At 48.9% G+C, this 57671-nt stretch carries 45 protein-coding genes (1 of these 45 running past the window's edge); 32 read left to right on the top strand and 13 right to left on the bottom strand.

The window, feature by feature from the left end; translation table 11 throughout:
* Positions 1–6: 6 nt before the first annotated feature.
* Positions 7–963: a class I SAM-dependent methyltransferase gene (locus Q365_RS0102530; protein WP_028021863.1), complete on the bottom strand. Its 957-nt coding sequence runs from the start codon at positions 961–963 to the stop codon at positions 7–9.
* 778 nt (positions 964–1741) lie between these two features.
* Between Q365_RS0102530 and Q365_RS0102520 the strand changes: the two genes are divergently transcribed.
* The 5 genes from Q365_RS0102520 to Q365_RS25300 all read left to right on the top strand — a co-directional run bounded on the left by Q365_RS0102520 (position 1742) and on the right by Q365_RS25300 (position 6923).
* On the top strand, positions 1742–2974 hold the full coding sequence (locus tag Q365_RS0102520) for a DEAD/DEAH box helicase (protein WP_028021862.1): 1233 nt from the start codon (positions 1742–1744) through the stop codon (positions 2972–2974).
* 124 nt (positions 2975–3098) lie between these two features.
* Positions 3099–3974, top strand: coding sequence for a helix-turn-helix domain-containing protein (locus Q365_RS0102515; RefSeq protein ID WP_028021861.1), 876 nt, complete (start codon positions 3099–3101; stop codon positions 3972–3974).
* A 214-nt stretch (positions 3975–4188) separates the two neighbouring features.
* Entirely contained in the window at positions 4189–5055 is an 867-nt protein-coding gene (locus tag Q365_RS0102510; protein ID WP_028021860.1) for a nuclear transport factor 2 family protein, read from the top strand.
* 120 nt (positions 5056–5175) lie between these two features.
* Complete coding sequence (locus Q365_RS25305; RefSeq protein ID WP_051563717.1) at positions 5176–6066, top strand: protein-ADP-ribose hydrolase; 891 nt, start codon at positions 5176–5178, stop codon at positions 6064–6066.
* On the top strand, positions 6054–6923 hold the full coding sequence (locus Q365_RS25300) for an SIR2 family NAD-dependent protein deacylase (RefSeq protein ID WP_051563716.1): 870 nt from the start codon (positions 6054–6056) through the stop codon (positions 6921–6923). Before Q365_RS25305 ends, Q365_RS25300 begins: the two co-directional genes overlap by 13 nt.
* A 93-nt stretch (positions 6924–7016) precedes the next feature.
* Here Q365_RS25300 and Q365_RS0102495 read toward each other — a convergent pair whose 3' ends face one another.
* Together Q365_RS0102495 and Q365_RS0102490 are read right to left on the bottom strand one after the other, a co-directional pair.
* Complete coding sequence (locus tag Q365_RS0102495) at positions 7017–7430, bottom strand: metalloregulator ArsR/SmtB family transcription factor (protein ID WP_081796117.1); 414 nt, start codon at positions 7428–7430, stop codon at positions 7017–7019.
* 88 nt (positions 7431–7518) lie between these two features.
* Positions 7519–7743 carry a glutaredoxin family protein gene (locus Q365_RS0102490; RefSeq protein ID WP_028021858.1) on the bottom strand — a complete coding sequence of 75 codons (225 nt, stop codon included), beginning with the start codon at positions 7741–7743 and terminating at the stop codon, positions 7519–7521.
* A 253-nt stretch (positions 7744–7996) separates the two neighbouring features.
* Here Q365_RS0102490 and Q365_RS0102485 point away from each other — a divergent pair, with 253 nt between their 5' ends.
* The gene (locus Q365_RS0102485; protein ID WP_028021857.1) at positions 7997–9730 is read left to right on the top strand and encodes an IPT/TIG domain-containing protein; all 1734 of its coding nucleotides are present in this window, start codon (positions 7997–7999) and stop codon (positions 9728–9730) included.
* 126 nt (positions 9731–9856) lie between these two features.
* Here Q365_RS0102485 and Q365_RS0102480 read toward each other — a convergent pair whose 3' ends face one another.
* From Q365_RS0102480 to Q365_RS0102455, 6 genes are all read right to left on the bottom strand, one after another.
* Positions 9857–10630: an electron transfer flavoprotein subunit beta gene (locus Q365_RS0102480; protein WP_028021856.1), complete on the bottom strand. Its 774-nt coding sequence runs from the start codon at positions 10628–10630 to the stop codon at positions 9857–9859.
* Positions 10620–11882 carry an electron transfer flavoprotein subunit alpha/FixB family protein gene (locus Q365_RS0102475; protein ID WP_028021855.1) on the bottom strand — a complete coding sequence of 421 codons (1263 nt, stop codon included), beginning with the start codon at positions 11880–11882 and terminating at the stop codon, positions 10620–10622. The genes Q365_RS0102480 and Q365_RS0102475 overlap by 11 nt, the downstream gene beginning before the upstream one ends.
* 5 nt (positions 11883–11887) lie before the next feature.
* A complete protein-coding gene (locus Q365_RS25295; RefSeq protein WP_051563715.1) occupies positions 11888–13783 on the bottom strand; it encodes a (Fe-S)-binding protein in 1896 nt (631 codons plus the stop codon).
* Positions 13784–13803: 20 nt separating this feature from the next.
* Entirely contained in the window at positions 13804–15864 is a 2061-nt protein-coding gene (locus tag Q365_RS0102465) for an NADH:flavin oxidoreductase (protein WP_028021854.1), read from the bottom strand.
* A 67-nt stretch (positions 15865–15931) separates the two neighbouring features.
* Positions 15932–16462: a DUF5943 domain-containing protein gene (locus tag Q365_RS0102460; RefSeq protein ID WP_028021853.1), complete on the bottom strand. Its 531-nt coding sequence runs from the start codon at positions 16460–16462 to the stop codon at positions 15932–15934.
* 65 nt (positions 16463–16527) lie between these two features.
* Positions 16528–17517, bottom strand: a complete 990-nt coding sequence (locus tag Q365_RS0102455; protein ID WP_028021852.1) for a dipeptidase — start codon at positions 17515–17517, stop codon at positions 16528–16530.
* A 209-nt stretch (positions 17518–17726) separates the two neighbouring features.
* On the opposite strand from Q365_RS0102455, the gene Q365_RS0102450 reads away from it, so the two are divergent.
* Positions 17727–18851, top strand: a complete 1125-nt coding sequence (locus tag Q365_RS0102450) for a M14 family metallopeptidase (RefSeq protein ID WP_028021851.1) — start codon at positions 17727–17729, stop codon at positions 18849–18851.
* A 103-nt stretch (positions 18852–18954) separates the two neighbouring features.
* On the opposite strand, the gene Q365_RS0102445 is transcribed toward Q365_RS0102450, so the two are convergent.
* Both Q365_RS0102445 and Q365_RS0102440 read right to left on the bottom strand, forming a co-directional pair.
* Positions 18955–20115, bottom strand: coding sequence for a sterol desaturase family protein (locus tag Q365_RS0102445; protein WP_028021850.1), 1161 nt, complete (start codon positions 20113–20115; stop codon positions 18955–18957).
* Between the two features lie 213 nt (positions 20116–20328).
* Positions 20329–22017, bottom strand: coding sequence for a formate--tetrahydrofolate ligase (locus Q365_RS0102440; protein WP_035024282.1), 1689 nt, complete (start codon positions 22015–22017; stop codon positions 20329–20331).
* Between the two features lie 440 nt (positions 22018–22457).
* Between Q365_RS0102440 and Q365_RS0102435 the strand changes: the two genes are divergently transcribed.
* From Q365_RS0102435 to Q365_RS0102420, 3 genes are all read left to right on the top strand, one after another.
* A complete protein-coding gene (locus Q365_RS0102435) occupies positions 22458–23099 on the top strand; it encodes an SGNH/GDSL hydrolase family protein (RefSeq protein ID WP_028021848.1) in 642 nt (213 codons plus the stop codon).
* A gap of 69 nt (positions 23100–23168) precedes the next feature.
* Complete coding sequence (locus Q365_RS0102430) at positions 23169–23681, top strand: lipocalin family protein (protein WP_028021847.1); 513 nt, start codon at positions 23169–23171, stop codon at positions 23679–23681.
* Positions 23682–23881: 200 nt separating this feature from the next.
* Complete coding sequence (locus Q365_RS0102420; RefSeq protein WP_028021846.1) at positions 23882–24085, top strand: hypothetical protein; 204 nt, start codon at positions 23882–23884, stop codon at positions 24083–24085.
* Between the two features lie 73 nt (positions 24086–24158).
* Here the strand turns inward: Q365_RS0102420 and Q365_RS0102415 are convergent, their stop codons facing one another.
* The gene (locus Q365_RS0102415) at positions 24159–25160 is read right to left on the bottom strand and encodes a LysR family transcriptional regulator (RefSeq protein WP_028021845.1); all 1002 of its coding nucleotides are present in this window, start codon (positions 25158–25160) and stop codon (positions 24159–24161) included.
* Between the two features lie 107 nt (positions 25161–25267).
* Between Q365_RS0102415 and Q365_RS0102410 the strand changes: the two genes are divergently transcribed.
* The 14 genes from Q365_RS0102410 (at position 25268) to Q365_RS0102345 (ending at position 45222) form a co-directional block, all read left to right on the top strand.
* Complete coding sequence (locus tag Q365_RS0102410) at positions 25268–26293, top strand: zinc-binding alcohol dehydrogenase family protein (RefSeq protein ID WP_028021844.1); 1026 nt, start codon at positions 25268–25270, stop codon at positions 26291–26293.
* Positions 26294–26356: 63 nt separating this feature from the next.
* Positions 26357–26647: a putative quinol monooxygenase gene (locus Q365_RS0102405; protein WP_028021843.1), complete on the top strand. Its 291-nt coding sequence runs from the start codon at positions 26357–26359 to the stop codon at positions 26645–26647.
* Positions 26648–26944: 297 nt separating this feature from the next.
* Positions 26945–27820, top strand: a complete 876-nt coding sequence (locus Q365_RS0102400; RefSeq protein ID WP_028021842.1) for a DMT family transporter — start codon at positions 26945–26947, stop codon at positions 27818–27820.
* 309 nt (positions 27821–28129) lie between these two features.
* On the top strand, positions 28130–29659 hold the full coding sequence (yfcC, locus tag Q365_RS0102395) for a putative basic amino acid antiporter YfcC (RefSeq protein WP_081796106.1): 1530 nt from the start codon (positions 28130–28132) through the stop codon (positions 29657–29659).
* A gap of 111 nt (positions 29660–29770) precedes the next feature.
* A complete protein-coding gene (locus tag Q365_RS0102390) occupies positions 29771–30772 on the top strand; it encodes a succinylglutamate desuccinylase/aspartoacylase family protein (RefSeq protein ID WP_028021840.1) in 1002 nt (333 codons plus the stop codon).
* Positions 30773–30981: 209 nt separating this feature from the next.
* A complete protein-coding gene (locus Q365_RS0102385; RefSeq protein ID WP_028021839.1) occupies positions 30982–32496 on the top strand; it encodes an O-antigen ligase family protein in 1515 nt (504 codons plus the stop codon).
* Positions 32497–32870: 374 nt separating this feature from the next.
* On the top strand, positions 32871–34694 hold the full coding sequence (locus Q365_RS0102380; RefSeq protein WP_028021838.1) for a response regulator: 1824 nt from the start codon (positions 32871–32873) through the stop codon (positions 34692–34694).
* Positions 34695–34985: 291 nt separating this feature from the next.
* Positions 34986–35312: an STAS domain-containing protein gene (locus Q365_RS0102375; protein WP_028021837.1), complete on the top strand. Its 327-nt coding sequence runs from the start codon at positions 34986–34988 to the stop codon at positions 35310–35312.
* A gap of 29 nt (positions 35313–35341) precedes the next feature.
* Positions 35342–36151, top strand: coding sequence for an OmpA family protein (locus Q365_RS25290; RefSeq protein ID WP_051563713.1), 810 nt, complete (start codon positions 35342–35344; stop codon positions 36149–36151).
* Positions 36148–38259 carry an SLBB domain-containing protein gene (locus Q365_RS0102365; RefSeq protein WP_028021836.1) on the top strand — a complete coding sequence of 704 codons (2112 nt, stop codon included), beginning with the start codon at positions 36148–36150 and terminating at the stop codon, positions 38257–38259. The genes Q365_RS25290 and Q365_RS0102365 overlap by 4 nt, the downstream gene beginning before the upstream one ends.
* On the top strand, positions 38259–38966 hold the full coding sequence (locus Q365_RS0102360; protein WP_028021835.1) for a P-loop NTPase family protein: 708 nt from the start codon (positions 38259–38261) through the stop codon (positions 38964–38966). The genes Q365_RS0102365 and Q365_RS0102360 overlap by 1 nt, the downstream gene beginning before the upstream one ends.
* Positions 38967–38968: 2 nt before the next feature.
* Positions 38969–40504, top strand: a complete 1536-nt coding sequence (locus Q365_RS0102355) for a SpoIIE family protein phosphatase (RefSeq protein WP_028021834.1) — start codon at positions 38969–38971, stop codon at positions 40502–40504.
* Between the two features lie 164 nt (positions 40505–40668).
* Positions 40669–43677, top strand: a complete 3009-nt coding sequence (locus Q365_RS0102350; protein WP_245621473.1) for a PAS domain S-box protein — start codon at positions 40669–40671, stop codon at positions 43675–43677.
* 114 nt (positions 43678–43791) lie between these two features.
* On the top strand, positions 43792–45222 hold the full coding sequence (locus tag Q365_RS0102345) for a sigma-54-dependent transcriptional regulator (RefSeq protein ID WP_028021832.1): 1431 nt from the start codon (positions 43792–43794) through the stop codon (positions 45220–45222).
* A gap of 121 nt (positions 45223–45343) precedes the next feature.
* Here the strand turns inward: Q365_RS0102345 and Q365_RS0102340 are convergent, their stop codons facing one another.
* Positions 45344–46288, bottom strand: a complete 945-nt coding sequence (locus tag Q365_RS0102340; RefSeq protein WP_028021831.1) for an NAD-dependent epimerase/dehydratase family protein — start codon at positions 46286–46288, stop codon at positions 45344–45346.
* A 427-nt stretch (positions 46289–46715) separates the two neighbouring features.
* On the opposite strand from Q365_RS0102340, the gene Q365_RS0102330 reads away from it, so the two are divergent.
* From Q365_RS0102330 to Q365_RS0102295, 8 genes are all read left to right on the top strand, one after another.
* Positions 46716–47732, top strand: coding sequence for a glycosyltransferase family 4 protein (locus Q365_RS0102330; protein ID WP_028021829.1), 1017 nt, complete (start codon positions 46716–46718; stop codon positions 47730–47732).
* A 199-nt stretch (positions 47733–47931) separates the two neighbouring features.
* Positions 47932–49188: a glycosyltransferase gene (locus tag Q365_RS0102325; protein WP_028021828.1), complete on the top strand. Its 1257-nt coding sequence runs from the start codon at positions 47932–47934 to the stop codon at positions 49186–49188.
* A complete protein-coding gene (locus tag Q365_RS0102320; RefSeq protein ID WP_028021827.1) occupies positions 49185–50327 on the top strand; it encodes a glycosyltransferase family 4 protein in 1143 nt (380 codons plus the stop codon). The genes Q365_RS0102325 and Q365_RS0102320 overlap by 4 nt, the downstream gene beginning before the upstream one ends.
* On the top strand, positions 50324–51748 hold the full coding sequence (locus Q365_RS0102315) for a lipopolysaccharide biosynthesis protein (protein ID WP_028021826.1): 1425 nt from the start codon (positions 50324–50326) through the stop codon (positions 51746–51748). The genes Q365_RS0102320 and Q365_RS0102315 overlap by 4 nt, the downstream gene beginning before the upstream one ends.
* Positions 51749–52014: 266 nt before the next feature.
* Positions 52015–52737, top strand: coding sequence for an acyltransferase (locus tag Q365_RS0102310; RefSeq protein ID WP_028021825.1), 723 nt, complete (start codon positions 52015–52017; stop codon positions 52735–52737).
* Positions 52734–53882 (top strand): glycosyltransferase, encoded by a 1149-nt coding sequence (locus Q365_RS0102305; protein WP_028021824.1) that lies wholly within the window; start codon positions 52734–52736, stop codon positions 53880–53882. The genes Q365_RS0102310 and Q365_RS0102305 overlap by 4 nt, the downstream gene beginning before the upstream one ends.
* The gene (locus tag Q365_RS0102300; protein ID WP_028021823.1) at positions 53879–55372 is read left to right on the top strand and encodes a GumC family protein; all 1494 of its coding nucleotides are present in this window, start codon (positions 53879–53881) and stop codon (positions 55370–55372) included. The genes Q365_RS0102305 and Q365_RS0102300 overlap by 4 nt, the downstream gene beginning before the upstream one ends.
* Positions 55373–55409: 37 nt before the next feature.
* A protein-coding gene (locus Q365_RS0102295) for a hypothetical protein (protein ID WP_028021822.1) crosses the window boundary here: on the top strand, positions 55410–57671 show its 5' portion. It continues 99 nt past the right edge of the window; the window shows 2262 of its 2361 coding nt (coding positions 1–2262); its start codon is at positions 55410–55412; its stop codon lies off the right edge, out of view.

The following is a 57671-nucleotide window of genomic DNA, read 5'->3' as shown; positions in this document are numbered from 1 at the left end:
TCAAAATCAAGCGTGTTTCTGTGCGCCTTTGTAATGCGAAATGATTTCTTCATCTCCCACAGCGGTATTCGCCTTAGACCCAAGAAAAAACACCCCATTGGCAGCATCAACGTTATAACTTTCGGGAATTAGTCGGTCGAGTAGCATCAACCAACACAAGCAAAGTTTGACAACCTTCCCAACCAAACGCGAGCGAAATAACCCTCGAAAAAAGCCTTCAAATGCCCATAGTAATTGGGTCCCAGCTCCCGAGCACACGCCAGATTTTACCAAGCTGAATTGTTTAAATAGCAGTCGATGTCCGCTTTCTGTATAGCGAGTGAAATCATACGCGCCTTCGTGTACATGCTGGAGAAACGGGGTTTCTGCATACACTAAACCGTCAGGTTTAAGTAGACGATGTACTTCATCAACCACGCCTTTTGGATCCAGAACGTGCTCAAGCACGGCCTGCACGATCACCGCATCGAAACAGTTGTCCTCCAGCGGAATACTATGCGCATCGGCAATAAATTGAACATGTTTTGATGCATAAATGTCGAACGAAACCAGTTCAATATTTTTGTCTTCATAAAACGGTTCCATGCCTTCGCCAACTGTTCCGCCACCAACAATGAGCACTCGTGGCTTGTCATGCTCTTTGAACAAACGGTCAAGGATCAACGAGACATTTTCTTTGGTAACACGATTTGAAGGTGATATCAGGCGTTTCAAAGCCTTCATGATGCCGCAGTAGCAACGTCGATGAACCATGGGGAGAGACCAATCCTGAGATGCCATGCCTGTTGGGCGAAGACTTAGATTTTGACAAACAAGAGAAGTAGAGTGAATGGCTTCGATATCGGTCGAAGCGCCACCATCATTTGGCTTTACCAACGCTATTGTTAGATCAGCATTGTCAGACTCGCTGTCGCTGTGGTTACTACGCAATAAAGCAGAAACGTCTTTTCGATCGAGTAGCATTGTTCATCTCACAATTTGCGTTAGTCATGTCAACACCCCGATGCTTAATTTCACACAAAATATCTTAAGGTAACGTCTTTGTCTTAAACAACGAGTCAATATAGCGCCCCAACCTTATACAGTTAAATATCAATAATCCATTATACAAATAGATTTAATGAAAAATTAAGACTTATAGACCAGTATTTATTCTAATCATAGCGTCTACACACTTATCATAAAAACCATAACCATCAGCATTAAAAAGAAGACAAAGTCAATAAAAACAAAGGATAACATTCAACGCAATAGTCAAATCCAACGAAGCCAAGCCGACGAGAATCATCAAGTTAGCAATCCAAATAAACCATACCTCAGGCTCACTAAATCCTGACAATATTTTGACAAATAGCAAGTCACACTTTCTAGTAATAATATTTTTAAATATCATCGATGCCTTACTTTTAAGGCATTAACGCATCGAAAAAACAAATTTACCACACTGTTACATTTAGTACGTTCGACCATGACACATCGCTTAACCTTCCTATTTTTTTCGCACCTCTAAATATATACTTTTCCCCGATATAACTTTTCGCATTAAATAATAACCATTGATAAATAAACCATCAAAACCGTCCCAAAAACCTTAGCTATTAGACCTAATCACTTATACTCAAGTCACCTGAAGATGCTCGATTTCAGTGGCCATCAGCGACATTGGAGCGTTTCGCCACGCTGCACATTGCAGGGCAATCTGGTACACTCACGCTCCTTTTTCTTGGCCGAATGCAAAATCATGTCTAACACCGCGTTTTCACAACTTCACCCTACCTTGCAACAAACGCTCGACCGTCTTGGTTACGCCAAGCCGACAGAGATCCAGCAGCAAGCTATTCCAAAGGTGTTGGCAGGGCTTGATGTCATGGGCGCAGCGCAGACAGGCACGGGAAAAACTGCTGCATTTACCTTGCCGCTAATCCATCAATTGCTTGAGCAAGGTGTAAAGGGAGCAACCCGCGTGTTGGTGGTGACACCGACACGAGAACTGGCCCAACAGGTCTATGACAAGGTCGCAGAATACAGCCAAGATACCTCGCTAAAATGTGTCGCGCTTTATGGTGGTGCCAATATCAACCCTCAGAAAAGTCAGCTGCAAAAAGGCCCAGAAATTGTAGTGGGTACGCCTGGTCGTCTGCTAGACCACTTGCACATTGGTACGCTGAACCTTTCAAGCCTAGACACCTTGGTGTTGGACGAAGCAGACCGCATGCTCGACATGGGGTTCATCTCTGACATCAAACGTTTGATGAAGAAAATGCCGAAAGAGCGCCAAACCCTCTTTTTCTCAGCGACATATCCTAAACAAGTGATGGATTTGGCTTACCGCTTGTTAAATGAACCTGTGCGTATCGAAGTGTCTACCTCAAACAGCACTGCAGATAGCGTGAACCAATTGATTCACCCCGTCGATAAGAAACGTAAACGAGAATTACTGTCTTATTTAATTGGTAGCCGAAACCTACAGCAGGTTCTCGTGTTTGCAAAAACACGCCAAACCACGGAAGCGCTAGCCAACGAGTTGAAACTCGATGGGTTAGCGGCAGAAGCGATTCACGGCGAAAAAACGCAAGGTGCTCGCAACCGCGCATTAGAAGGCTTTAAAGAAGGCAAAGTACGCGTATTAGTCGCCACAGATGTTGCTGCTCGCGGATTGGATATTCCATCACTGGATACTGTATTTAACTATGAGTTACCGCATGCGCCAGAAGACTACATCCACCGTATTGGACGCACAGGTCGCGCAGGTAAAAGCGGCAATGCTATTTCACTGGTAAGCCGTGAAGAAGAAGGCATGCTCGCCGCCATTGAAACCTTGATTGACCAGCGTTTACCGCAAGAATGGTTGGTCGGGTTCGAACCCGATTTGAATGCAGAAATTGAACACCGAGAAAGACGCGGTGGCAGAGGGGGCGACAAACGCCGGCTCAAACATCAGCTGTTGAAGAAATCCGGCGCGAAAAAGCGTTAATTAAAAACACATTAGGGCGCTTCAGCGCCCTATGCCATCTCTTCCAGTGCACATCGATGAATTACTCTCGTCCCCGATAATCCGCTACACTCTGCAAGAGAATTCGATGGCACACACTTCCCTTATGCACATTCCAAACATCGGCTTTAACCACCAAAAAACCAACCAAGCGGAACTTGAGATTATCGAGCTTTGCGAAGTAAACCATCAAGACTTCAAGACCCATGCCCCGAACCAGCCGCATCGTGTGAACTTCTTTATGCTGATTGTGATCGAACAAGGCAGCGGAAAGCACTGGGTGGATTTCAAAGAATATCCCTTTCAAGCGGGTTCCGTTATTTTCGTCCAGCAAGAACAAGTGCACGCCTTTGATTTTTCCAATAACCCGCAAGGCAAAATATTAATGTTCACCCAAGCATTCTTGGACAGGGTGCACGACAATATGCGATTGCCAAGCTATACGCCCACGCATCTCAACAACCATTACTCACCGCTGCTATCGCTTGATAACAACAACCAATCTCGAACCCTTTCCTTGCTTAATGAAATGGCCATAGAACTGGCTTGTGAGGATGGTGACCCTTTAATTGTCATGTACCTGTTCTCTGCGCTCAGTTTGCTACATCGTCGATTAAAGCGTGTTGCCGAAGTCGATAATCTGTCTCCGTCCCAAAGCCGCATGTTGTCGACATTCATGACATTGCTGCAAACGAATTTTGAACGCGTGCGTGATGCCAATTGGTACGCCTACCAGCTCGCCACGACATACAAGACCCTCAATCGCGTGACCAAAATAGCCACATCTCTCACGGCCAAACAAATGATTGATAGCTACACCATCATCGAGATCAAGCGTCGGCTTGTCGTCAGTAAAGTCACCACACAACAGATCGCCCTCGATTTTGGTTTTGAAGACCCAAGCAACTTCGTTAAGTACTTCAAGAAAGAGACCAACATGACCCCAAGCGCGTTCAGAAATCACCATAGCCAAATTAGCTAGTCGCTCTGGCTCACAACGCCCATACATACACGTTATCCCCCCATTTAACTCGACTTATCCCTGACTACGCTTTCGCAGACAGCAATGGAAAATCCGCCCCCTTCAGTACATCAGGTTCGACATTCACCATTTTTCTGCCCAAATCCACTCTGCCCGCGATACCGTTAAACCCCTATTCTTGCCTCAACGCCAATATTCACTAAAGGACGAGACAATGAACACATCAAATAAAAACATTCTCCGCTTGGCAGCCGTAGCAAGCGTCATGGGTTTAACCGCTTGTAGCGCGACGTCATCAGAAGTGACGCTTTCCAACAAAGATAAAGCCGTTGCGCTCATTAGCAGCATCGAAACCGGTGATCATGGCCCTGTGGCATACATCAACGCAGACAAGTACATCCAACACAATCTTGCTGTTGCTGATGGTTTGGAAGGCTTCGGAGAGTTAATGCAGCAACTGCCAGAAGGCAGTGCCCGAGCGGATGTTAAGCGCGCATTTCAAGACGGCGAATACGCGGTGACTCATACGGAATATGACTTTTTCGGGCCTAAGGTCGGATTCGACGTATTCCGATTTGAAGACGGGAAAATCGTAGAACACTGGGATAACTTGCAAGATATTGCGCCAGCTAACCCAAGTGGGCGCACACAGTTAGACGGCCCAACGCAAGTGACGGATCTTGATAAAACGGATGTGAACAAAGCTATCGTGGCTGACTTCGTGAAAACGATTTTGATGGAAGGCAACATGGCCCGCATCAATGACTTCATCGATAACGAAGACGCTGCCTACCTGCAACATAACCCAATGGTGGCGGACGGTCTGAGTGGTCTAGGTGTTGCGCTCAATCAATTGGCTGAACAAGGTTTGCCCATGATTTACACCGAAAACCACAAAATTATCGGTGAAGGCAACTTCGTGCTGTCGATCAGCGAAGGCACCTTCTTAAATGAACACGTCGCATTTTATGACCTGTTCCGCTTGGACAACGACAAGATTGTTGAGCATTGGGACGTGATTGAAACAATTCCAGCTCAAGAAACATGGAAAAATGACAACGGCAAGTTTGGCTTTCAATAAGCGCGGCTCGCTATGTCAGTAATAACACTCATTGCTGATTCGCCGATTAGCTGCGAGCGCTTTGGCAAGGTTTAACCAAGGTGGCCACATTTGTGGCCTCCTCTGATTTCGGAGGTCTGTGTGAAACATCTATCCGTTGCAGGTTACTGCACAAACATCGACTTAAACGCACCCTTTGTCCCTGCGCAACTCAGTGACATTGACGATAGCGTGCTGATCCGAGATGTATTGAACGATCTCACGTCGGCATGGCGACAGCTGGGTATCAAAGACCCTTCAACACTCAGTCACCAAGACCAACGCAGGCTATTGGATGCCGCCATTACCATCGCTCCGCCTTTCAGTTTGAATGCGCACAGCAAGGCAGCACTCGATACCTTATTGCAACGAGAACGAGCCAGCACAACCGAAACACACGTTGGCAACCTGCCGCCGTTCTTGACCCTGGGTAATACCAAGATCGTACTGTGGCGTGGCGACATCACCACACTCAATGCCGATGCAATCGTCAATGCGGCCAACAGCCAATTACTGGGTTGTTTTTTGCCACAACATAAATGCATCGACAATGCGATACACAACCGTGCTGGCGTTCAACTGCGTGAAGACTGTGATGTGCTCATTAAGCTTCAAGGACATGACGAACCGACAGGAATAGCCAAAATAACGCGAGCGTACAATTTGCCGTCTCGCTATGTCATTCATACCGTTGGTCCCATCGTCCAAGGGGCAGTCACAAGTGACAGCAAACGCTTACTATCGAGCAGCTATTCCAGCATTCTCGATACGACTCAAACTGTCGACAACATACGAAGTCTGGCCTTCTGTTCAATTTCCACCGGCGTATTTGGGTACCCCATCGAACAGGCCACGCCTTTAGCGTTAAAAACGGTCGCGCAGTGGGTAAAAGCCAATCCAGACGCCCTAGATACCGTTGTGTTCAACGTATTCAGTGAACACGATTACAACGTTTACCAGTCCGCATTGGAGGAATTCATATGCAAAAACTGAATCTTCACACCATCCAAAACGTCTCAACGCTGATTAACGACGCCGATGCGATTTTGATTGGGTCAGGCGCGGGTCTTTCCGCCGCCGCTGGGCTGAATTATCTCGATCAGCAGACGTTTGCCGACGTCTACTCGGGTTGGAAACGAAAAGGCTTCAATGTCCAATATGACCTGATGGGTTTTTCGCAATGGACACAGCAGGAACAATGGGGGTACTTCAAAGTACACCTTGAATATGTGTATTTTTCGCAGCCTGCGAGCCCTTTGTATCAGGCGCTATTTGAGCGGGTAAAACACAAAGACTATTTCGTGATGACGTCGAACGTTGATGGGCTATTTTACAAAAGTGGCTTTGCAAGAGATCGTTTCTACTCTCCACAAGGGGATTACGGCAAGATCCAATGCACCACGCCATGCTCACAGCAAGTGTGGGATGTGAAGCCATTTCTAGAAAAAATGGACCCGTATTTTGATACAGTTGAACAGGTGATCACCTCGGAAGAAGGCGTGCCCAAATGCCCGAATTGCGGCGGCAACATGTTCATTCACGCTCGTGTCGATGGTTCATTCATTGACAGCGTGCATGAAGAAGAGCGACAAGCGTTGATCCGATGGTTAGATGAAAATCGTGAGAAAAAGGTCGTGATGCTTGAGCTTGGCTCGGGCTACAACACCCCGACGGTGATTCGTCATCCTATGGAACAAATCACACGCGCCTTCCCAAATGCAAATTTGGTGAGGGTCAATCTTGATAGAGCAAATGTACCGCCCGATTTGGGCGCGAAAGCGTTGTCAGTAGAAGGTGATATTGGTGAGTTTATTCATGCTCTGGCAGACGCCAAAGCGCTGAATGCATAAATCGCTGAATACATAAAACAATGTTTCTACCCAGGCTTGGTTTTCGCCCAGGTTGGGTTCTCACCCGAACTTGTTTCCGCCCAGACTTGCGATTTAACAACAGGTTGACGCACGCTCTGGGCGGTCTCCCATCCCACAAAGCTTATTCATATTATCTTGAATAAATACGGCGTGAGAGGCCAAGGTGACTGACAGTACGCTGGTGATCCATTCAGGTAAATCGGTGCGAATGCGATAGAAAACCCAGTGCCCTTGTCTGCGATCAGTCAGCAATCCGCACTTTCGCAACTGAGCAAGGTGACGAGAAACCTTAGGCTGGCTTTCATCTAGTGCTGTCATTAACTCGCACACACACAATTCACCTTCTTGTTGGAGTAACAACAAGGTTTTCAGACGCGTCTCGTCCGCCAAACATTTATAAAAAGTGACAGGCGATACTGAGTCAGAGCTGTTTGAATTAACGAGCGTTGGATGCGCTGCGTTTAAGCGTGTTGATTCCGAGGCCATAGATTTCCGAGTAGAAGGACAAAAGTGCGTATCATGAAGACTACTTTATATATGATTTTCCATATGTAAAGTGATGTTTTCCTTTCAGTTACTTAAGTGCTTGTTCTACCGCCTTATTCGAAAAGCCATGTAGTACTTGATCACCGATCTTAATGACAGGAACACCACGCGCACCCAATGCGGCATGTTCTTTTCTGCCACGTGGCGTTGCGACATCACACAATCTGTAGGTCAGTTTCTTGCTATCAAAATACTGTTTGGCTGCCTGACAATGAGGGCAGTTTTTACTGGTGTAAATTACGATCTTTTTCATGCTGCACTCCAAATCATACAATAATTTAATAATCTGTCTAAAATTCAACTCAAAGACAATTAATTCAAATCTAAATTAGCATTAAATTATTAATACCGCTATTTACTGATTATACAAAATATTTAGCTAATTCTAATTAACAAGCTTATTTTCTATACCAACCCTGAGACATTATTTTCCCCGCCACCAACATACGCTCGCTAATGCAATTCACTAAACATCAAATATCACTATAAAAAATAAGGGAATAATAATGAGAAAGCGTATTCTTACCAGCTTGGTCATGGCTAGCTGTATGTCTGCAACGGCATACGCCGAATGCTATGGTAATGTCTATTCCATGAATGCAGGACGCGGTCACGTCGGCTTCATGGTCGATCTGCAAGAAGATAAAAAACTCACTGGCGTATACAACGGCGAACGCGCTCTGCAAGAATCACGAGCGTTGTTTAGTTCTTCGGCCATGTCTTACGACAAGAATACCAACCGCATTTACTACGTCAGCGTCAGTCGCCCTGATAAGTATTACATGGAGGGGCTGGACAATGAGACCTCTGACGATGAGTTTGCAAGCTTAGATTTTCATGCCTCTGCAGTGCAAAAAAATCAGCTCGCCTATTATGACCCAGAAACCAATCAGCACACCATTGTTGCAGAGGTGCCTGATGTGTTTCGTATGGCCTTTAACCCAGCAACGGGTGTGCTATTCGCATCTGATAACAAAACGGTATTTACCATCAACACGACAGACGGCTCAACAACACCCATCGGTAATTTCTCGGATAATTTGCGGTTAGGCGGCTTCACCAGTTGGGGCGATTTCATCTTCTATGAGAACGAGCTTCTCTTTGTCACCAACACACGATCTTTTGTCATTGATACCAATGATGCCTCCTCCACGCTTAAATCCTTTCACTACATCAACTTCGTGACTGGGGTAACGCTCGACCAAAACGGTCAGATGTTAGTATCCACCAAAAATCAGAATGTAACGGGTAACGTGAATAGCACAAGGTTGTGGCGTTTAAACCCACAGTCAGGCGAAAAAGTGCTTGTTGGTTTATTCCCGAATCGTATCAGTGCGATGGCAACCAACACGCAAGAAACCTACACCTGTTATGACGAAACCATTTTCCCAAGTGAAACCATTGTAGAAGTCACAGGTGTGACGGGCGATACAGTCATAGAGGGCCAGAACCTCACGTTTACCGTGAACTTTGATAAACAGCTCAAGGCCAGCAAAGAGGTCACTCTCGCATTGAAAGACGGCACAGCCATCAATGGTACTGACTTCAGCGCGAATGTGACCGTGAAATTCGATGAGTCAGAAAGCACCTCGGTCACGCTAGACAGTTCGGGCGTGAAAGTGACTGTGCCGCCAGGTGTCACCAGCATTCAAGTCATCGTGCCGACAACCGACGACGACATTGATGAAGAAGACAAAACGCTTTCACTGGAAGCTTGGATATTTGATGACCAGAGAGACAAAGAATCGGGCCTAGCAACCATCAAAGATAACGATGAACCAACGGGAACCTGTACCAACAGTAAAGCCATTTCCGTCAATGCCAATAAGCTAGGCGCTTGGTCTCTGCTAAAAGTAGATTGTGACAGCGCTGAAGTTTCCTTCGTCGCAGCGGGCCTTTCCAGCCCATCGGCAAGGAACACGCGACTTTCATGGGTCACTGATTTCGGTAACTTCTCGACAACCACTTATTCGAGCAACAAGATCGCGGGCTATGTGGGAGTCACAGAAGTTAAAACACTCAGCACCCTATCCATTAACGGCAGCTCAACCGTAAGAGACCGTTGCTATCACGGTGATGTGAGAGGTACACCACTTTCCTACGTCTACAACGGCCAAATCACGTTCAGCGAAGACGGAACGCCACAATGTCGCTTAACACTCAACTTTGATTACTGTGATGGCGCGGACAACCGTGTACGCGATCAAGTCACGAACACGCAGTGCTTTGTATCTGAATAACAGATCAGAGGATTAAAGGACGAAATACCTAGCGAGAATGAGTTGGCAATCGTAATGCAGATTGCCAACGCTCTATAGAACGATGAAAAAATGAGGATGTTGTAAATGGTCAAAAATAGAGCACAGCTAAATCACGCCTTCTTTCTTCAGCAGCGCAAAAATGGCGTCAGTCGCCTCTTCTGCCGAGGGATTGAGCAGAATCTTTCCACCAGTTGAAGCAGGTGCTGCCGTGGCCGCGCGGAATCGATCTCGGCTCGATGACGATGCTGCGACGGTTTTGACGCGCTTCGCGCGCTTTTTCGCCACCTGCCAATGCCATGTTCCCAATTCAGCGTCTTCAACTTCCGTCACGCTCAGTGAATGAATCACGCCATCTCTCGCTTTGGTAAATGCGCTTTGCCGAGCAGCTGGAGCGGATGCGCTGGCAATTAACACAGCAGGAAGTTGAACCTGTAACCGACGACGCTGCCCTCCCGCGAGCGCTTGAAGCACTTCAACGGATTCTGCATCCTGAGCAAGAATATCAACCACGTCTGGCACCACAGCAGCGTTCAAGCGTTTTCCCACCAAATACGGCACCATGCCAGACGATTCGCCTTGTTCTGCGCGGTGACCGCACAAGACTAAGCGTGGCGATTTTTGATGGGCGTAACTGGCAAGTGCAACGCTGACATCGGATTCGGCGGCTTGCGCTAGAACGTCAATTTCTGGCACACCCATTCCTAAGTATTCACGCAGTGACGAGCTGTTAGGATCGCCTGCAAATACCACGCGGGGTGACGCCGTATGTTGCAACGCAATTTCGAGTGCTTGAGCATCTCGCTCAGCGCGCCGCTCTCTGCCTGAAAGCGGATGGTGGCCGCAAGAAACCAGCACCATGATGTCGTCATTAACTTGCATCACTGAGCTCCTTACCTGTTTTCGAACCTTGCACCGCATCCACCAAGGCTTGCATGACCTCGGAGCTATCCGCAATGATGCTGAGATCAGCGCGTTTTACCATGTCACAGGCCGGATCGGCGTTTATCGCGATCACCGTATCGCACTGTGTCATCCCTTGCAGATGTTGGATCGCACCGGAAATCCCCACGGCGATATACACTTTGGCGTTAACGTATGTGCCTGATGCACCCACTTGTGTCGTTCTTGGCATGTGTCCATTATCGACTGCCACGCGGCTTGCCCCTTCTGTCGCGCCGAGTGCGTCTGCGCATTGATGGAACAACGCCCAATTTCGCACGCCGTTACCGCCAGACAGAATAAAGCCGGTTTCGGGCAATGGGATGTTTTTCGGGTCAACCGCCACGCTGCCAGCATCTTGAATAGAACATACAGGGTTGGTGTTGTTTGAAGGGTCGAATGATGATTCTTCCAAGGGCAACGCGTCAGTGAGATAGCCAGAAATCGGCTCCGCCACCTGTTCTTCCACCAACAAGACGCGCGCGAGTTGTCGCGTCACGGTTCGACCTGCATCGCCGCTACTGCACTCAATCTGAAGGTCCTCAGCCTGTGTATCCACCACGCTTCTTACGCGCGTAGCGGGTCTTTCATTGAGTTCAACACTGAGTTTTCGGCCTAAATCACCGCCGACCAAGCCAGAATCCGGGAAGATCCAGTGAACAGGCGTAAGCGATGATTCCAGCGACAGTAACGCAGAGAGCCACTGCTCAGGGGAATAGGTCGCTGATGCATTGAGCGCCAGCACACGGTCCGCGCCTGCTGCCGAAAAATCATCTTGTCGCGCAAACACAGTTACCAGTAAGACTGCCGTATCTTCGCTAGTCCGTGCTGCCAATTGTTGCGCCAAGCCGAGCATGTCTTTATCGAGCGTCGACAGTTTTTCGCTGTCGCCATCCGAGACCACCACCACATAACCCGACGGCGATGCGATGTGTTTCCTTGGTAAGCTTTGTTCAACGGCTTTGGCCGCGATGCCTGCTGCCGCAGAGGTTTCACCGGATCGATCGATCCGCTTAATGCCTTCGGGGGTGAAGAATCCAACGCGGTGCGGGTCTTTTCGGTTTGTGCCACCCAGCATGATGTTTTGCGATGCCATCAACGCAGCATGCTCAGGGTGCAGGCGATTACGCACTATGTGCTCGAGTCGTCGATTGCGCCTTAGCGACGCACTTGGTTTTGTATCATCGCTCATCACACCTACCCCACTTTCTCAATGCGATCCAGCAGCATCACAGCCACGTCTTTGACCTCAGGGCGCGGCATCACCACACCTTCCAACATCACTGCACACTGAGGACATGCGACAGCAACCAGCTCCGCACCCGTTTCTCGCACATCATCCATACGCATGTCAGCGATGCGGTGTTCACCAGGAATATCCGTGATTGGTGCGCCGCCACCTCCGCCACAGCAGCGCGAACGAAAACCTGAACGTTCCATTTCATTGAGCGTAAAGCCCATGGCTTGCAGCAAATATCTCGGCGCATCATAGCCACCGTTGTAACGCCCGAGATAACAAGGATCGTGATAGGTGACGTCTTGCGCTTTGGCTTCAGACAAGGTCAGTTGGTTAGCTTTCACCAATTGAGCCAGAAACTCGGTGTGGTGCATCACCTGATAGTCGCCACCAAAGTCGCCATACTCGTTTTTCAGTACATGAAAGGCATGAGGGTCGGGCGTGACTATGGTGTCGAAGCTGTATTTATTGAGGGTTTTGACGTTGGCGTTGGCGAGACGTTGGAACGTTGCTTCATCGCCCAATCGACGAGCCAAATCGCCGCTATCGAGCTCTTCGTTGCCTAAAATAGCGAAGTTCACCTTGGCATGGCGAAGCAATGCCACCACGGCGCGAAGCGTGCGTTGGTAGGCCAAATCAAACGCGCCATCTCCCGCCCAAAGCAGTACATCAGCACGACCCACGTCTGACATGGCATCGAGCTTCAAATCAATTGACCAGTTGGCGCGATTCGCGGGAGAGAATCCATTCGGGTTGTCGGTCGCGATCAAATTACCAAGCGAGTCCGAGCCTTTCCCTGCGGTTTCGCCTTTGGCTAACGTGAGATGACGGCGCATGTCAACGATGGCATCGACGTGCTCAATCATCATTGGGCACTCTTCCACGCACGCTCGGCACGTCGTGCACGACCACACGGTTTCCGCATCCAACAAGCTCTCGAACAAGGGCTTATCCGGCGCACCGCATTTGGCAGCGTCTTTTCCCGCTTCTTTCCCCGGATAGGCACTGCCCGCATAACCTGAGGTGTCGCCACCTGCCATGCCGACCACCAAATCTTGGATCAGCTTTTTCGGATTCAGCGGCTGACCTGCCGCAAACGCGGGGCAGACTTTTTCACAACGCCCGCACTGCACGCAGGCATCAAACCCCAGTAACTGATTCCAGTGGAAGTCCGTCGCCATTTCGACGCCGAGCTTGCTTTCATTCAAATCGATGGGTTTAAGCCCTGTCGAGCGTCCACCCGCAAAGCGGTCTTGACGGCGATGGAAACCTAAATGAAGCGCACCCGCAAAGGCATGCTTCATCGGACCGCCCCACGTCATGCCAAATAGCAGTTCTGCTAAACCGAGCAGCACACCTGCAATTAAAAGGAAGGTGACAAGGATAGACACATTGGCGATGCCAAGAAGCTGAATGAGGGAGATACAAAGGCCTGAGATCGAAAATACCAGCAGGCTATAAGGAAGACGTTGAAAAGCACCTTTAGATAAATTCGCTGGGGGGTCCTCGCGGCGTTTTTTCACCTGATACGCGCCAACACTCATCACGGAAAAGGTCACCGCCAACAAGCCATACGTTATCGACGAATCGCCGCCCAACACATACACCACCAGCATGACGAGCATAGAAGCAACAAAGCCCCCTGCCGTTGCCACGTGGGTATTGGCAAATTTTTTGTCTCGCGCCACCACATCATGCAAGTCATGAAGATAGCGAGGAAGAATAGAAGCAATGGCTTTGAAAAACGGAATGGAGTCAGGCTTACCCTGACGCCACATCTTGATTCTTCTCCCTGCGCCAATCGCGGCAAGCACGATCACAAGGAGAAGAAGAGGACCTATTAGCGCTGTGGACATATCGCTCACCTCGCCAAATGCTACAAGTCTTTACAAAGGCGTAAAGCTTCGTAAATCGCCGCATGAATATTACGTGGCGCGTTGCAATCACCCAGACGGTACAGCAAATACCCCTCGCCTTGTTCAGAAAAAATAGGCTGATGCTCTGCCGCAAACAGCGCTTCAATGTCGATTTGTCCTTTGTTACGCGAACCGTCTTTGAACGCGTAATAAAGCGCCTCATCCGGCCTAACACCGTTTTCAATCACCACTTGGTCAACCACACGTTCTTCTTTCACGCCCGTGTATTCGTTTTCAAAGTGCGCGATAAGCGCATCGCCTTCTTTGTAGACTTTCTCTAGCAACAAATCGGAGGTCATCACGACATCTCGGGTATAGAGGCTTCGGTAGTAAGTAGGGAAACTGGTGCCTCCCACTGCCACGCCCGGCTTAATGTCATCGGTGACCATTTCGACTTGCGCCCCTTTGGCGGCAAGAAAATCCGCCACGGACATGCCGCTGAATTCGCAAATGGTGTCGTACACCACGACGTTTTTGCCCGGCTGCACCGCGCCACTGAGCACATCCCAACTGCTGACGACGAGGCCGTCTTCAGCACCCCATTCCGCCATCTGATTCACAAACGGTTTACCGCCCACAGCGAGTAACACCACGTCAGGGTTTTCTGCCGTGATCATGGCTTCATCTGCGGTCACATCAAACACCAAGTTCACACCTAGACGGCGAAGCTCCAGATCAAACCAACGCGTGATACCCGCGATTTGTTCGCGCTGCGGCGCTTGTGATGCAATGGTGATTTGCCCGCCTAGCTCGCTGTTTTTCTCAAACAGCGTCACTTGGTGTCCGCGCTCAGCACAAACTCGTGCGGCTTCCATGCCTGCTGGGCCACCACCGACGATCACTACTTTGCGGATTGGGCCGTCTGTCTTTTGAATAATATGCGGCATGGTTTGCTCGCGAGAGGTCGCGGCGTTTTGAATGCAAAGTACGTCAATGCCTTGGTACTGGCGGTCGATGCAGTAGTTCGCGCCGACACATTGTCGGATTTGATCTGTCTGTCCCAGTTTCACTTTGGCAATAAGGTGCGGGTCTGCAAGGTGCGCACGGGTCATACCAACAAAATCTATCAAGCCGCTCTCTAAGGCACGCGCCGCTTGCACGGGATCTTTGATGTTTTGCGCGTGCATCACAGGCACATTGACGACGCTGCGGATGCCTGCCGCCAAATGGATAAATGGCTCAGGCGGGTAAGTCATGTTCGGGATCACGTTCGCAAGCGTATTGTGGGTGTCACACCCTGAGCCCACGATGCTAAAGAAATCGATCATGCCGAGACTGTCGTAGTAAGCGGCGATCTCTTTCATATCATCTTGGTTGAGACCATCAGGGTGAAACTCATCCCCCGTCATGCGAATACCAACGGCGAAATCAGGTCCCACTTCGTCACGCACGGCCTTCAGGATTTCCACGCCAAAGCGCATACGATTTTCGAAACTACCGCCCCATTCATCGGTGCGTTTGTTAACGCGAGGGCTCCAGAACTGATCAACCAAATGTTGGTGCGCGAAAGAGAGTTCAACGCCGTCTAATCCGCCATCTTTTGCACGCTTGGTCGCTTTCGCAAAATCGCCAATGATGCGCCAGATTTCCTCGGGTTCAATGGTTTTACAGGTTGCACGGTGGACGGGTTCTCGAATGCCGCTCGGGCTCATCAATGATGGCCATTCGCCGCCATCCCAACGGGAACGACGTCCCATGTGGGTAATTTGGATCATGATCGCCGCGCCATGCTTGTGCATCGCATCCGCAAGGTTTTGCAGATGAGGAACCACGTCGTCGGATGCCATGTTGACGGATTTCCACCAGCCTTGCGGGCTATCAATCGACACAGGACTCGAACCGCCACAGACACACAACCCAATGCCGCCTTTGGCTTTTTCCTCGTAGTACTGGATATAGCGCTCAGTCGGCATGCCATTTTCCGTCGAATACACCTCGGCGTGGGCCGTACTGATCACGCGATTTCTGATCATCAGCTTGTTGATCGCAAGCGGTTGAAAAATGGCATCAAACTGAGACATTGCACTTCCTTATTATGTTTTTCTAGGTCCAAGGACCTGATCTTCCTAGGACCTTTCCTTCCTGCTTCTAAATCGGCTTCACCTCAAACACGCCAAAATCACAGCCTTCTTCTGAGCCGCTTTGCAATTGGACTGCTTGCGTTTTCAATGGGAAACCAACACTTTCAGACACTTGATCCATCGCGCCTGCGAACCACCCTGTGAACATGTAATCCACTTTGCGGTCATTTTTTCCGTAGTAATACACGAACGCAGAGTTTTCGAGTCGCACCCTCGCCGTGCCTTGAGACACATCAAGCTGTTCGATAAAGAATTGCCCCCAGCCGCGTTGCGACAGACGCTTCATGTAGTGATCAAACACTTCTGCGCCCGATATACCGTGGGTTTCGCCTTCCTGCTCACACCAGAAATACGCAGATTTATAACCTGCTTTGTAGAGCAATTGGGCATAGACATCTGCGCCTAAGGCGTCTTCCACTGCTGCATGATTGTTGATAAAAAAGTGGCGCGGCACGTACAGCATGGGTAACCCATCTGTGCTCCAAACGCCCGTTTCATCGTCAACCTGTATCGGTAACTCTGGTGGATGGTGGCTCATGAATGCTTCCTTAAAGTTCTCTCGTTATGTCGATATAACCGCGATATAAACTGCAAATGCGGAAGCTACTCGCCCCACACATCTTTCAATACGTTGACCCAGTTCCCGCCCATGATTTTCTGCACTTTCTCAGGTGACCAGCCGTTATCCAGTAACGCTGCGGTCAGGTTAGGAAAATCACCGACAGTGCGCATGCCTTTCGGGTTGATGATCTCTCCAAATCGCGTGAGTCGGCGGGCATACCCTTTATCGTGAGTGATCCACTCAAAGAAGGTTTGGTCGTGACCTTGGGTAAAGTCAGTGCCGATACCGACACAGTCTTCGCCTACAATATTGACGATGTAATCGATGGCTTCAACGTAGTCTTCAATGGTGGAATTGATGCCATTTTTCAAAAACGGAGCGAACATGGTGACGCCGACAAAACCACCGTGATCGGCAATGAATTTCAGTTCTTCATCAGATTTATTTCGGGGATGATCTTTCAAGCCAAGTGGCAAGCAGTGCGAATAGCAGACAGGCTTTTTCGATTCTAAAATCACTTCTTCCGATGTTTTTGGCCCAACATGAGAAAGGTCGCACATCATGCCAACGCGGTTCATCTCCGCTACCACTTCACGCCCGTAGCCTGATAATCCCCCATCGCGTTCATAGCAACCTGTGCCAACGAGGTTTTGGGTGTTGTACGCCATTTGCGCGATGCCCACACCGAGCTTTTTGAAGATCTCGATATACCCAAGCTGATCTTCAAATGCGTGAACATTTTGAAAGCCGAGCATGATGCCGGTTTTGCCTTCTTGCTTGGCGCGGAGAATATCTTGGGTGGTATGAACGGGGCGGATAAGGTCGCTGTTCTCACTCAACAGTTGGTTGAATTCAACAATGTTATCGATGGTGGATTGGAAATCTTCCCACACCGACACGGTGCAGTTTGCTGCAGTTAATCCGCCCTTTGCCATGTCTTCAAAGAGCGCTCTATCCCACTTGGCAATAATGAGCCCGTCTATGATGATGGAATCGCGATGCAAGGCAGCGGCAGGATTGTTGTCAGACATGTAAGGTTCCTTGTGGGTATTTTTCCTTTTATATGTCTTTCACGTTAACCAACAAGCTTCAAATTGGGCGGTGCGAATGCGACAACCTATAACGGGTTTGCGTCAGGGGTAATTCTGCCCCATCAAAGTTCGCATCTGATTGCATGTTTTGCGCGTCGAAAATTGTGATAGTCTTAATGACTGTTTTCTCAAAAAACACCACATTAAACATGAAAATATTCAGCAATTTCGAAAGCGGTAACATCCACGTCGTTAGCGCGCAAACGCCTAGCGATATTCAGCTCACCATCCCTGCGGATAACCAAACTGACTGCTCTCAGTGGTTTCATTTCCGCTTGGAAAGCACATCACCTGAGCTGCACCAATTTACGATTTCTAACTTGGCAAAATCTGCCTACACCGCAGGGTGGAAAGACTACGATGTGGTCGCGTCTTACGACCGCAATGAGTGGTTCCGCATTCCAGCAGAATTCGATGGTGATAACCTACGTTTCTCAGTGATCCCTGAAAGCGGTTCAATGTATTTCGCCTACTTTGCGCCTTACTCTTACGACCGCCACCAAGACCTGCTGCACAGCGCACAAACGCATTACGCGTGTCAGCTTGAAACACTAGGCGCAACCTTGGATGGCAATGACATCAGCTTGTTGACCATTGGTGAGCCAGCGGAAGGCAAAAAGAACATTTGGATCATTGGTCGTCAGCACCCTGGCGAAACCATGGCTGAATGGCTGATTGAAGGTCTATTGCTTCGCCTACTGGATGAAACCGATACCGTGGGCAAAACGCTGATCGACAACGCCGTGATCCGCGTTGTGCCAAACATGAACCCTGATGGCAGCATTCGTGGGCACCTTCGCCACAACGCCATTGGCGTGAACCTGAACCGTGAATGGCAAACCCCATCGGTTGAGCGCAGCCCTGAAGTTTTCTACGTGCGTGAGCGCATGCTAGAGACTGGCGTTGACATGTTCTTGGACATTCACGGTGACGAAGCCATTCCGTACAACTTTGTTGCAGGCAGCGAAGGTATTCCTTCTTACAACGAAGAGTTGGCTGCGCTTGAAAATCACTTCAAGCAAGCGTTGCTCACCATTACCCCAGAATTCCAAGACGAGTTTGGTTACCCGAAAAGCGAACCAGGCACAGCCAACCTGACTGTCGGTTCAAACTGGGTCGCTGAACAATTTAAGTGCCTGTCTTACACCGTTGAGATGCCATTTAAAGATCACATCAGCCATGCTGATGCCCTGTATGGCTGGTCTCCTGCTCGCAGTGCAGCATTCGGTCATGACATGCTTGCGGCCATTTTGGCAACACACAGCAAGCTGTAATTACGCCATACGCGCTAAGCATATGACGCAAAAAGCCCAGACCATTTGGTTTGGGCTTTTTTATGGGTCACGCTTTTTCGGTGGGTTGACCTGTATCGACGATTTACTCTTGTGGCTTACGCTTTTTCCATACCGTAATCGGGTACATAATTTGCCCCAAAATGCTCTTTGGCAGCGGCTTGGTTGTGCCGTAATTCGCGGGCCAATGTTTACCCGGCATGTGCATGGTGCCGAACAGCCAATCAAACACCACCAAATGCGCGCTGTAGTTGGTATCAATCGCCGGTTTTTCCGAGCTGTGATGCCAATGGTGGAATTGCGGTGTTACGAAGATATATTTCAATACGCCAAAGTGAAGACGGGTATTGCAGTGAATCAGCACCGCTTGCAAGGCTGCAAAAGCCACATAAGCATTCAGCGCTGCCTCTGAAGGGCCAAGCAGGTAGAGCGGAACCATGACCATGGCTCGCTCAGAAAACACTTGCAGAAAATGACCTCGAGATCCCGCTAACCAATCCAGATCCTCCACCGAATGATGCACCGCATGCACAGGCCACAACGCTTTCACTTCGTGGAATAAACGATGCTCCCAGTACAACACAAAATCGGCGGCGATCAGGATCAACACAAACTGGACAATCACAGGTAGCGATTGATTGGTTTCCTGAAACGAAGGACTCACTGCCCAGCTAAAGTGACTCACATGGTAGTTGGCGTAAATCAGAATCGCTGAAATAGCGAGGTGGTTGAAGCAGAAATACAGGAAATCGGTTTCCCACTCTTTGCGCAAAATCACCTGATTTTTGTATTTAGGCAGTAGTTTTTCTAGCGTGACAAAAATGGCAGCGGAACCGAGAAATGCCAGAATCAACCAGTCCACGCCCAATGACAATTCCACGGGTTCCACTGGCCCCACGGGTACTGTGTATCCCCCTAACGCAAAAGCAATCAGCGTAAGCGAAATGCCTACGCAGCCTAAGCGGCGGCACTTTTTAAGCAGGTGAGTCATCGCGCCGAAAAAGAGGGAGAAATACATGCCGTACTTCAACACATGTTGCAGGCTTTCAGCATCATAGGTTTTACGCAGTTCAGTCGTCGTGAGGTAAGAGGGAAACAAATACGCTAGCACAGCAAGAAGAGACAAAGCCCCAAGCGTTACCGATAGATAACCACTGATTTTTCCGTCACCAACGCGAAACTGACGCTGAGTGTCTAATTCGACCTGACGTTTCTGATAAGGGTATGAAGGATCTTGCTTTGCCATGTGACCGTCCTTGAATATTGTATTGCCTGTTGACCGCTGATGCATCTTCGATGCAATTGATGGACACAGACTACGGCACTCACGTTTGGACGTTAAGTCGATATTGAGAAGTAACAAAAAACGCCACCTAAGGTGGCGCTATGTGTCACTTAACGAGTTACTTGATGTCTTGTTTGATGCAGCGTATCGCTTTGCTCAGTTAGAGGCGCTCAATTAGAAAAGCCCGACAATATCACCGTTGTCATCCAAGGAAATACTCAACGCCGCTGGCTTCCGTGGGAGGCCAGGCATGGTCATCACATCACCACAAATGGCAACCACAAACCCTGCGCCTGCCATTAGGCGAAGTTCACGCACAGGCAATACATGATCCGTCGGCGCACCCAATTGTGATGGGTCGGCGGAGAAGCTATAAGGTGTTTTGGCGATACACACAGGTAAGTCGCCAAAACCTAGCGCGTGGATCTCGTCTAACTGCTTTTGTGCCGCAATATTAAATTGCACGTCTGATGCGCCGTAGAGTTTCGTCGCGACAGTGCGAATTTTTTCGTCGATCGGTAATGCATTGTCGTATAGGAATTTCACTTCAGGCGAACCTGCATCCAAGATAGCTTTCACGCCTTCCGCCAAGGCTTTTGCCCCTTCGCTGCCTTCAGCCCAATGAGCGGCTTCTTCAACGCCCGCACCCAATGCCAAACACACCTCTTTGATGGCCGCCAATTCTTCCGCCGTATCCGTCGGGAATCGGTTGATAGCCACTAGCGGGTTCAAACCAAATTGCTGCATGTTTTGGATGTGACGTTTGAGGTTTACCGATCCTGCTTTCACCGCATCGACATTGGCAGCATCAAGGTCGCCTTTCGCTACCCCGCCCTGCATTTTCAATGCTCGCACGGTACAGACCAACACAGCGGCGTCGGGCTTCAAGCCAGACAAACGACACTTAATATCGATAAATTTCTCTGCGCCTAAGTCCGCGCCGAAACCGGCCTCTGTCACCACCACATCGGTTAATCCCAACGCCGTGCGCGTCGCCATTACCGAGTTACAACCGTGGGCAATATTCGCAAACGGGCCGCCGTGGATCAGTGCGGGATTGTGCTCGAGCGTTTGGATCAAGTTTGGTTGAATGGCTTCTTTTAACAATACCGTCATTGCGCCATCGGCACCGAGTTCACGCGCCGTTACTGTCTTGTTGTCTCGGTCACGTCCAATGATGATGTTGCCTAAGCGGCGCTGGAGATCTTTACGATCATCCGCGAGGCAAAGGATCGCCATGATTTCTGAGGCCACCGTGATATCAAAACCCGACTCACGCGGCTGACCATGAGCTGGCCCACCTAAACCCACCAAGGTATTGCGAAGCGCACGATCATTCATGTCCATCACACGACGCCACGTAATACGACGTGAATCTAAATTCAGCTCGTTACCCCAGTGAATGTGGTTGTCGATCAGCGCGGCAAGCAGATTGTGTGCGGAAGTAATAGCATGGAAATCCCCCGTGAAGTGCAGGTTCAAATCTTCCATTGGGATCGCTTGTGCACGACCACCTCCCGCCGCCCCACCTTTTACGCCAAAACACGGCCCTAGCGATGGCTCACGCAAACAAACGCTCGCACTGACGCCGATGGCATTCAATGCATCGGTCAAACCAATACTGGTAGTGGTTTTTCCTTCTCCTGCCGGAGTCGGTGTAATTGCGGTCACTAGTACCAATTTACCAAGAGGTTTATCGACATCAAGCTGCGCCAAATCAAGCTTGGCTTTGTAGTGCCCATAAGGGATCAGTGCGTGCGCAGCAACGCCAAGTTTACGCTGAGCCACTTCAAAAATCGGCCAAGGTTTAACGGCTCGTGCGATTTCAATGTCCGGTGCGCCGGGTGGAGGTAACACTGTCATAGTTGATTCTGCCAGTACTTCGTTATTGTGATTATTAGTATTGATCAATGATCATTGGTACTCGAATTGCTTGTGAGTATGGTCTGTTTGCAGTAACTCGATATTCTTCATTTGCGACACTTTTTATTCTTTTTGCTCACCCTTCGTCAATATTTTATAAGATCCCGTGGTTCAAACACGGTAAACGCAGGCATTTCTCTGGCAGTCAAATGAGAGGGCTAAGTAGACAATAAGCAGGGGGGAATTGGCTTGATTCGGGTCAATGAAGCACCAAGCACAATGTAATTTATTCAACAATTCCTTTGGGTTGAACGTTATACCCAAGTAACCTGAAGATGCAGGATTTCAGGTTGCTTGGGTATAGGAGTTGAATATTTTCCCTCGAAGATATCTACTCAAGAGAAAGAGCAATACCCAACGACCAACACGGAGGACACACAATGCCGCGGATTTTATGCTTTGGTGATTCAAACACATGGGGATACAACCCTTCAAATGGCACTCGTTGGCCTGAAGGTGTTCGCTGGGCGTCACGTCTGAGAACGCATTTGAATGATCCCGCAGCAGGATCGGTTGCATGGGAGGTCATGGAAGAAGGGCTAAATGGACGCACCACCATGTGGGAAGACCCACTAAAGCCTTATCGAGACGGAAGCGCTGCGTTACCCATGCTGTTGCTCACTCATCGTCCACTTGATTGGGTTGTTATCACACTCGGTACCAACGATCTAAAATCTCTCTATCCATCAGAACCCGCTTGGGTTGCTGAAGGTATCAGAAAACTGATTGGACAAATAAAAGCCTGTGACAACGCTGGACACACCTCGCCTCGCATTCTTGTGGTCGCGCCCGCGCCAATGCATGACGACAATAAATGGAAAACCGGATTTACCAATGGTCGCCAAAAATCGCTAGAACTGGCGAGTTTCTTTGCCGCTGTCGCGAAAGAGGAAGGTTGTCACTTTGTGGATGCAGCCGAAGCTTGCGACGCCTCTCCCATTGATGGTTTACACATTGATGAGCAAGGTCATGCGGCACTGGCCGTTTTGCTCAACCAAACACTGCAAAGCCTACAAGGCTGATCGCGACAAGTTTTCAGAGCGTATATTTATAACCAATTTGCCCAAACAACAATAAGTAGAACCTTGATGATAAAGCCCCTTTTCATTGCGCTTTCTTTACTGCTGCTAACAGCCTGCCAATCCATCCCTGATGGCATTACGCCAGTGACAGGCTTTGACGAAAAACGCTATCTTGGAAAATGGTATGAGGTTGTCCGTCTCGACCATAGTTTTGAGCGCGGCTTAAGCAATGTCACTGCCGAATATTCAGTGCGAGAAGATGGCGGCATTAAGGTGTTAAACCGCGGCTACAAAGCAGAAGACCAAGAGTGGTCTGAGGCGGAAGGACGCGCTTACTTTGTCGGTGAACGCGACACTGCACACCTAGAAGTTTCCTTTTTCGGCCCTTTCTTTTCATCCTATGTGGTGTTTGAACTGGGCGACGAATACGACTATGCCTTCGTGTCTGGCTACAACACCGACTATTTGTGGCTGCTAGCCCGAACGCCGACTGTCTCAGATGAAGTGATGGCAAACTTCCTCACAGTGGCGGAAGAAAAAGGCTTTGATATCGACCGAGTTGTTTTCCCCGTTCAACAATAATCCTTGCGTGCATTCTGCACGCCTTCAACGTAGTCCAAATAACCTGATGGCATCTCTTTCAGGTTATTTGGCAACACATTGGACTCAAATTGCACATTTTGCTTACTTTTCCCGCAAACACGAATGCCGGAAAAACAAAGCACTAAACTTTGTGCTGCATTTTTGCTTTAATGCCTTCAAATAATAAATCAATCAATAATATGCCAATCACAACTGATACCCCGCAAATGCGAGAGACACTGGCTCGTTTAAACCATGATGCTATTGGTTCTATCGATAACGATGGAGACTGCAAGATCAAGGTCAACGATCTTTCGACGCTGCTCACGGCTTATAAAATTGAGCTCAACAAAAATCGCAGCTTAAAGCGAACGATAGCGAAGAAAGAACAAACCGCGGCGTAATGCCCTCGCGCCGACAAACTCGTACAACACAGTCCGTACGTCTTGATTGCGCTGCAAGATTGGCAGACTGCGCTTACATCAGCGCATCTTTATTGAGTATGCCTTTCTCAACCAATTGGCGAAGCAGCGCCTTGCATCTCTCTTGCAACATATCTCGCACCAATCTTGCCGCTGGGGTAATGGACTGACGACTTGGGAAGAGCAACCAGAGTTCGGTTGACTCCGGGGGAAGATCGACATCAATACTCACCACATTGTCCGCCAGTAAATCGGACGCCATATCCAACACCGACTTCGCCGCTATTCCTTTCCCTGAAACGCACCAGCGCCGCACTAGATCTGCGTCGTTCGAGGCTCGGTCGCCGCTGACTTTCACTTTTTGCTCACGTTCGCCATCGGAAAACACCCAAACGTCATGCAATACATCATTCAACTGATAAAGCAGTGCGTTGTAGTTAGGCAGCAATTGAACCGGAATTTTCACCCGAGCCGCATGATTGTGCTCGTTCTCGCTGGCTTGACCGGCACATTGTCGACCGCTGTCTAGCAGCCCGCTCTGATCCAGATACGTTTGGGTGGCGCACAACACACGAGGAACATGACAAATTTTGAATCCGTACACATTGGCATCTTTCGGGGAACCGTAACGCAAAGCCATGTCGACAGAATCGCGGTAGAAATCAATGTTGCTATCACTGATGTTCGCCCTCAAGGTCACGTCGGGATACATATCCATGAAATCATCGAGCCAAGGGACAATCACATTTCGGCCTAAATCTGAGGCAAGCGCAATGCGAAGTTCTCCGTCAACAATGTCGAGATCATCTTTCACGCTCTGTCTCGCTTGCGCCAGCATCGACAACGCCTGCTCACATTGCGGTAAATAGCGCTCCCCTGCGTTCGAAAGGCGGAGCTGTCTGGTTGTACGAATAAACAGCTCAACGCCAAGTGCGCTTTCTACCCGCTTAACTGCCGCACTGGCTGTCGCCACACGCATATCCAACTGCGTCGCAGCAGCGGTAATGCTGCGATATTCCGCCACTTTCACGATGACTTTCAGATCTTCAATCAGCATATTTTCAAATATTATTTGATAATCATTCAATGATTATGCTGTTTATCCATCGTCAATCAATGCCTATTCTCTCTTCAACGCAAAACATTGAGCACTTGGAGAGACACATGAAAGCCATTGGATACCTGCAATCACTGCCCATTACTGATGCTGAATCACTGATCGACATCGAATTACCGCAACCGATGGCAATGGGTCGCGATTTACTCATCAAAGTGAAGGCTGTCGCCGTTAACCCTGTCGATTATAAAATTCGCCAAAACGTTGCCCCGACTAACGGCGAGCACAAGGTTATTGGTTGGGATGCGGTCGGTGAAGTGGTTGCAACTGGAGATTCAGCGAGCCTATTTAAAGCCGGTGACACTGTTTACTATGCTGGGGCATTAGGTCGCTCAGGCAGCAACGCGGAGTACCAATTGGTTGATGAGCGCATTGTTGGTCACAAGCCAAAAAGCGTATCAGATGCTGAAGCGGCAGCACTGCCTCTCACCACCATTACTGCTTATGAGTTGTTGTTCGATCATTTGAATCTGGAGCAGCAATCGCCTGATGCGCAAGATCCGTCTAACGATATTTTGCTGGTGGTCGGTGCTGCTGGCGGTGTCGGTTCAATCTTGGTTCAACTCGCGAAGAAGCTAACCGGCGCGACCATTATTGCCACTGCATCGCGAGAAAGCTCGCAAGCTTGGGTTACCAAACTAGGCGCGGATCATGTGGTTGACCACACAAAACCTCTTCAGGCACAAATTGACGCGCTTGGACTTGGACAAATCACTCACGTTGCGAGCCTAAACAGCAGCGAAAATTACTTTGAAACTTATATCGAATTGCTCGCACCATTTGGAAAGATTGCACTCATTGACGATCCGAAGACGCTTCCTATTAACAAGATCAAACCCAAAAGCCTGTCATTGCATTGGGAGTTTATGTTTGCGCGATCTATGTTTGAAGCGAAGGATATGGCGAAACAAGGGGAGTTACTCAATCACGTCGCGGATCTAGTGGATTTGGGCCACATTCAAACCACCGCAGGTCAGTACCTCGGCAACATCAATGCAGAGAATCTGCGCAGAGCACATGCAGAATTAGAGTCTGGCCGCTCAATTGGCAAGATTGTAATGGAAGGATTTTAGCACTATCACAAGACACGCAGACAAAAATGCGTTCGATTTTACGCTCCAGAAAAAGGACTAAACATGACACAGTTAACCATCGTCGCAAACATTATCGCCAACGAAGACAGCATTGATTTGGTGAAAGCAGAGCTTTTGAAGCTTATTGACATCACTCGCGCTGAAGAAGGCTGCCTGCAATACGATTTGCATCAAGATAACGATAACCCCGCACATTTCATGTTTTACGAAAATTGGGTTAACCGCGACCTGTGGCAAACACACATGAATGCTCAGCATCTTGCTGATTATTTGACAGCAACTGACGGCGCAGTCACCAGCTTCACCGTGAAGGAAATGCATGTAATCAACTGATCACCGCGCAACTCTCACGAGCAAAAGCGATCTATGAGCAAAAGTGGACGATATCGTCCACTTTTTGTGTCTACCAATCAGACCCTGACCCTCTTGTTCTTTGTTTTTCTCCATCACCTATCAGCCTATTAACCTTTCAATTTGTTAACTTTTAAATCTGTCACTTGCCTCTTATAAGAAGACTCGATGATTCCATTCAATAACCTTGACCATTCTAAGGTTGAGACGCTTACCGATATGCGTTCTAATTCCCCACTACGCAAAAATGCTCATATTTACGCCAAGGATTGCTATTTCATGCTCAATAAAGCCATACCCTTCTTTTTCGTTTTGCTCTGGAGTACCGGATTTGTCGGGGCGAAGTTTGGCCTTATTGACTCCAATGCTGCTACCTTTCTGCTAATTCGCATGGCGCTGAACGTATTAGTCTTCATCGCGATTTTAATGGTCATGAAACCGGTGATGCCAAAAGGCATGCAGATTGTCCATGCGCTCGCCTCTGGGTTACTCATCCACGGATTTTATTTAGGGGGCGTGTTCGCCGCCATTGGGCTTGGCATGCCAGCTGGCCTTTCATCTTTGCTAGTCGGTCTTCAACCAATACTCACGGCAGTGATCGTGGTAAACACGTCTTCAGAAAAGCTCAATACTGCCCAATGGCTAGGGCTTGCGGCTGGGATTATCGGTATTGCCTTCGTGGTACAAGGCAAAATGAGTTGGGGGATTGATGCGCAGCCACTTTATGCTTACATCTTTGTTGGCTCAGCCCTGCTTGGCATTACGTTCGGAACTCTTTATCAAAAACGCTTCTGTCAGGGAATGAATTTGGTGGCCTCTGCCATGTGGCAATATGTCGCGGCAGTCTTCGTGTTCTTACCGATTGTTTGGCTGATTGAAGGTGTTGAAGTCACGTGGACGCTAACCTTCACCCTAACCATGTTGTGGTCAGTACTCGTGTTGTCAGTGGTCGCGGTGTTGTTGTATCTCTACATGGTAGCTCAAGGCGCTGCGTCCAAGGTGACGTCTTACATTTATCTGGTTCCGCCATTAGCCGCAATGCAAGGTTGGCTGTTTTTCGATGAAGCCTTTTCTGGTGCCACATTGATTGGCTTCGCGTGTTGCGCGATGGCGGTGTACTTGGTGATGAAAGCGCCGACATTGTCGCTGCGCTAATCTCCGCTCATGCTGTAATCAGCATTCTACGAACAAAGGCTGCGTATCTATTCAATCGCAGCCTTTTTTCTTTCTCCTGCCCATCGCCTTGTTGAAAGCGACAAAGGCACTTTTTTTTCCCATTTGGATTATCCTCCTCTTCCTCCAATGCCACACCCACATGTTGTTTATTTTGTAATCAGTCGTTTCGGCTGGTATTTGAGCGAAAATAAGTAATCATCGATTATCCATGTCCTCAGCGTTAATTTAATTGACTTTTTATTCGTATTTAACGACATTTTATGCCCCTTTTATATTGAGAATGATGGAATGTCTCAAACACACGTTCAAACCCAAAATGAGGTGGCTGGCCAGAAGAAATGGCAAATGCCTGACACCCTGATTTTGATTTTCATTGTCGGCCTTCTGGCTGCAGCGATGACCTACCTGATCCCTGTTGGTCAGTTCGATAGCCAGCAGGTTTCGTTCATGGTTGATGGCGCTGAAAAAAGCCGCACCGTGATCAACCCTGAGTCTTTCCGTTTGGTCACTGACGAAAACGGTGATGTGGTTTACAACCAAGTCCAGTTCTTCGCCTCTGGCGGCGGCATTGGCTTGATGAACTTCCCGTTTGAAGGTCTGGTATCAGGCTCCAAATGGGGCTCAGCGATTGGTGTGATCATGTTCATGCTGATTATCGGTGGGGCATTTGGCGTTGTCATGCGCACAGGTACCATTGATAACGGCATCTTGAAACTTATCGACAAGACCAAAGGCAGCGAAGCGCTGTTCATCCCAGTCCTGTTTTCGCTGTTCTCGCTTGGCGGTGCAGTATTCGGTATGGGTGAAGAAGCGGTCGCGTTTGCCATCATCATCGCACCTTTGATGGTTCGCCTTGGTTACGACGGTATTACTACCGTGATGGTGACTTATGTGGCGACGCAGGTTGGTTTTGCTACCTCGTGGATGAACCCATTCTCTGTGGCGATCGCGCAAGGTATCGCGGGCGTTCCTGTACTGTCCGGCATGACATTCCGCATGGTTATGTGGGCTGCGTTTACCCTCATTGGTATCGGTTTTACCATGATGTATGCGTCCAAAATCAAAGCGAACCCACAAGCTTCTTACAGTTTTGCCTCTGATGCTTATTTGAAAGACAAAGCGCAAGAAGAGAATGAAGCTCGCTGGGGCTTTGGTGACACGCTGGTAATTCTGACCGTACTTGCCACCACGATTTGGGTGGTTTGGGGTGTGGTTGCACACGCATGGTACATTCCAGAAATCGCCTCTCAGTTCTTCACCATGGGCTTTGTGGTGGCGATTATCGCCATGCTGTTCAAGCTCAACAATATGACTGCCAATGACGTCGCGGATGCCTTTAAAGAAGGCGCTGGTATCATGCTGGCTCCGGCTCTTTTGGTCGGTTTCGCGAAAGGCGTATTGTTGTTGCTAGGTGGTGGCTCGGAAGACCCAAGTGTGCTCAACACCATTTTGCACAATGCAGGCAGCGCGATAAGCGAACTTCCTTCTGCCGCGGCAGCGTGGTTGATGTATGTGTTCCAGTCTGTGTTCAACTTCTTCGTGACATCAGGATCAGGCCAAGCGGCGCTAACTATGCCATTGCTGGCTCCGTTGTCTGATATCGCTGGCGTATCTCGCCAAGTGGCGGTACTGGCGTTCCAGTTGGGTGATGGCTTCACCAACATCATCGTACCAACGTCGGCTTCTTTGATGGCGACACTGGGTGTTTGTCGCATTGATTGGGGCAACTGGGCGAAGTTTGTGTGGCGCTTTATGCTGTTGCTTTTTGTCATTGCAAGTGTCACGGTAGTGGGCGCGCACATGATGGGCTTTGCCTAAATCATCAGTGCTCTGAACCACTAATGAACACAAAGAAGGCGAGATAATTATCTCGCCTTTTTCAAATCGAATGTTAACTCGAACCACTTAGAAGTATGGCGACACGCAGTTATGACAACAATCATTGAAGGTAATCAAATCGACGGGCTGGCGGTGATCAGCGCTTTAGATGTCAACACGCTTGAAGCAGGACAACACAAGTTCTGGTTTCGCGCCGCGACCAATGCGCTAGCGCAATCACAGCATTTACCTGTATGGGTGTTCAAAGGCCAAAAAGCGGGAAAAAAGATCGTTATTACCGCGGGCGTGCATGGCGATGAATACAATGGTGTTTTGGCCGCTCAAGCCATTGCGCGATCACTGCAAGACAAAGACATTGCAGGGTGCGTTACCATTGTCCCAACGGTGAACCTAACCGGCATGCTCAACCACAGCCGCGACTTTTTCTCTTCTGACCCTGACGTGTCTTGCGGCAACCTCAATCGCCACTTCCCAGGCAACCCTGACGGCAATGAAGCCCAACGCTATTTGCACCCCATTTGGTATAAGCTGCTGAAGCCGAACGCTGAACTTGCCATTGATCTGCACACGCAAACGTCAGGCACGGCTTACCCGCTTTATGCCTTTGCGGATTACCGTCTTGATGATGCCCTTCAAATGGCACGCTTGATGAACCCTGATGCGATATTGGATGACCCAGGCGATCCCGGCATCCTTGAAACCGTATGGAATCAAAACCACATTCCAAGCATTACGGTGGAAATTGGAGTCGGTCGTTACACCGATACCGTCATGATTGACCGTGCTGTCAATGGTGCGATGAACATTTTCAAACACTACCAAATGATTGATGGCACACCAGACCCAACCGAAAAAGCCATTGAAAGCTCACGCGTCTCCACATTAAAAGCCGTGCAAGGTGGGTTCATTTTGCCGCAGGTGTCACTGATGCAGCACGTGGAAACCGACCAACTTCTCGCGATTCAATACGATAGCTTTGGCGAAGAAGTACATCACTACCGTGCGCCTGAATCAGCGGTTGTTTTAAGTATTAATGTGGAATCCATGCGCGCAGCTGGCGCAATGACCATTCGCTTGATTCACCCAGAATAAGGGCATGAGAAGCCGCGGCACGGAATTTCCGCCGCTTCTGTCGAATTGACATGCAAAATAAGAAAACCGCGCATCTCCATGCGCGGTTTTCTTTTATTTGCTATCCAAATAATTTCATAACCCACTGATAACCTTGTGTAAATTTTCTATACACCTTATGGCACGTACTTTGCTCTACCATATACTAGTCAGAGTAAAGAGTGCTTTTAATGCAACTACTTAGCTGGATAAGCGAGCAGCAAAACATGCTGCTAGTGCGGCTCAGAACCCATTTCGTACACGTAACCGCACTATTTGTCGCGCTAACGTGTGTGGTATGGCTGATCATTCCGCACCCGATTATTCCGTTAGTTGTTGGCTTACTGCCCATTGCCCTGCTGATCACGCTTTCACAACCTGTCTTGTTTGGGCTCTTGTTCATTGCGTTTTCGTTCTTCCGCCTTCATGAAGCATTTGCCCCTCTGTATTCGTTGAAAATTCCGCTCATGCTGTCTTTGGGCACGCTCACCACCTTGGCATGGCATATCGGCCTGAGCGGCAAGATAAAGATGTTTCACAGCAAGGAGCTCAACAGTTTCTATGTCTTCTTGCTGCTGGTTACAATTGGTGTGCCTCTAGCGAGCAATACCGGTGAGGCATTTGCGTACTACAAAAACATCTACGTCAAAATTGGCATCATGACACCCGCCCTTGCATGGTTACTGTGTCATGCAAAACACTATCGCAACGCGTTGATCATGATTGTGGCTTCAGGCTTGTCTGTTGCTATGGTAACCATTTTCAACAAGGTGAACGGCATAGGCATGGTGGAAGAAACCCGTGTCACTGTCGGTAGAGAGTTAGGCTCTGTATTGGGCGACCCCAATGATTTGGCGCTCGTGCTTTTGTTCCCGTTCTCGTTTGCGGTGAGCATTACCATCACGTCGGGTTTACCCAAAAAAGCGCGCTTTATTGGCTTAGTCACTGCTATCGCACTGTTTATCGCCATTATTGGCACACAAAGCCGTGGCGGCATACTGGGTATTCTGTCGGCCGTCGGCACGATCGCTTGGCGACGCGTGAAATCTAAAACCTTGCTGTTCAGCGTGGGGGGACTCTTGTGTTTGATCTTGTTCATGGTAGCTGGGATCAGTGGCCGTAAATCAGGCGGTGCTGCCGAAGACGGCTTAGATGAATCAGCAAAAGGTCGCCTTTACGCGTGGGAAGCCGCCTTTTTCATGGCGGTCGACAACCCGTTCTCTGGCGTGGGCCTGAACAATTTCTACTTCAACTACTTCTTTTATTCGCCACATTGGGATGGCCTAAACCATGCGGTTCATAGCACGTGGTTTGGTGTGCTAGGAGAGACAGGCTTTTTAGGCCTGACTGCGTTTTTGTCCATGACCTTTATTGTGTTTCGCTCGGCGCAAAAAACGGTCTCTCTAGTCACCCAAAAATCCGATGTTTACCCTCCCGTGGTTCGCTGTATTTCGGAAGGATTGTTCTCGGGCATTATTGCCTTCTGTGTGTCAGGCACCTTCCTCACACAGGGGTTCACTTGGCCAATCTACATTTTGGTTGCTCTGACAGCGTCTGTCGCCCACTACGTCAAAGTCGAAGAAGCGAGGTTAAAGGCAGAGAGTCACCTCAGTGATGACAGCCCACCCGACGGAAATACGGATACAGAACCTCACCCACCTTCTGACGAAGCTAAGAATCAGGCAACACCGCCAGGCCGCCGATAGCAACACCACTGCGGTAACTCAACGATGTGATTTGGTGCCGTGATTTAGTGCTGTGGTTTAATGCTGAGATTTGCAGTTTTTGTCGCAGTGAATGACTCCCGTCTTTTGTTGCCCTAATCCCCCACCTATTGCCAGTGCCTCCGTCCTCACTACCACCTCTTCCAACAACCATCACCATCAGCATCACCGACGATAACGACCCGCCACTAAATTTGGTCAAACCAACAGATTGGCAAGCTACGTGCATAGATAGGGTAATAAAGGACGTTACGGCCCATTCAACGCCGTATCACACAGACATTCCTAATCTGACGTTCAGCCTTGCTGTCAAAGTGAGAACAGGAATGACGCACATGGCCCGAAGGAGGCAAAACATGCAGAGGTTATCGCTTTGGGCGAAATATATTGTGTCAGTCATTTTACTTACTGCTGGCATCAGCTATCTCGCGAGCAATGTCGCTGGGCAAATAGAACGCAACTATCTTGAAAGCCGGATGGACATGCAAATCCGTGCAAATTTTAGTGCATTGATCTCTGCGCTTTCAGAAAACATGACAACGCAAGAGTCGGGTGTGTTAAATGAAAAGTTGTTGCTCATGGCTAAGCACTACCCTGACCTTTGTTATGTCTCTATCGTGACCAACGATGGCGTGGAAATCGGACAATGGGGCGACAAGCCTCATGATAATAACCCGATGGCGTTGAACTTCGTCAACCCCATCAGTGCCGACGATAAGCACATTGGGTTTATGCAGATATCCATGAGCAAAAAACAAATGCTTGAAGATATCGCACTCCATAGTGAACAAATTCGATACTTTTCCGCTCTGGTTGTCTTATTGCTCAGTACGCTCGTCGTGGTTGTCTCTCATTTCCTTGTATTCAAACCATTGGCTCGTATTTCTGGTCGTTTGCAAACCCTTTCAAACAGTCAAGAAAATCAAACCTCTAGCGACAATGAGATGACGCGTTTGAATTTCTGTGTCGACGAGCTAGATAAACACATCCACGAACAACAACAACGAGAGCAAGAACTGAGTGAAGCGAGAGAAGCTGCTGAAGCGGCCAACATTGCCAAATCCCAATTTATTGCCAGCATGAGCCATGAAATAAGAACGCCAATGAACGCCATTTTGGGTGCCGTAGACATACTCAAAGAGGAAAGATTGCCTCCACACTGCAAGGTTCTCATCACCATGGCGAACGATTCAGCTAACCTTCTGCTCAACCAGTTAAACGATATTTTGGACTATTCCAAGTTGGATATTGGTTCGCTGGATGTACGAAACGAAGAATTTGATGTTGCTGAGCTGGGCGAGCATGTGCTTTCAATGTTCGAAAAGAATGCCACGACAAAAAATATCTCGTTAATATTCGATGAACGATTAAACCATCGCATCATCGCATACACAGACAAAGGCAAACTCTCTCAAGTACTCACCAATATTGTTGGAAACGCCCTCAAGTTCACGCAAGAAGGAGAAATAGAATTAACCCTGAGCCATGCCTACCCTTCGGGGTTAAAACTGCAAATCTGCGATTCAGGGATAGGTATAGCGCAAGTTGATAGAGAGGCTATTTTCGAGCCCTTCACACAAAAAGACCCCACATTCTCTCGCACCTACGGGGGCGTCGGTATGGGGCTGGCCATATCAAAACGTCTTGTGGAATTAATCGGTGGGGAGCTGACACTTGAAAGCCGCTTAGATATTGGTAGCGAATTTACCATCATTCTGCCTTGCGACATGCGATACCCAGAGCACTCTTCTAGCAAAGAGATACAGAAGAAAGTCTTCAAGACACATAGGCCCAACAATATTCTATTGGTTGAAGACAACCCCGCCAATCAACTCGTCGCTCGCACCATGTTAGAGAGCGCTGGTTTTGTCGTCTCCATTGCGTGCAATGGACAAGAAGCTATCGATGCTATCGAAAACTCACACTATGAGTTGATTCTCATGGACTTACAGATGCCAGAAATGGATGGTTTTGCTGCCTGTGAGACCATTCGCCATCTCAACGAACAAGGCAGAACCATGCCTATCCTTGCCATGACAGCAAACGTCACCGCTCACGATAGAAATAAATGTAAACAAGTGGGTATGGACGATTTTCTGGCTAAGCCCGTCAACAAGCAAACCATGATCCAAGCCATTACAAACTGGATGGGACGAAAACATATCAGTTTCAATACATAACGCAGATTTTTAGCCGCAAACCCGTGTCGCTTTTTGAAGAATTCACACTATCTTTAATAGTAGACAGGTGGATCTATTTAGATACAAACGAAATCAATCGCTTACCCATTATTAGCATGAGAGTGAATGCACGAGAAACACCACAGGGGTGTTTCTCATATTCATTGTCAGAATGAGAAAAAGCCTGTCCACTCATGAAGGTACTATCGTATCTCATTGTTTTATATTGATATATATACTTGGCATAGATTTCGCTTAGTACAGATAGTCATACAGGAGAGGCACCACATCATGCAAATCGAACGCATCGAACAATCTAATGATTCTCTGCTTATCCTCATCCATGGCGATATGGATGCACAAGGCTGCAGTGAGCTTCAACCTGAATTAGATGAACTTGTGAACGCGGAATCGCTCACGGATATTACCCTCAATCTTGGTCAAGTCGACTTTCTTGATAGTTCTGGCATTGGCGCCATCGTCTTTCTCTTCAAAAGACTCAAGGCTGGCGGCAAAACGCTCGCCCTCACCCATGTACATGGTCAACCTTTAGAAATCATCAACTTATTACGCATCAATAGTGCGATATCTGTAGAAACTGCACCGAATGCCGGTTAAACGGAATTCGCCCCAGTAAGGGAATCGTCATGAGAAAACTCTCAACGCTTATCATCATCACTGCAATGACTTCAGGCTGCTCGATGTTTCCCGATGACGGCGAAGGCGGAATGGCAGAGCACCATTATTCGGCTCTCTCTCCTGTATTGGCTGATCAGCCTATCGGCCCGGAACATGGCTTACGATTTGAATGGGAACTATCAGCCCGCCATCTAGATGTATTGGTCCTAGAAGGGGCTGAACTGTGTTTTCCTGCCACCGTTTATCAAGCACGTCGCATGCAGGCTCGCATTGTAAGAGAATTGCATGGCGGTTTAGAGTTTGATGCGGCTAACGATCTGATTATTCAGCGAGCTGCACTCGAACGATTGGAAAAACAGCTAGATGCCGTCGTAAAAAGTGGGGCCTGCACGCCAAACGGAACTGGCCAATATGCCTCGGCCTCCCAACTGGCTGAAGAAATCTACGCGTTGCTGAATATCGACAACCAATTTGCATTCAATTCTCCCGAAGTTAATCCCAAATACATGGGCCACTTAGCGGAAGCCGCGCACTTGTTACGCGACTTACCTCAATACACTCTGCACATTACTGGGCACACTGACTCAATTGGTAATCAAAGGGCCAACAAGGCACTTTCCCTTGCACGAGCCAACCAAGTAAAACGTTACTTACAAATATTTGGCATTGCTCCTTCACGCCTTACCGTCGCTGCAGTCGGATCAACCGACCCTCTGTTTGATGGCAACGAACCACAAGAACGCTTGGTGAATCGACGCGTATCCATTGAATTGATTGAAGCGCCGACGAGCCCTCTCTTTCAAGGAGCCGCCAAATGAAGCATGCACTGACTCTCATCCTGTTTTCTGTCTTGGTTTTTGCCAATGTGGCAAAAGTGCAATCGGAAGAATATCGCGTACAGATCGGCGATTTGGTGGCTATCATGCTACCGGGTGAAGTCATGCTGAACAAAGAATTCCAGATTGACCGTCAAGGGCGTTTGACGCTCCCAGAAGTGGGCATGGTGCAAGCCGCAGGGATGACGGAAGAAGCGCTGGCCAACGCCGTCAATAAAACACTGAATGAGGTGATTCGTGATCTCTCTTCTCTACAAGTTTATGTCAGCAAGCGTCAGCTCATTGTTACCATACAAGGTTACGTTGCTGAACCGGGTGAATTTACCCTACCCAACGAAGCATCGATTCAAATGGCCCTCTATGCTGCGGGTGGTCTTCGTCCAGGGGCGCAACTCGACAGATTTCAATTGCGACGCGGTGAAGAAGTCAGCACCTTTGACTACAAAAAATTCCTCGATTCGGGTGATGACAGCCTATTACCGACCTTAAACTCACTAGATACCCTATTCATTCCCGCATCACCAATGATTGGCAACGTTGAGCAAAGTTTTGACCCGTCTAAACTTGCAGATTCTGGCGATGCCGCTGAAGACAGAAAAGCCATCAAAGTCTTTGGCGAGGTCATTCGCCCAGGAAGCTTCTCCGCCAAGGAAGAAAATAACTTGGTGGACTTGCTCATGCGATCGGGTGGCGTGACACGTTTCGCCGCTGTCGAACAAATCCGTGTTATCTCCAAAAGTGAACCGCGTATCTTCAACCTCAAGCAGTATTTAGACAGTGGCGATGAAGCACTGCTGCCGAACATTGTCGAAGGCTCCACCATTTTTGTTCCGAAACAAGAAGAAGAAATCAAAACCGGCTCTAACACCGTTTATGTCATGGGAGAAGTCGCAAAACCCGGCGCGTATGAAGGCAAAGAAGGGGCGACATTTATTGATATTCTCGCCAATGCGGGCGGACCAACACGATTTGCAGAAAGTCGCCAAATCCGCATTATTAGAGGAAGTGGAGAAACTGTAGGGTTCGATCTCACCCTGTTTTCGGAAGGGAAATTGACTGGCCCACTGCCATTGGTACTGCCCGGCGATGCGATATTCGTACCAGAGAAACTCGACCTCAATGAAAAATCATGGCTAAAAGTCTCTCCGGACCGTGCCGTGAGAGTGTTTGGTGAAGTCGTCCGTCCTAGCCGTATTGAATGGTCGCAAGAAATGTCGCTGCTCGATTTGTTGGCTCACGTCGGCGGCCCTACTTCTCGCGCTGACACCAGTAAAATAGAGATAGTCACCCCCGTCTCTGCCACTAAATCTAAAGTGTATACCTTCAACCTCGACACCTTCATTCGTGATGGCTTGGCAGATACCGAGCTACCGCCGATCAAAGCAGGTTCAACGGTTCGTGTGCATGACTTACCGGACGACCCCGTCGACAACAAAGCCAAATGGATTCGACAAAGCTCAGACACATCCATTTATGTGTTTGGGCAAGTGGGCGCACCAGGACGTTACAAATTTACAGAAGAAATGCACTTCCTCGATATTCTTTCTGCCGCCGATGGTCCAACCGCACAAGCCGATTTACACAATATTCGTATTACGCACCTTGATGGCAATGTCGCTCGCGTCAGTAAATTAAATCTCGCGCTGTTCTTTGAAACGGGCGACTCAACTATCTTGCCCGAGGTCAATATCGGCGACACCATTTACATTCCTGAAAAAGATCGTAACTGGCTCGACTTGTCGAAAGAAAATACGATTCGCGTGCTAGGTGCGGTCAACAAACCAGGCCGATACACCTTTGACGATCATATGACCATTCTTGACCTTCTCGCTGAAGCAGGCGGCCCCAGCAACAACGCCTACATAGAACGAATTACCGTCGTGAATGTGTCCTGTTGTCGTGATCAAGCAAAAACCTTTAACTTGTCTGAATTTAGCCGTACTGCGCGATTCCAAGATCTTCCTGTCTTGCGTGTCGGTGACACGGTTTACGTGCCCACCAAAGAAGAAAGCACTGCAGAAAAAATTCGTCAAGGTATCACTGATGTCTTCCAACTGGCAGGGATTGCCGCCCTGATAGGATTACTCTAATGAATATTCCTCCGTGGAACGTAGAAGTAGAGCGGATTTACTTTCAGATTGTCCGCAACGATTACAAAACCCTCGCGTTGACTGCAACCGAGTCAGGTGAAGGGGTCACATCGCTCGCGAGTGCTATCGCACACCGTTCTCTGCTGGCGGGTAAATCCACGCTGGTGGTGGACTTGAATCTCTATCATCCGAGCCTTGAAAGTCAGGGAATGACGGTCACCACTTATGACAATCATCAACTCCCTAGCCCGGAACTCGTCGGTGTATCCGGCGAAAGCACTTATTTCACCGGGATCATTGCACCGTCTAAGCGCGAGACCATCATGGAGTTACGTCGCCCAGGCTCTTTGGAAGAATATGTGAAGCAATGGCACAAAGACTTCGATTTGGTTATTTTTGATACATCACCGATCTCACGACTGAATGCGAATAACATCCCCCCTGAGCGCGTCGCGGCCGCGGCTGACGGCACCATCATGGTCGTGATGACGGGACAAACTACTGAAGCGCAAGCCTCAGAATCAGTCAAAAAACTCAACGATGCAGGCGCGCATCTCCTCGGCTGTGTGCTTAACGATAAGAACAACCCATCACTCAAAGTCGAGATTTTGCGCGAAATTGGCCGGTTATCGAAATACATGCCAAAGCTTGCGGGAAAACTCAGACTCGCCATTTTAAAAAGCCACTTATTGTCGTTGGAGATCTAGTTATGGTTGCGGTTGTTAATCTCCAATGTCGCCCTGCTACGTTAAAAAAAATCAGCGACGCCAGAAAAGAAATCAGTACCACCCTCAAGGCGCGAGGCGTCGGGGATCACCTGTCGAACAATATACAGCTGTGCTTCTCGGAAGCAGCCGCCAATCTGGTGAACCATACAAGCCCAAAGCCAACCTTCATTGACGTAGGGCTGGAATGCCAAGATGGGCATTGGTTATTGCACCTGTCTGACGACGGACAAAGCTGGAACCCCACCTTGCCCGACCGCGTTCAAACATTAGATACGTTCGAGGAAAAAGAAGGTGGGCGAGGCCTCGCTCTGATCCAAAGCCTCACTGATGACATGGAATACACTAAACGCACCACTTTTGGGGCTAATAAGCTGACCCTGAAGTGGAAAATTCAACAAATTTCCACCAAACCTAGCGTACTCATCGTGGAAGATGATGATAGCCAACGCCGATTGTTTAGTGCATATCTGTCAGAGCGTTATCGGGTTTTCGAAGCAGAGAATGGAGAGAAAGCGCTCGAATTTCTTCTTCACAATACCGTAGATTTAGTGATTTCCGATATACGAATGCCCGGTATGGATGGCTTGAGCCTGAAGAAAGCGCTTCACAATGAAACCAACACACTGCTTACCCCATTTATCTTTTTGACGTTTTCAGATAACCCCGAAACACGTAGCAATGCACTGGGTTTGGGCATAGACGATTACATCGTAAAACCTGTTTCAAAGTCATCACTCATGCAAAGCGTACAGCGCGTCCTGAACCGCTCTGACCAAATTTACCGCCAGTTAACGGACAAGATCAATCAGCGTATTACTAACGCGCTGACGCCCTCCCTACCTAGCACTTCACATGGTTGGAGCATGTCTGTAGCAAGCCGCAATACTGGTATTGGCGGGGGAGATTTAGTGTTGCACCGCGATACACCTGACTTCTTGATGGTGAATTTGGCTGATGTTATGGGCCATGATGTCGCCGCGAAATTTTTCTCCTATGCCTATGGCGGGTATTTACGTGGCCTGATGTACCAAGTGGAGTCTGAACAGAGCCCCTGTTCGACATTACTTAACCGGCTGTCGGACTGCGCTTTAGAAGATAACTTGCTGTCACAGGTCATTCTCACGTGCTGCTCGGTTGCATTATTCGATGATGGCACTATTCAAATGGCAAGTGCTGGTCATCCCGCCCCCTTCAAAGTTTCAGAACATCACGTAGAAGAACTCAATATTGGCGGCATCCTGCCAGGCGTGCTTTACGGCGCAGAATATGAAGTGCTCACCACAACGCTCAAACTAGGAGAGCGAATAGCGATATATACCGACGGATTGTTTGAAGCTGCCGAAGATAACGACGCTCGCCAAATGCTGACGGACAAGGTGATGGAAGCCCTACGTGAGACACGCGATTTGCCGCTACATGAAGCCACTGAAACCATTATGGCGTCCTTTGAACATTATGGGGAACGACATAAAGATGACGCGACACTGATTCTGCTCCAACACGCTGCGCGAGAATAAGAATAAGCCCAAAAACTGTACTAGACTCTATAACGCACGGTTTCAAAATTGATACATAAGTTTCAACTACTAAGCATCAATAAGGGGGCGCTCTGAACATCAGTATTAAAGCGGTTTTTATCACCGTAGCCGCGTTGACCCTGACGCTCATGGCGCTGACCTTGATGTCTTTTTTTCATCACCATGAGTCCAATACGAACCTGCCCGGCGAACACATACAACGCATCGCAAATCTGACGTCGATCGTGTCACTAGAATATGTAGTGAATGATGACATCGACGAATTGAAAGCCTTCACAGACCAAATTGTTGAGCAAGAAAAGTTCGCCTTTCTTAGCATTGAGCGCAATGGCAGCGTGCTGGCTCATAGTCAATTGCAGAGCAATTTCTCCGGAGAAATTGCTACGAAGAGTGCACCTATCGGTGATGCAACCAACCCTTCAGGGTGGGTCGTTATCGGTTTTGATAACAATATCTCACGCTCTGATGAAATCTTCACTGAACACGTACTGCATTGGGGTGTCATGTCGGTCGGTGTTCTGTGTATTATTTCCACTTATATCATGGTGATGGCAGTAACAGGTCCGCTTCGTAGGTTACAAAGTGTCAATTCGCCAGACACACCTATTTCTCGCTTTAAATTGTTCTATCAAGATGATATTGAAGCCACTGTCCAAATGGTTGATTCAATGCGTCACAAGCTTGATGCGAGTTACAATCAATTGAATGATTCACTTAAACACCAAAAATATTCTTACAGTGAAGCGCGTCAGATCGAAGAAAAAAACGCCGCCATCTATAATGCGTCTCACGATGCCATCATCGTCGCCAATGACAACGATATCATCATCGAATTCAGCCCCGTCGCTGAACAAATTTTTGGTTGGGAGCGCCACGAGGTCGTCGGCAAAGCGATGGCTGATACTATTGTTCCTGCTCGCCTTCGCGAAGCTCACATCAAGGGAATGCGTCACTTCCTTTCTACTGGCGAGGGCCCCGTTCTTAATCAACGAATAGAGCTGAGTGCCATTCGGCGTAGCGGCCGTGAGTTTCCTATCGAGATTTCAATTTCGCCAGCAAAAACCGCACAAGGACACATTTTTGTTTCTTACATTCGCGATATCACTCAACAACTGAAAGACCAGACAGAGCTCAAAATTGCAGCCCATGCCTTTGAGTCATCAGAGGCGATGTTCATTTCGGACAGCCACGGCCATATTATCCAAACCAACCCGGCTTTTACTCAAGTCACAGGGTTTTCTGATATTGAAGTTCAAGGCGAAAAACCACGTTCACTGACCACCAATCCTCAAGATGCTGCGTTTCATAAAAACATCTGGCGTAAACTGTTAGCGAATGGTATTTGGCAAGGAGAACTGACATTTCGACACAAAGAAGGTCGTTCAATTCCTGTCCGAATCAGCATTACTGCCGTAAAAAATGAAAGCGAACAGTTAACCCATTATGTGGCGCATTTCTTCGACTTAACCGAGCAAAAACACACTGAACAGATCATCTTAGAATCCCAGCAGAGTGCGGAAAGTGCCAACAAAGCCAAAAGCCAATTTTTGGCGGCCATGAGTCATGAAATTCGCACTCCCATGAACGGAGTACTCGGTGTTCTTGGCCTGTTAAAAGAGACGCCGCTAGGCGATCAGCAACAGAAGCTGGTGCAAACGGCGCGAGAATCCGGTGAACTGCTCCTTGCCATCATTAATGATATTCTCGACTTTTCAAAGATGGAGGCGGGCAAGTTATCGTTAGAAAAACATCCTTTTGATATGTACGACCTCTTCCACCAAACGGTCGATATCATGCGTCCTCAGGCACAGAAAAAGAACTTGCGTTTAACGGCGAAAATCTCTGACAGTGTGCCAAAGTTTTTGAACGGCGATGGCGACAGAATTCGTCAATTGTTGCTTAACCTACTTTCCAATGCCGTCAAATACACAAAAAAAGGCTCTGTCACTGTATCGCTAACCAGCAACCACCAAAGTTCTAGGTATCACCAATTGCAAATCGACGTGGTTGATACTGGCGTCGGTATTGATAGTAGTCATATCCCCATTCTCTTCAACGAATTCACCATGGCTGAAAGCAGTTATGATCGTGGCCACGAAGGCAGCGGTTTGGGTCTAGCCATCTGCAAACAAATCGTCAATTTGATGGACGGCGAAATCTCTGTCGTGAGTGAAGTGGGCAAAGGGTCAGTGTTTAGTGCCGTGCTCAACATAGACACAGCCTCTCAAGATGACAGCATCGTCCATTCGCCAGAGCCTCCAGCAACCCAAGTCGATATCGCGACAGATATTCGGATTTTGATGGCTGAGGATAACCCTGCCAACCAAGTCGTATTACGCACCATGCTCGAATTCTCTGGCTTGTCCGTTGATATTGTCAGTAATGGCCAAGAAGCGGTGGAAGCCGTTTCTAGTATTCCCTATGACATTGTATTAATGGATATATCCATGCCAGAAATGGATGGAATGGAAGCCACCCGACGCATTCGCGCCCTCGACAGCGACGCCAAGAATGTGGTGATCGTGGCTCTTACCGCCCATGCGATCCGAGGTGACAAAGAGAATTTCATGGAAGTTGGCATGGATGATTTCGTCTCCAAGCCTTTCACTCGTCAATCGATTTTAGACTGCCTCTCCCGTTGGCAGCCCAAAGGCCCCCTCCGAGAAGCACAACACTCATTGGCAGGCGATGTTGACATCAATCTCACTGACAGCGGCTTTTCACTTCAGGAGAATCAACACCAATCATCAGAAGCACCGACTGTCAGTGCCACTCATGACAGGGTCGACGAAGCCACTCTAGTTCAACTGGTGAAAGACACGTCAGCGGAGGTTACTCCTCAGCTCATTTCTTTCTATATTGGTGATGCTCAACAACGTGTTGAAAAAGTCAAAAATGCCGCCGCAACGCAGGACTACTACACCCTGGAATTTGAAGCGCATACATTAGGCAGCAGTGCCGCTTCTCACGGTAACAGTTTGTTGAGTAGCCTTTGCCGAGATATCGAAAAGCATTGCCTAAATCAGCATTACGACACGGCAGTAGAGGTCGCTGAATTACTGACGGCAGAAGCAACCCGCTCCCTAACTGAATTGGAACAACGTGTACAACAAGGATTTTCAGCTGACGCCATGCTCAAAGCCAAGAAATAATCCGATGGAAAAATGAATCTGTCATACACTTAAATCAATATTTAACAGAACGTTACGTCTCCTTTACCCGTTAAATGGGTTGACGCAGGCAGACAGCAAAGGGGATTTTTCCACATGAAGCAAACGTATCGCGTGCTCATCATTGAGGATTCGGAGCCACTTGCGAATCTGTACATGCAGTACCTTTCCGATGAGCCTATAGAACTGACCTGTTTAGAAACCGGCCAAGCGGCACTCGACTACCTTCAAAACGTGACACCACACCTCATCTTGTTGGACTTGAAGCTGCCTGATATGTCTGGTGAAAAGATCCTTCAGTGGATTAATGAACAGGGACTGCCTTGCTCAGTCGTTGTGGTAACCAGTCATGGTTCGGTGGATAAAGCCGTGGACTTAATGCGCCAAGGCGCAGAAGATTTTCTCGAAAAACCCGTCAGTGCTGAACGCCTCAAAACCACAATACGCAACCAGCTTGAGCGAACCCGTTTGAAAGGTCTGGTTGACGACATTCAAAGCAGTTTCGAGCGCAATGCTTACCAAGGCTTCATTGGCTCCAGCCTCCCTATGCAGAACGTGTATCGTATTATCGACGCGGCTGCGCCCAGCAAAGCGACCGTGTTTATTACGGGGGAAAGCGGCACAGGGAAAGAAGTCTGCGCGGAAGCCATTCATCATCAAAGTCCGCGAACCAAAGCCCCTTTTGTCGCGCTTAACTGCGGTGCTATCCCCCATGATTTAATGGAGAGTGAAATATTCGGCCACGTCAAAGGCGCGTTTACCGGCGCCAGTAACGAGCGAAAAGGGGCGGCAACTCAAGCTGATGGCGGTACTCTGTTCCTTGATGAAATTTGCGAAATGGATTTAGAACTTCAAAAGAAACTGCTGCGCTTTATCCAAACCGGCCGCTTCCAAAAAGTCGGCGCGAGCAAAGAAGAAAGCGTTGATATTCGGTTTTTGTGCGCCACCAACAGAGACCCGCTCCAAGAAGTCTCTGCGGGACGCTTTCGCGAAGATCTTTATTACAGGCTGCATGTGGTGCCCTTAAGCATGCCGCCGTTACGCGATCGCGGTGATGACATTTTGGCGATTGCTACTCACTTCCTCAAAACCTATGCACAAGAGGAAGGGAAAGCATTTTCCCGTTTCACGCCCGAAGCTGAGGTGGTGCTCCGACACTACCCTTGGCCGGGAAACGTTCGCCAATTGCAGAATGTCATTCGCAATGTCGTGGTCCTCAATGATGGCGATGCTGTGAGCATTAAGCAGCTCCCACCTCCTCTCAATGACACACTTAGCGATCAAGAGATCAAATCCTTAGCTCAGGTATCCATACCCGAGCCTACCTATAGCAGCACGACGGATGAGCCCAATGACATGTCACCGTTGAATGACGAAATTCGTCCCTTGTGCGACCTAGAGCGCGAAGCCATTCAACGTGCCATCGCACATTGTGATGGCAATGTGCTAAAAGCCGCCGTTCTGCTGCAAATCAGCCCTTCAACGCTCTATCGTAAGAAACAAGCGTGGGAAACAGACGAAGCCTAAGCACTGGCATCACCAAGTTCTGACCTACAAACGTTTGATGAATTTCATGTTCAAAACACAAAACGCCGCTTACTCAGCGGCGTTTTTCGGTCATACAAGAGAAGCAGCTAGTTACATAAAACTAACCCGCTGAGCGCTGCGAATTACTGCCATTGGCGAGGAAACTCAGTAGCTCTCGAAGTCCTTGGGTCACCGATGTCTGCGCCACAATGCTAAGCTCTTTAGCCCCTCGGGCTGGGCTACCTATCGACGTACGAATGTCACCACGACGTGCAGGCACATAGTTCATCCCTACTGATGACCCCGTTAAAGACATCAATATGGTCGCTAATTGATTAACCGACAGCGCTTCACCGCGACACACATTAAAGACTTCTGGCGTTACAGACACATCTTTCATAGCAGCTCTTAAAAAGCGAACCACATCAGCCACGTAGATAAAATCACGGGTTTGCTCGCCATCACCGTAAATTGTCAGCGGTTCTTTACCCAGCACTTTATCTGCGAAAATCGAAATCACACCAGAGTATGGCGATTTAGGATCTTGGCGAGGGCCAAAGACATTAAAGAAACGCAGTCCCGTGGTCGGCACACCATGAACAACAGACGCAACCCGTGCGTGCAACTCTGAACCGAGCTTATCCGCGCCGTACGCGGTCAGTGGGCGAAGCACTGCACGCTCTGCTAATGGCATGTCTGCATTGTCTCCATAAACCGCAGCAGACGATGCATAGACCACAGGCGTTTTCGCTGCCCTCGCGGCTTCAAATGCACGAATGCTGCCCGTGAGATTCACTTCGTGGGTTTCCACCCATTGCTGGTTGGATCGTTCAACCGAAGCAATTGCCGCTAAGTGAAAACAGCCATCGACTTCTTTCATGGCGTCTTCAAGCACGCCGGGCTGACAGATATCGGCCACACGCAGTTCACAATGACGGGGCACATTTTCACGAGCGCCCGTCGAGAGATCATCCACCACACGGACATGATGACCATCAGCCAAGAGTGACTCAACAAGGTGTGATCCAATAAAGCCACAGCCTCCAGTAACTAAATAACTCGCCATGCTTGCCTCTATCAATAAATGAGATAACTGTCAGACCCACTGCAAAGTGTTTGCCAAGTTTTGTCTCGTCGACATTACCCCTCATTGCTTACCTGTGATCATTTCGGGCTTTAGCCCTTTAAACATCTCGTCTCTGACAACTTTCGACTCTCTGAAAATAGGCGAATAAACAAGCGTTTCTTTACAACTCGGTTTAGGGTGACGCACAGAAAACCGGAGACAGATGTACAAACACCTGACTCTCTTCGTCAATTTGACATGCGCTTTGACAGAAAAGGAATGCTCGGCTGTCATTTTGATTTTCTCAACCACCCTCCTTTCGTACAAATCACGCTGTGAGCGTCTACAATTCAATGAGTTACCTTTCTGGCACTAACCTTGCTGTTGATTGGAGTCTTGAATATTGAATGTAGAAAAAGGTGACGACATGACGACAAAGAAGAAAAAAATCTGGCTCGTATTAGATAGCCGAGGATTCGGCGGTATAGAATCACATGTCGAACAGCTAGCCGTGGGTTTAAGCAATGCGCGAACAGATGTCACTGTCGTCTTCCTCAACCAATATGGTGATCATCCAGTACACAAACGCCTCCTCTATAGCGGTCTAAATTGCAGACAGCTTGATGGTCGTCTCGTCTCGCTATGGCAAGCCATTCGCAAAGACATGCCGGATGTCATTCATACGCATGGTTACAAAGCAGGCATTCTCGCTCGCCCCATTGCCAAGATGATGGGGATCACCTGCGCAAGTACTTTCCACAGCGGAGAAGCGAAAGAAGGGAAAATCAAAATGTATGACTGGGTTGACCGTCACACAGCCTTTCTTGCCAATCAAGTGTATGCCGTCAGCACCCCGGTATTAGAGTCGCTGCCTTGTGCGGCCAAGCTCGCCAACAATTTCGTAAACATTGACGATTCTGTGGCATCTACCGGCGATCAAATCGCATTTGTTGGGCGACTCAGCAAAGAAAAAGCACCCGAGCGCTTTGTAAACCTCGCCAAACGCTTCCCACACCTTGAGTTCCACATTTATGGCGATGGGCCAATGCGAAAATCCCTCGAGAAAAACGCCCCTGAGAATCTCACATTCCATGGCGCGCAAAGCGATATGCGACGAATTTGGAATCACATTGGCTTACTCGTGATCCCTTCTCGCGCAGAAGGGCTACCTATGTCGTCATTGGAAGCAATGGCAAGAGGTATACCTGTCGCTGCTTTTAATGTGGGCGCACTAGATCAACTCATAGAGCACAATCACAATGGCTGGCTATTGAAGCAAGGCGACATGAATGGCTTGGTTGATGCCGTCCTTGATTGGCATAACAGCGATATCGTGAAAAGAGCAGAGTTGCGCATGCGCGCAATCAATACCATCAAAAAAGACTATTCTGCCGAAGCCGTTGTCCCTCAATTGCTCAAAGCCTACGCCACCGCCGCCAAGTGATCCTCAACGTGACTCTCAAAATGAGAGAAACCCATTTATCCGCGATGCCCAGCATCGCGGATTTTCTTTTATTTCAGCAATAACAATTAGTTAAAAAGTTGGTTCAATCTTTGCAGTCAATAACAATAAGTACTCATTACTCTCCCGGTTGAACAAAGAAGCCGACGAGAAACACACTGTCCACCTAGAGGAAATAACAATGAAGAACAACCCTCAGGTACTACCCGCACCTCAAAAAGTCTTATTCGTACATTACGGTGACAACTGGATCCGTGGAAGCGAACGTTGCCTCATTGATTTAATGACGCATCTAGACAAATCAAAATTCGAACCCGTCCTTTGGTGCAACAGTGATGTGCTAGCCAACGAGACGCGCCAGTTGAACATTCCTGTTTATGTCAGCAACTTCACGTTGCTGCTAGGAGAAAGCGCTCCGAAGTGGGATATCGTTGGTTACGGCAAGCTGGTCAACCAAGGACTGGACATTGTTGACGAACACAAGATCAACGTCATTCATTCCAACAGTGGCGCCCCTTCACAATGGCTGAACATTGTATCGCGTGCTCGCAAACTGCCACTTGTGCTGCACCTGCACTCTCGCTATCCACTTCGCGACCGAATTACGTTGGGCTTACACCATGCCAGCATGGCTGTGGGCGTTAGCCAACCTGTTGTTGACCAATTGCTAACCGATGGCGCTGCGCCAACGCGTTGTAAAGTGATCCCTAACGGCATCGACACTGAAGCGCTACTCAATCAACCCGTTGAAGATATTCGCAAATCACTAGGCCTGCCGAGTGATGCGTTCGTCGCAGTCAGTGTTTGCTCGCTTATCCATCGTAAAGGCGTCGACTTGCTGATCGAAGCGTGCAAACAGCTGCGTGAACTGCGCTTGCCCATTCACTTAGTCGTGATTGGTGAGGGGCCAGAACGTGAAGCATTACAAAACCAAATTGATGAGGCACATCTGAGCGACTTCGTCCATTTGGTGGGAGAGAAGCACAATGTGGTGGGCATCATGCGTGGTGGAGCAGACCTATGTGTTTCCGGTGCACGAGAAGAGGTATTTGGTCTCACATTGGCGGAAGCTGGGTTAGCGGGTCTTCCTGTTATCGCGCCTCGAGTGGGCGGTATTCCGAGCGTGATTAGTCATCTTAAAACAGGGCTTCTCGTCCCAACGGAAAATGCACACGCCATGGCGCAAGCCATATATCACTTATTCGTTAACCAAGAGCAGCGTTTGCAACTTGGTCAGCAAGGTCAACAACATGTCAAAGAACACTTCACTATCGCGACACACACTCGCGCCTTTGAAGCGCTCTATCAAGGGCTGATCAATAACCCAGCAATGAACACGAACTGGATCAGCCACTGGCAGTTTGTGCCACCGGTCAAAGCGTCATTCCGCTTTGTGAAAAACTATCGTAAACCCCAAACACAGGAGGCGGCAGTATGAGCAAACTAAAACACATTCTCGTACTCGACCCCATTGCGTTCTCTGGCGGTTCAAAGGTATCAACCAAGCATGTTCTCACCCAGCTTGAAGACAAAAACGTGCGTGTCTCTGTGTTAACCGCAGACACCAAAACATGGCGTCATACTCAGGCATTTACCAAAGCATTATGGATGCCGGAAGCGCTTGAGAAAGCCGAACAAGGCGCGGCCTATTTTGCTCGCCATGTGTTGATTGCCTTGCAGTTGCTATGGTTTCGACTTTTTATCGGCCGCATTGACACCGCCCTTGCTGCCTCAGGCCCAGGCGTCGATCTCGGTTTGTATTTCGCCAAGCTGATTCTGGGCTACCGATTGGTACAGATGATTCATGGCCCTGTTGCCAAATCACGAACCATTGGCCGTTGTTTGCTACGTGCCGATAACGTGTTCTACCTCGAGTCCACCAGTGATTCTCTTTGCACCGCGCTCAGTGCTGCAGGCTGTCACTGCACCTTGTCAGAGCTAACGCACTTTCAAACCTTTAATAATGGGCTGCCAAAAAGCACATGGCCAAGCCAGTGCCAATACGATAATGCCGTTGTATTTTGGGCGGCTTCGTTACTGAAATGGAAAGGACTAGATACCTTGATGGATGCCTTGCAACGCATTCATTCCTCTCAGCGCGTCGACACCCATGTGTGTTTTATTCGCCCTGAACAAACCACATTGCCGACTAGCGAGGCACCTCAAGATGTAATGAGCGTGTCATGGCATGAAGCCCCTGAAAATTTGGACGAGATTCGCTCTCAATCCAACATATTTGTGTCCACCAGCGTGAAAGAACCCTTTGGGTTATCCATACTTGAAGCAATGGCGGCTGGTATGTGCGTCATTATCCCTAAAGACGGTGCTTATTGGGACAGCCAACTCACGCACGGAGTGAACTGCCTGAAGTATCAAGCAGGTGATATCACTGCGTTGGCAATGTCTCTGCAAACTGCACAAAGCGATATGCGTTCACTCAAACGTATAGGGAAAGCTGCTGGCGTGGTTGCACAACAGTATCGCGCTGAGATTTGCTTTAGGGACATCTGTGAAGCATTGGCCACCAATGCACAACCAAAAGCGTCGGCACAGACGCGTCACGAGGTACAAGGATGAAACCACTTACGCCCGTTATGAAACAAACTCTGCTTTATGGCAGCAGTATGGCGTTGATGAAAGGTATCTCGTTACTGATGTTACCGTTCATCACCCATCAACTGCCTCAAGCTGAATTCGGGCTATTGGAAATCATCAGCAGTATCGCTGCATTGGGCAGTATTCTTGTGGGACTCGGGCTAGAAGATGCGTTGTATCGTTTTGTCGGGGGCAGTAAGAACCAAGGCGAACGCTTAACCATGGCCGCCAGAATATTTACGCTTACTCTGATCACCTGCGCAGTGATCATTCCTTTGGGTTGGATAGGTGCATCACTGATAGACAGCGAGATGCCCGGGGGACTGACTACCTATCAATTACGTTTAGTGCTACTCATGTTGGCGCTAGAAGGCTGTATTGCTGTCCCTCTTGGTTGGCTCAGAATGCAAAACCGCGCGATGGCTTTCTTCTCAGCCGCCGTTGGACGCGCGCTATTTCACGCAACGCTGACCGTCATCATGTTGCTCAACGGCCGCGGTATCGATGGTATTTTGGAAGCGGGTGTTATCGCTGCCATTGCTCAAGCCTTGATCCTCACCATTGTGCAAATCAAAGAGACAGGATTGTCGTTTTCCCGCCCCGTGACGACACAGGCCCTGATTTATAGCATGCCCATCATGGCGAGCGGCATCATGGCATTTACCCTTAACGGCCTTGATCGCTGGGTGCTTGCTGACGTGAGTTCATTGGAAGAGCTAGCACAATTCGGTGTCGCCGCGAAGTTTGGCCTCGCCGTTGTATTACTGCTCCAGCCCTTTGGCATGTGGTGGATGCCGAAGCGTTTCGATGTGCTCTATGGGGAAAATGGCAGTGAGAGAGCCACTAAATTTACGGGTTACGGATTGGTCGCCGTGATGCTTATTGCCGTCAGTGTCGCGTTCGCCGCGCCACTCGCCATCGCATGGCTCCTGCCCGCAAGTTACTTGCTTGCAGCGCAATTTATTGCCTTTCTTGTCGCGGCCGCTTTATTCAAAGAAATGGCGGAATTGGTCAACCTTGGCAGCTTTGCGGGCGACACCACCTACGCACAAATGGGTATTAACGCCGTCGCGGCAGTCGTCGCGGTCACCACGTTATGGTGGTGGGGTCATGAGTTCGGCGTATTCGGCGTGTTGATGGCGCTGGTATTTACACAGTGCCTTCGCTTCGTGCTCTTCTACGTCATCAGCCAATCTCTATACCGCTTACCCTACCCTGTCTACTCGCTGCTCTTTTTTGGAATGCTGTGTTTTGTCTGGCTAGCAATCTCTCACTACGACTGGTCGCAAACAGCCAGAATTATCCTTTTATTTGCCGCGCCGCTGAGCCTCACGCTTATCAGCCAGAAAATGGGGTTATTGCCAAAAGGTTCATTTAAACCGTTTGCAGGACAAGCAGCCTAGACAAGTTTGGTGGCCCATCATCATTTCTCCATGTCCATTCTTGCTCCCCTCAGCCAGATCTTTAGGCAAGGGGCTGGATTCTGCAACGTGAGATCATTTACGTGTCGGGTGTGTTTCTTTTTGACATTCAAAATGACAAAGCCAACATACCGCACCAGCTCAAAATCACTATATTATTGATAAATCGAAATAAAATAAGTTGGCTCGCTTCGTGCTTAATCCTTAGTTAGACCGTCACCGATAGCGGAATGGCAAGGAGCACGACAATGAATATGCAAACGACCCGACATTGGTTAAAGCACAGCCCAAGCCCAGTTGCTCGAGGCTTATTCCGAACCCTCAAAGCCGTTATTCATTTTAGTATTCCTGCACCCAGACTGCTGGTTGTGCCGCTCTATCACCTCACGCGTTTGATTCAGAATTTGTGGGAAAGCGCCGCTCGTTCACTGTGGTGGACACCAGTATTTAAAGGACGTCTCCAACACGTTGGCAAAAATCTATTTCTTTATGGGGGAATGCCCTTTGTCAGTGGCCCTCTGGTCATTTCACTCGGTGATCATTGTCGCATGTCGGGACAAACGACGTTCTCAGGTCGCGTTTATGGACACGATCAACCACAATTACTCATAGGCAACAATATTGATATAGGTTGGCAAACAACCATTGCTGTCGGACGGAAGGTCGTGATTGGCGACAATGTCCGCATTGCAGGCCGTGCCTTTTTAGCTGGATACCCAGGACACCCTATGAATGCAGAGGCTCGCGCAGCGGGATTACCGGAACTCGACAGCCAAGTGGGTGACATTATCCTTGAACCCGATGTTTGGCTCGCGACTGGCGTATCCGTGATGGCTGGCGTCACTATTGGCCACGGAACCATTGTCGCAGCAGGCAGTGTTGTCACATCAGATCTACCACCGAATGTGGTCGCCGGTGGAGTACCCGCAAAAGTACTGCGCACTTTGACCGACGAGGAGATGGCTAGATGAAACGGGATCTGATTGTTTTCGGAGAAGATTGGGGCGGATTGCCGTCTAGCACTCAACATTTGATTTGTCGTCTTTCACAAGATCGTAAAGTGGTATGGGTCAACTCAATTGGTTTGCGTCGCCCGACATTCACCTTGAATGACTGCAAGCGAGCGTGGCACAAACTCACTGCGAGCGGTCAATCATCGAACGGCTCTCCCGTTGATGCTTCACACCAATCCCAAAAAACAACTCAACCTGAAAACCTAACCGTGGTTAATCCTTCTACCCTGCCAGCTCCGCGCTCCACATGGGGACGCAAACTGGCGGCGAGTATGCTGCGCAAACAGCTTGTTCCCATTATCGAACACGCAAAATTGTATAACCCGATAATGTGGACCTCGCTTCCTACCGCAGTTGATGTATCCGACCAACTAGGCGCATCGTCACTGGTTTACTACTGTGGTGACGACTTTTCATCGTTAGCGGGCGTTGACCACAACACGGTAGCCCAACGTGAGAAGGATTTGGTGCAAAAAGCCGATCTTATTCTGGCCGCGAGCGAGACGCTCTATACGCGCTTTTCGAATAGGCACACCAAGCTGCTTCCGCACGGTGTCGACTATGATTTGTTTTCGACGCCGGCTCAGCGCGCGCAAGATCTCCCTGACAACGGAAAACCAACCGCTGGATTTTATGGTTCCTTGTCCGACTGGCTTGACTATGACTTGCTGAACCAAACCATACTTTCTATGCCCGAATGGAACTTCGTGTTCATCGGTAAGCCCTGTGATGCCGCGCTGTCACTCAAGCAGCACGCCAACGTCACCTTGCTGGGTCCTAAGCCCCATCATGAGCTTCCTGGCTACAGCCAGCATTGGTCAGCCAGCTTGTTGCCCTTCGTTGATAACGCCCAAATTAGAGCCTGCAACCCGTTAAAGCTTCGCGAATACCTCGCCGCAGGTAGACCAGTGATCAGTACGCCGTTTCCAGCAGTCGACGAATATAGAAGTTATGTGTCCGTGGTGCATACCGCCAGTGAAATGGCAGAAGCACTGAACACCGCAGCCAATACAAAGCCCAATCCTCAACAGCAAACCGCCGTCAGCATGCATACGTGGGATGCACGAGCAAAAACACTCAACGCTTGGTTGGATGTACTATGAACACACTCACGTATAAGTTGCTGATCTTACTTGATGGCGCGTGGCGTCGTCGCTACGTCATTATGATGCCCATTATCATTTTCCCGTTAATGGGCACGGCCATTGGGCTGATCACACCCAAAAAGTACAATTCCCACACAACTATGCTGGTCCAAGAAACCTCTAAAATGAACCCGTTTCTTGAAGACTTATCCGTTTCCTCACAAATGAAAGAGCGCTTTAGTGGCCTACAAACGCTGCTGCATAGCCGACACATTCTGGGGAAAGTGGCGCTCGATCAAGGGATGATTGACGCAGATTCTGACCCAGCAACGGTTGATGAAACCATTGCGAAGTTGTCCTACGGGCTAACCATGTCGACGATCGGTAAAGACGTTATTCGCATTGAATACCGCTCATCAACACCGGCAGGCATGAAAGAAACCCTGCAGATAGTCAGCGACCACGTGATTGAAGAATTGCTCGCGCCAGAACGTTCTTCGATGAAAGATTCCAGCGAATTCCTTTCTGAGCACATTACTTACCGCCGAGAAGAACTCGACAAAGCGGAAGCCGCCCTTTCGGACTTTCGCAGCAAGCACGCAGACGGTTTACCCGAGCTTCAATTGGCGAACTACGCCCGTATTGAGCAGCTAAAGCAGCGCCTATCGGAAAAACAAGCCGAAATGGCAGGCGCAAGACGAAGCCTTGGTGGCCTTGATGAGCAACTATCCAGTACCAACCCCGTCATCGGCCGCATAGAAGATCAAATCGTCCAACATCGCAGTGAATTGGCCATGCTCAAATCACGCTACACAGACAAACACAGCCTGGTACAAGGCGCATTGAGGAACTTACGTCGTCTTGAAGAGCAACGTACTCAACTTCTTTCCTCGACACAGCAACCGGTGGATACCGATAAACTTTGGGATATTGCCAGCAGCGCCGTGATTGATTCGAGCACCGAGTCACAGCCATTGTTGATCTCACAGTTGGAAAACCTTCAGCTCGCCAGAAGCAAGGTCGAGACCTTAGATGAAGAAACCATCAGCTTAAAAAACATGATTGCCACCTTGGAAGTGAAAACCAACCAATCTGGCGAAAAAGAGCAGAAGATTCGCAAGTTAGAACGAGACCTTGAAGTGAAGCGTCAACTGTTTCAAGAATTACTCGAACGCCATGAAATGGCGCGCCTTACCAGTTCGCTCGGTGTCTTCGAGCAAGATAAGCGTATCAAAATCATCGACCGACCCTATTCACCGGGTGTCCCGAGTAACCTTCCTCTGCTGGTCTTCACCATTGCAGGCCTAATTGGCGGCATATTCTTGGGGTGTGGCATGGCAGTGATACTAGAGCTGACAGATACCACTATCCGCCGGATTTCCACCCTGGAAGCAATAACAGGAACCCCCGTACTTACTCGTGTTCCGAGAATCGTTGCTGAGTTCCCGCCCTTGCCTAACAACGCCGGTACGCCGCCATCAAGCGGGAAAATCATCGACATCAATTAAACCCACGAAAACACACAAGTATGAATGAGGCGAGACGATGAAATATTGGCTACTTTCACTCACGCTTATGGTCTGCACGCCTGCGCTTGCCGATCTCAGGTTAGACAAACAGGATTTATCGCAGGTCTCTCAAACCAGCATGCTCATGGTGTCTGGCAATAATCTATCTTCGGACGATGTCATCGTGGTGGTACGTGCTGATGATAGCGTCAACCCAGGTTACTCCGATCGCGCCAACATAGAACGCGTGATCCCCAAAGGCAGCTTTGAATTGCAGATCTCCTTTGCAAGCCTTCGCACCCCCAGCGGAAGGCAACTTGATCTCAGCGCACTAGAGCAAATCATCATTTTTGCTGGCAGCACACCACGCGGGTTTGCACTGTCAGAAGCGCGAGTAGAAACACCAAAACCGTTAGGAAAAAACGTATATGCATGGGATCTGGGGCCAGAAGGCAGCGCCATATGGCCCGGATTTCAGCCACTCACCGTCAAATCAGGCCTACTCACGGGTCGCGGGTTGAATGCGATCGATCGCGGTGCTCGCGCTCAAGCGGTTGACGCGTTAACCATCGATGGTATCCGTGGGATTGAAACCGCCGCCTTACCGTTGCCTGCGGGAGATTGGCAAATCACATTGTGGTTGCGTGATGCGGGAGAATGGGAGTACTTGCCTCACCCTCTAGAGCGAAAAATCACAGCCAATGGAACGTCAGTGTTCACTCAGCGCTTGTCACCCACCGAATGGATTGAGTCGGTTTATCTCGGTCGACAAAACACCGATATTTCTCCAAACAGTAGCAGTTGGGATCACTACGGCGAAAGAAAAAGTGACCGCGTCACTTTCAATGTCACGAGTGATGGTGGACCGGTGATATTAAGACTAAGTGGCGATTCAACCGATGCGCAGTTTTTGAGCGGCATTCTCGCCGTTCCCCAGAGTAATCCGCTGGTACTGAGCATGCTCACTCGCCAACGCAAAGCATGGTGGGAGAAAAGCTGGCCCATCGCCAATTGGAAAAAGTGGCCAACCGGGCAACCTCGTCTGAATACGGATAGCTCACCAGCGACCGCAGCGCCTGGCACATCTGCCGTTGTGCAGTTCATGTTTGAACAAGGCAACATTAAAGGGGCTCCTATGGTTATGCTGCGTCAGCCCTCACTGAATGGCATGACCATTCCATCTAACTGGCACTGGAGCCAATGGCAGTTAACGCGTACGCACCTGTCTTCTACCTTACTTGAAGCTAACGATGATTATCTGCGTCATGGACTCATGCCAGAAAACGAAGGCGTCGCCATGCCAAGAAAAATGGTGGTGCGTGTTGATGTACCAGAAGGCACACCGCCTGGCATATATCACGGCGAACTCTCAATCATCTTGCAAGGCAAGACTCTCAATACCGCTTTTTCTGTTGATGTGGTTAATGTGGCGCTACCTGACATGGCAAAACCTGTTGGGATTTATCTTGAACAACCCGTTCACTTTGGGTGGTTTAAAGATCTCGCCCCCTTGGGCCAGCAGGCCATGATGTGCGACCTGACCTTTTTGAGAAAACTAGGCTTAACGGGCATTTCTCCGCCCTACCCCACACCCAGCAATGACGATGCAAAAGCCGAGTTCGAGACGCTTTCCATCAAGCTCAATGAAATGGGTTTTCAGTCTGCCATGGCCTATGCACCTGCCAAAAGGCTCACCCAATCCTTAGGTGCAGGAAATGCGGCCAATGTGATTTCGCATATTGAGTCTCAACACAAAAGCAGGCTTCAGCCTTCGCCTTATTGGTCTATTGCCGATGAACCCAGCAACCCCGGCAATGTTGACCTGTTTAAAGACATGCATCGCCAGTTTTCCATGTTTGCACCTAGCGCCAAACTGGCAGGTCACCTCAACCATGACAAAGACAGAGAATACCTTTCAATGTTCGATTTGGTGCTGATCAACGACGGCTTTGGTATTGATAAAAACGAAATTCAGCAAGCACAAGGTGATGATCGTGAGGTTTGGTTATACAACTTACCCAACCCACGCGCAGCAGCAGGCTTTTACCTTTGGCAGTCTGATGCTGATGGATTTTTGAAATGGCACGGCCGCATGCCCACCGCCGACCCGTTCGACCCCACAGACGGACGCGAATATGACGTGCAGTTCCTTTACCCGTCTAACGACCCTTGCCCAGAAGAGCCTGACATTAACATAAGGCTTTACGACATCATGCAGGGCATAACGGATTACCGCTGGATACTGTGGCTAGAACGCCAAGCGCAATCCAACCCTCAAGCAAAGCAACTACTCACGCAA

Source organism: Enterovibrio calviensis DSM 14347, assembly GCF_000621165.1.
Taxonomy (GTDB): domain Bacteria; phylum Pseudomonadota; class Gammaproteobacteria; order Enterobacterales; family Vibrionaceae; genus Enterovibrio; species Enterovibrio calviensis.
The sequence above is the reverse complement of the archived record's forward strand: the minus strand, read 5'-3'. Positions and strand labels throughout refer to the sequence as shown.

Excerpts from the sequence above, each read along its gene's own strand:
- Q365_RS0102455 (WP_028021852.1), bottom strand. The coding sequence starts at position 17,517 with ATGTCTGACAACAATCCTGCCGCTGCCTTGCATCGCGATTCCATCATC.
- yfcC (WP_081796106.1), top strand. The coding sequence starts at position 28,130 with ATGTCTCAAACACACGTTCAAACCCAAAATGAGGTGGCTGGCCAGAAG.
- Q365_RS0102445 (WP_028021850.1), bottom strand. The coding sequence starts at position 20,115 with ATGGCAAAGCAAGATCCTTCATACCCTTATCAGAAACGTCAGGTCGAA.
- Q365_RS0102365 (WP_028021836.1), top strand. The coding sequence starts at position 36,148 with ATGAAGCATGCACTGACTCTCATCCTGTTTTCTGTCTTGGTTTTTGCC.
- Q365_RS0102340 (WP_028021831.1), bottom strand. The coding sequence starts at position 46,288 with ATGGCGAGTTATTTAGTTACTGGAGGCTGTGGCTTTATTGGATCACAC.
- Q365_RS25295 (WP_051563715.1), bottom strand. The coding sequence starts at position 13,783 with ATGTCCACAGCGCTAATAGGTCCTCTTCTTCTCCTTGTGATCGTGCTT.
- Q365_RS0102380 (WP_028021838.1), top strand. The coding sequence starts at position 32,871 with ATGCAGAGGTTATCGCTTTGGGCGAAATATATTGTGTCAGTCATTTTA.
- Q365_RS0102475 (WP_028021855.1), bottom strand. The coding sequence starts at position 11,882 with ATGAGCGATGATACAAAACCAAGTGCGTCGCTAAGGCGCAATCGACGA.
- Q365_RS0102465 (WP_028021854.1), bottom strand. The coding sequence starts at position 15,864 with ATGTCTCAGTTTGATGCCATTTTTCAACCGCTTGCGATCAACAAGCTG.
- Q365_RS0102405 (WP_028021843.1), top strand. The coding sequence starts at position 26,357 with ATGACACAGTTAACCATCGTCGCAAACATTATCGCCAACGAAGACAGC.
- Q365_RS0102310 (WP_028021825.1), top strand. The coding sequence starts at position 52,015 with ATGAATATGCAAACGACCCGACATTGGTTAAAGCACAGCCCAAGCCCA.
- Q365_RS0102510 (WP_028021860.1), top strand. The coding sequence starts at position 4,189 with ATGAACACATCAAATAAAAACATTCTCCGCTTGGCAGCCGTAGCAAGC.
- Q365_RS0102530 (WP_028021863.1), bottom strand. The coding sequence starts at position 963 with ATGCTACTCGATCGAAAAGACGTTTCTGCTTTATTGCGTAGTAACCAC.
- Q365_RS0102305 (WP_028021824.1), top strand. The coding sequence starts at position 52,734 with ATGAAACGGGATCTGATTGTTTTCGGAGAAGATTGGGGCGGATTGCCG.
- Q365_RS0102460 (WP_028021853.1), bottom strand. The coding sequence starts at position 16,462 with ATGAGCCACCATCCACCAGAGTTACCGATACAGGTTGACGATGAAACG.
- Q365_RS0102480 (WP_028021856.1), bottom strand. The coding sequence starts at position 10,630 with ATGCAAGTTAATGACGACATCATGGTGCTGGTTTCTTGCGGCCACCAT.
- Q365_RS0102520 (WP_028021862.1), top strand. The coding sequence starts at position 1,742 with ATGTCTAACACCGCGTTTTCACAACTTCACCCTACCTTGCAACAAACG.
- Q365_RS0102355 (WP_028021834.1), top strand. The coding sequence starts at position 38,969 with ATGGTTGCGGTTGTTAATCTCCAATGTCGCCCTGCTACGTTAAAAAAA.
- Q365_RS0102325 (WP_028021828.1), top strand. The coding sequence starts at position 47,932 with ATGAAGAACAACCCTCAGGTACTACCCGCACCTCAAAAAGTCTTATTC.
- Q365_RS0102315 (WP_028021826.1), top strand. The coding sequence starts at position 50,324 with ATGAAACCACTTACGCCCGTTATGAAACAAACTCTGCTTTATGGCAGC.
- Q365_RS0102490 (WP_028021858.1), bottom strand. The coding sequence starts at position 7,743 with ATGAAAAAGATCGTAATTTACACCAGTAAAAACTGCCCTCATTGTCAG.
- Q365_RS0102375 (WP_028021837.1), top strand. The coding sequence starts at position 34,986 with ATGCAAATCGAACGCATCGAACAATCTAATGATTCTCTGCTTATCCTC.
- Q365_RS0102485 (WP_028021857.1), top strand. The coding sequence starts at position 7,997 with ATGAGAAAGCGTATTCTTACCAGCTTGGTCATGGCTAGCTGTATGTCT.
- Q365_RS0102385 (WP_028021839.1), top strand. The coding sequence starts at position 30,982 with ATGCAACTACTTAGCTGGATAAGCGAGCAGCAAAACATGCTGCTAGTG.
- Q365_RS0102330 (WP_028021829.1), top strand. The coding sequence starts at position 46,716 with ATGACGACAAAGAAGAAAAAAATCTGGCTCGTATTAGATAGCCGAGGA.
- Q365_RS0102320 (WP_028021827.1), top strand. The coding sequence starts at position 49,185 with ATGAGCAAACTAAAACACATTCTCGTACTCGACCCCATTGCGTTCTCT.
- Q365_RS0102350 (WP_245621473.1), top strand. The coding sequence starts at position 40,669 with ATGTCTTTTTTTCATCACCATGAGTCCAATACGAACCTGCCCGGCGAA.
- Q365_RS0102360 (WP_028021835.1), top strand. The coding sequence starts at position 38,259 with ATGAATATTCCTCCGTGGAACGTAGAAGTAGAGCGGATTTACTTTCAG.
- Q365_RS0102450 (WP_028021851.1), top strand. The coding sequence starts at position 17,727 with ATGAAAATATTCAGCAATTTCGAAAGCGGTAACATCCACGTCGTTAGC.
- Q365_RS0102495 (WP_081796117.1), bottom strand. The coding sequence starts at position 7,430 with ATGGCCTCGGAATCAACACGCTTAAACGCAGCGCATCCAACGCTCGTT.
- Q365_RS0102345 (WP_028021832.1), top strand. The coding sequence starts at position 43,792 with ATGAAGCAAACGTATCGCGTGCTCATCATTGAGGATTCGGAGCCACTT.
- Q365_RS0102415 (WP_028021845.1), bottom strand. The coding sequence starts at position 25,160 with ATGCTGATTGAAGATCTGAAAGTCATCGTGAAAGTGGCGGAATATCGC.
- Q365_RS0102435 (WP_028021848.1), top strand. The coding sequence starts at position 22,458 with ATGCCGCGGATTTTATGCTTTGGTGATTCAAACACATGGGGATACAAC.
- Q365_RS25300 (WP_051563716.1), top strand. The coding sequence starts at position 6,054 with ATGCAAAAACTGAATCTTCACACCATCCAAAACGTCTCAACGCTGATT.
- Q365_RS0102300 (WP_028021823.1), top strand. The coding sequence starts at position 53,879 with ATGAACACACTCACGTATAAGTTGCTGATCTTACTTGATGGCGCGTGG.
- Q365_RS0102440 (WP_035024282.1), bottom strand. The coding sequence starts at position 22,017 with ATGACAGTGTTACCTCCACCCGGCGCACCGGACATTGAAATCGCACGA.
- Q365_RS0102400 (WP_028021842.1), top strand. The coding sequence starts at position 26,945 with ATGCTCAATAAAGCCATACCCTTCTTTTTCGTTTTGCTCTGGAGTACC.
- Q365_RS0102515 (WP_028021861.1), top strand. The coding sequence starts at position 3,099 with ATGCACATTCCAAACATCGGCTTTAACCACCAAAAAACCAACCAAGCG.
- Q365_RS0102420 (WP_028021846.1), top strand. The coding sequence starts at position 23,882 with ATGCCAATCACAACTGATACCCCGCAAATGCGAGAGACACTGGCTCGT.
- Q365_RS0102410 (WP_028021844.1), top strand. The coding sequence starts at position 25,268 with ATGAAAGCCATTGGATACCTGCAATCACTGCCCATTACTGATGCTGAA.
- Q365_RS0102390 (WP_028021840.1), top strand. The coding sequence starts at position 29,771 with ATGACAACAATCATTGAAGGTAATCAAATCGACGGGCTGGCGGTGATC.
- Q365_RS25290 (WP_051563713.1), top strand. The coding sequence starts at position 35,342 with ATGAGAAAACTCTCAACGCTTATCATCATCACTGCAATGACTTCAGGC.